Origin of the sequence: Buttiauxella sp. (assembly GCF_049686335.1) — a bacterium.
Taxonomy (GTDB): Bacteria; Pseudomonadota; Gammaproteobacteria; order Enterobacterales; family Enterobacteriaceae; genus Buttiauxella.
Map to the genome: position 1 here is coordinate 115,344 of NZ_JBAVHX010000004.1, position 57,671 is coordinate 173,014.

General features: G+C 51.9%; 54 protein-coding genes and 1 riboswitch (2 of these 55 cut by a window edge). Of the genes, 28 read left to right on the forward strand and 26 right to left on the reverse strand.

Features of this window, described 5'->3' with window-relative positions; translation table 11 throughout:
- On the forward strand, positions 1–489 hold the end of the coding sequence (ftrA, locus tag WBL83_RS00860; RefSeq protein WP_424587364.1) for a transcriptional regulator FtrA. 492 nt of this gene lie to the left of the window's left edge; only the last 489 of its 981 coding nucleotides appear in the window; its start codon lies off the left edge, out of view; its stop codon occupies positions 487–489.
- A 120-nt stretch (positions 490–609) separates the two neighbouring features.
- A complete protein-coding gene (locus tag WBL83_RS00865; protein WP_424588007.1) occupies positions 610–936 on the forward strand; it encodes an RcnB family protein in 327 nt (108 codons plus the stop codon).
- A 152-nt stretch (positions 937–1,088) separates the two neighbouring features.
- Here WBL83_RS00865 and WBL83_RS00870 read toward each other — a convergent pair whose 3' ends face one another.
- Positions 1,089–1,382 carry a hypothetical protein gene (locus WBL83_RS00870; RefSeq protein WP_424587365.1) on the reverse strand — a complete coding sequence of 98 codons (294 nt, stop codon included), beginning with the start codon at positions 1,380–1,382 and terminating at the stop codon, positions 1,089–1,091.
- 138 nt (positions 1,383–1,520) lie between these two features.
- Here WBL83_RS00870 and WBL83_RS00875 point away from each other — a divergent pair, with 138 nt between their 5' ends.
- Entirely contained in the window at positions 1,521–1,931 is a 411-nt protein-coding gene (locus WBL83_RS00875; protein WP_424587366.1) for a GFA family protein, read from the forward strand.
- A gap of 46 nt (positions 1,932–1,977) precedes the next feature.
- Here WBL83_RS00875 and WBL83_RS00880 read toward each other — a convergent pair whose 3' ends face one another.
- Entirely contained in the window at positions 1,978–3,000 is a 1,023-nt protein-coding gene (locus tag WBL83_RS00880) for a DUF2157 domain-containing protein (protein WP_424587367.1), read from the reverse strand.
- A 101-nt stretch (positions 3,001–3,101) separates the two neighbouring features.
- On the opposite strand from WBL83_RS00880, the gene tam reads away from it, so the two are divergent.
- Positions 3,102–3,863, forward strand: a complete 762-nt coding sequence (tam, locus tag WBL83_RS00885) for a trans-aconitate 2-methyltransferase (protein WP_424587368.1) — start codon at positions 3,102–3,104, stop codon at positions 3,861–3,863.
- Between the two features lie 55 nt (positions 3,864–3,918).
- On the opposite strand, the gene WBL83_RS00890 is transcribed toward tam, so the two are convergent.
- The 5 genes from WBL83_RS00890 to WBL83_RS00910 all read right to left on the reverse strand — a co-directional run bounded on the left by WBL83_RS00890 (position 3,919) and on the right by WBL83_RS00910 (position 8,446).
- Complete coding sequence (locus WBL83_RS00890) at positions 3,919–4,626, reverse strand: peptidase (protein ID WP_424587369.1); 708 nt, start codon at positions 4,624–4,626, stop codon at positions 3,919–3,921.
- A gap of 53 nt (positions 4,627–4,679) precedes the next feature.
- Positions 4,680–5,483, reverse strand: a complete 804-nt coding sequence (locus WBL83_RS00895; RefSeq protein WP_424587370.1) for a transglutaminase family protein — start codon at positions 5,481–5,483, stop codon at positions 4,680–4,682.
- Positions 5,480–6,409, reverse strand: coding sequence for an alpha-E domain-containing protein (locus tag WBL83_RS00900; RefSeq protein WP_424587371.1), 930 nt, complete (start codon positions 6,407–6,409; stop codon positions 5,480–5,482). The genes WBL83_RS00895 and WBL83_RS00900 overlap by 4 nt, the downstream gene beginning before the upstream one ends.
- Positions 6,403–7,842, reverse strand: coding sequence for a circularly permuted type 2 ATP-grasp protein (locus WBL83_RS00905; protein WP_424588008.1), 1,440 nt, complete (start codon positions 7,840–7,842; stop codon positions 6,403–6,405). Before WBL83_RS00905 ends, WBL83_RS00900 begins: the two co-directional genes overlap by 7 nt.
- A gap of 163 nt (positions 7,843–8,005) precedes the next feature.
- Positions 8,006–8,446 carry a multidrug/biocide efflux PACE transporter gene (locus WBL83_RS00910; RefSeq protein WP_424587372.1) on the reverse strand — a complete coding sequence of 147 codons (441 nt, stop codon included), beginning with the start codon at positions 8,444–8,446 and terminating at the stop codon, positions 8,006–8,008.
- A 302-nt stretch (positions 8,447–8,748) separates the two neighbouring features.
- Here WBL83_RS00910 and WBL83_RS00915 point away from each other — a divergent pair, with 302 nt between their 5' ends.
- The gene (locus tag WBL83_RS00915) at positions 8,749–9,615 is read left to right on the forward strand and encodes a LysR family transcriptional regulator (protein WP_424587373.1); all 867 of its coding nucleotides are present in this window, start codon (positions 8,749–8,751) and stop codon (positions 9,613–9,615) included.
- A 160-nt stretch (positions 9,616–9,775) separates the two neighbouring features.
- Here WBL83_RS00915 and WBL83_RS00920 read toward each other — a convergent pair whose 3' ends face one another.
- Positions 9,776–11,734, reverse strand: a complete 1,959-nt coding sequence (locus WBL83_RS00920; protein WP_424587374.1) for a peptidase U32 family protein — start codon at positions 11,732–11,734, stop codon at positions 9,776–9,778.
- Positions 11,735–12,017: 283 nt separating this feature from the next.
- On the opposite strand from WBL83_RS00920, the gene WBL83_RS00925 reads away from it, so the two are divergent.
- Positions 12,018–13,973 (forward strand): putative bifunctional diguanylate cyclase/phosphodiesterase, encoded by a 1,956-nt coding sequence (locus WBL83_RS00925; protein ID WP_424587375.1) that lies wholly within the window; start codon positions 12,018–12,020, stop codon positions 13,971–13,973.
- Between the two features lie 35 nt (positions 13,974–14,008).
- A complete protein-coding gene (locus WBL83_RS00930; RefSeq protein WP_424588009.1) occupies positions 14,009–15,175 on the forward strand; it encodes a benzoate/H(+) symporter BenE family transporter in 1,167 nt (388 codons plus the stop codon).
- Here the strand turns inward: WBL83_RS00930 and WBL83_RS00935 are convergent.
- Positions 15,155–16,027: an AraC family transcriptional regulator gene (locus WBL83_RS00935; RefSeq protein ID WP_424587376.1), complete on the reverse strand. Its 873-nt coding sequence runs from the start codon at positions 16,025–16,027 to the stop codon at positions 15,155–15,157. The two genes, WBL83_RS00930 and WBL83_RS00935, sit on opposite strands and share 21 nt — an antisense overlap.
- Before the next feature lie 178 nt (positions 16,028–16,205).
- Here WBL83_RS00935 and WBL83_RS00940 point away from each other — a divergent pair, with 178 nt between their 5' ends.
- Positions 16,206–17,132, forward strand: a complete 927-nt coding sequence (locus tag WBL83_RS00940) for a DMT family transporter (RefSeq protein ID WP_424587377.1) — start codon at positions 16,206–16,208, stop codon at positions 17,130–17,132.
- Between the two features lie 164 nt (positions 17,133–17,296).
- On the opposite strand, the gene WBL83_RS00945 is transcribed toward WBL83_RS00940, so the two are convergent.
- Both WBL83_RS00945 and tehB read right to left on the reverse strand, forming a co-directional pair.
- Positions 17,297–17,968, reverse strand: coding sequence for a DUF3313 domain-containing protein (locus WBL83_RS00945; RefSeq protein WP_424587378.1), 672 nt, complete (start codon positions 17,966–17,968; stop codon positions 17,297–17,299).
- A gap of 296 nt (positions 17,969–18,264) precedes the next feature.
- Positions 18,265–18,852 (reverse strand): tellurite resistance methyltransferase TehB, encoded by a 588-nt coding sequence (tehB, locus tag WBL83_RS00950; RefSeq protein ID WP_424587379.1) that lies wholly within the window; start codon positions 18,850–18,852, stop codon positions 18,265–18,267.
- Between the two features lie 123 nt (positions 18,853–18,975).
- On the opposite strand from tehB, the gene ydcK reads away from it, so the two are divergent.
- On the forward strand, positions 18,976–19,905 hold the full coding sequence (gene ydcK, locus WBL83_RS00955) for a YdcK family protein (protein ID WP_424587380.1): 930 nt from the start codon (positions 18,976–18,978) through the stop codon (positions 19,903–19,905).
- Here ydcK and rimL read toward each other — a convergent pair.
- Complete coding sequence (rimL, locus tag WBL83_RS00960; protein WP_424587381.1) at positions 19,902–20,492, reverse strand: 50S ribosomal protein L7/L12-serine acetyltransferase; 591 nt, start codon at positions 20,490–20,492, stop codon at positions 19,902–19,904. The genes ydcK and rimL overlap by 4 nt on opposite strands.
- Before the next feature lie 197 nt (positions 20,493–20,689).
- Here rimL and hpxO point away from each other — a divergent pair, with 197 nt between their 5' ends.
- Complete coding sequence (hpxO, locus tag WBL83_RS00965) at positions 20,690–21,847, forward strand: FAD-dependent urate hydroxylase HpxO (RefSeq protein ID WP_424587382.1); 1,158 nt, start codon at positions 20,690–20,692, stop codon at positions 21,845–21,847.
- Positions 21,848–21,942: 95 nt separating this feature from the next.
- Here hpxO and WBL83_RS00970 read toward each other — a convergent pair whose 3' ends face one another.
- The 3 genes from WBL83_RS00970 to WBL83_RS00980 all read right to left on the reverse strand — a co-directional run bounded on the left by WBL83_RS00970 (position 21,943) and on the right by WBL83_RS00980 (position 25,776).
- Positions 21,943–23,598: a glucan biosynthesis protein D gene (locus tag WBL83_RS00970; RefSeq protein WP_424587383.1), complete on the reverse strand. Its 1,656-nt coding sequence runs from the start codon at positions 23,596–23,598 to the stop codon at positions 21,943–21,945.
- Positions 23,599–23,817: 219 nt separating this feature from the next.
- Positions 23,818–24,594: an ABC transporter substrate-binding protein gene (locus WBL83_RS00975; RefSeq protein ID WP_424587384.1), complete on the reverse strand. Its 777-nt coding sequence runs from the start codon at positions 24,592–24,594 to the stop codon at positions 23,818–23,820.
- Between the two features lie 12 nt (positions 24,595–24,606).
- Positions 24,607–25,776 (reverse strand): pyridoxal phosphate-dependent aminotransferase, encoded by a 1,170-nt coding sequence (locus tag WBL83_RS00980; RefSeq protein ID WP_424587385.1) that lies wholly within the window; start codon positions 25,774–25,776, stop codon positions 24,607–24,609.
- A gap of 122 nt (positions 25,777–25,898) precedes the next feature.
- Here WBL83_RS00980 and WBL83_RS00985 point away from each other — a divergent pair, with 122 nt between their 5' ends.
- Positions 25,899–26,759 carry a LysR substrate-binding domain-containing protein gene (locus WBL83_RS00985; protein WP_424587386.1) on the forward strand — a complete coding sequence of 287 codons (861 nt, stop codon included), beginning with the start codon at positions 25,899–25,901 and terminating at the stop codon, positions 26,757–26,759.
- Between the two features lie 78 nt (positions 26,760–26,837).
- Here WBL83_RS00985 and hglS read toward each other — a convergent pair whose 3' ends face one another.
- Entirely contained in the window at positions 26,838–28,181 is a 1,344-nt protein-coding gene (hglS, locus tag WBL83_RS00990; protein ID WP_424587387.1) for a 2-oxoadipate dioxygenase/decarboxylase HglS, read from the reverse strand.
- Between the two features lie 242 nt (positions 28,182–28,423).
- On the opposite strand from hglS, the gene pcaH reads away from it, so the two are divergent.
- From pcaH to pcaQ, 3 genes are all read left to right on the forward strand, one after another.
- Positions 28,424–29,161 (forward strand): protocatechuate 3,4-dioxygenase subunit beta, encoded by a 738-nt coding sequence (gene pcaH, locus WBL83_RS00995; protein ID WP_424587388.1) that lies wholly within the window; start codon positions 28,424–28,426, stop codon positions 29,159–29,161.
- Complete coding sequence (gene pcaG / locus WBL83_RS01000) at positions 29,161–29,781, forward strand: protocatechuate 3,4-dioxygenase subunit alpha (RefSeq protein WP_424587389.1); 621 nt, start codon at positions 29,161–29,163, stop codon at positions 29,779–29,781. The genes pcaH and pcaG overlap by 1 nt, the downstream gene beginning before the upstream one ends.
- Before the next feature lie 169 nt (positions 29,782–29,950).
- Positions 29,951–30,874: a pca operon transcription factor PcaQ gene (pcaQ, locus tag WBL83_RS01005; RefSeq protein WP_424587390.1), complete on the forward strand. Its 924-nt coding sequence runs from the start codon at positions 29,951–29,953 to the stop codon at positions 30,872–30,874.
- A 303-nt stretch (positions 30,875–31,177) separates the two neighbouring features.
- Here pcaQ and pcaC read toward each other — a convergent pair whose 3' ends face one another.
- The 6 genes from pcaC to WBL83_RS01035 are packed head-to-tail and all read right to left on the reverse strand — an operon-like array spanning position 31,178 to position 36,248.
- Complete coding sequence (gene pcaC, locus WBL83_RS01010) at positions 31,178–31,564, reverse strand: 4-carboxymuconolactone decarboxylase (RefSeq protein ID WP_424587391.1); 387 nt, start codon at positions 31,562–31,564, stop codon at positions 31,178–31,180.
- Between the two features lies 1 nt (position 31,565).
- Complete coding sequence (pcaD, locus tag WBL83_RS01015) at positions 31,566–32,324, reverse strand: 3-oxoadipate enol-lactonase (protein ID WP_424587392.1); 759 nt, start codon at positions 32,322–32,324, stop codon at positions 31,566–31,568.
- Entirely contained in the window at positions 32,321–33,676 is a 1,356-nt protein-coding gene (locus tag WBL83_RS01020; RefSeq protein ID WP_424587393.1) for a 3-carboxy-cis,cis-muconate cycloisomerase, read from the reverse strand. The genes pcaD and WBL83_RS01020 overlap by 4 nt, the downstream gene beginning before the upstream one ends.
- A 9-nt stretch (positions 33,677–33,685) precedes the next feature.
- On the reverse strand, positions 33,686–34,888 hold the full coding sequence (gene pcaF, locus WBL83_RS01025) for a 3-oxoadipyl-CoA thiolase (protein WP_424588010.1): 1,203 nt from the start codon (positions 34,886–34,888) through the stop codon (positions 33,686–33,688).
- Positions 34,889–34,897: 9 nt separating this feature from the next.
- Entirely contained in the window at positions 34,898–35,554 is a 657-nt protein-coding gene (locus tag WBL83_RS01030) for a 3-oxoacid CoA-transferase subunit B (RefSeq protein WP_424587394.1), read from the reverse strand.
- Positions 35,555–35,564: 10 nt separating this feature from the next.
- Positions 35,565–36,248 (reverse strand): 3-oxoacid CoA-transferase subunit A, encoded by a 684-nt coding sequence (locus WBL83_RS01035; protein WP_424587395.1) that lies wholly within the window; start codon positions 36,246–36,248, stop codon positions 35,565–35,567.
- Positions 36,249–36,420: 172 nt separating this feature from the next.
- Between WBL83_RS01035 and WBL83_RS01040 the strand changes: the two genes are divergently transcribed.
- Positions 36,421–37,227, forward strand: a complete 807-nt coding sequence (locus WBL83_RS01040) for an IclR family transcriptional regulator domain-containing protein (RefSeq protein WP_424587396.1) — start codon at positions 36,421–36,423, stop codon at positions 37,225–37,227.
- 59 nt (positions 37,228–37,286) lie between these two features.
- Here the strand turns inward: WBL83_RS01040 and smrA are convergent, their stop codons facing one another.
- Together smrA and WBL83_RS01050 are read right to left on the reverse strand one after the other, a co-directional pair.
- Positions 37,287–37,850, reverse strand: a complete 564-nt coding sequence (gene smrA / locus WBL83_RS01045) for a DNA endonuclease SmrA (protein ID WP_424587397.1) — start codon at positions 37,848–37,850, stop codon at positions 37,287–37,289.
- A gap of 67 nt (positions 37,851–37,917) precedes the next feature.
- On the reverse strand, positions 37,918–38,814 hold the full coding sequence (locus tag WBL83_RS01050) for a LysR family transcriptional regulator (protein ID WP_424587398.1): 897 nt from the start codon (positions 38,812–38,814) through the stop codon (positions 37,918–37,920).
- Positions 38,815–39,008: 194 nt separating this feature from the next.
- On the opposite strand from WBL83_RS01050, the gene WBL83_RS01055 reads away from it, so the two are divergent.
- The 6 genes from WBL83_RS01055 (at position 39,009) to uspE (ending at position 46,032) form a co-directional block, all read left to right on the forward strand.
- On the forward strand, positions 39,009–40,319 hold the full coding sequence (locus WBL83_RS01055) for a M20 family metallo-hydrolase (RefSeq protein ID WP_424587399.1): 1,311 nt from the start codon (positions 39,009–39,011) through the stop codon (positions 40,317–40,319).
- The gene (locus WBL83_RS01060) at positions 40,319–41,764 is read left to right on the forward strand and encodes a M20 family metallopeptidase (protein WP_424587400.1); all 1,446 of its coding nucleotides are present in this window, start codon (positions 40,319–40,321) and stop codon (positions 41,762–41,764) included. Before WBL83_RS01055 ends, WBL83_RS01060 begins: the two co-directional genes overlap by 1 nt.
- Before the next feature lie 145 nt (positions 41,765–41,909).
- Entirely contained in the window at positions 41,910–43,436 is a 1,527-nt protein-coding gene (gene abgT / locus WBL83_RS01065; protein WP_424587401.1) for a p-aminobenzoyl-glutamate transporter, read from the forward strand.
- Between the two features lie 12 nt (positions 43,437–43,448).
- The gene (ogt, locus tag WBL83_RS01070; protein WP_424587402.1) at positions 43,449–43,964 is read left to right on the forward strand and encodes a methylated-DNA--[protein]-cysteine S-methyltransferase; all 516 of its coding nucleotides are present in this window, start codon (positions 43,449–43,451) and stop codon (positions 43,962–43,964) included.
- A gap of 228 nt (positions 43,965–44,192) precedes the next feature.
- The gene (fnr, locus tag WBL83_RS01075; RefSeq protein ID WP_183271596.1) at positions 44,193–44,945 is read left to right on the forward strand and encodes a fumarate/nitrate reduction transcriptional regulator Fnr; all 753 of its coding nucleotides are present in this window, start codon (positions 44,193–44,195) and stop codon (positions 44,943–44,945) included.
- A 136-nt stretch (positions 44,946–45,081) separates the two neighbouring features.
- The gene (gene uspE / locus WBL83_RS01080; RefSeq protein ID WP_424587403.1) at positions 45,082–46,032 is read left to right on the forward strand and encodes a universal stress protein UspE; all 951 of its coding nucleotides are present in this window, start codon (positions 45,082–45,084) and stop codon (positions 46,030–46,032) included.
- Between the two features lie 117 nt (positions 46,033–46,149).
- Here the strand turns inward: uspE and pntB are convergent, their stop codons facing one another.
- Positions 46,150–47,538 (reverse strand): Re/Si-specific NAD(P)(+) transhydrogenase subunit beta, encoded by a 1,389-nt coding sequence (pntB, locus tag WBL83_RS01085; protein ID WP_424587404.1) that lies wholly within the window; start codon positions 47,536–47,538, stop codon positions 46,150–46,152.
- A 10-nt stretch (positions 47,539–47,548) separates the two neighbouring features.
- Positions 47,549–49,078 (reverse strand): Re/Si-specific NAD(P)(+) transhydrogenase subunit alpha, encoded by a 1,530-nt coding sequence (gene pntA / locus WBL83_RS01090; protein ID WP_424587405.1) that lies wholly within the window; start codon positions 49,076–49,078, stop codon positions 47,549–47,551.
- 556 nt (positions 49,079–49,634) lie between these two features.
- Between pntA and ydgH the strand changes: the two genes are divergently transcribed.
- The 7 genes from ydgH to rstA form a co-directional block, all read left to right on the forward strand.
- On the forward strand, positions 49,635–50,579 hold the full coding sequence (gene ydgH / locus WBL83_RS01095) for a DUF1471 family protein YdgH (RefSeq protein WP_424587406.1): 945 nt from the start codon (positions 49,635–49,637) through the stop codon (positions 50,577–50,579).
- A 286-nt stretch (positions 50,580–50,865) separates the two neighbouring features.
- Positions 50,866–51,945 carry a YncE family protein gene (locus WBL83_RS01100; RefSeq protein ID WP_424587407.1) on the forward strand — a complete coding sequence of 360 codons (1,080 nt, stop codon included), beginning with the start codon at positions 50,866–50,868 and terminating at the stop codon, positions 51,943–51,945.
- Between the two features lie 201 nt (positions 51,946–52,146).
- Positions 52,147–53,652, forward strand: coding sequence for an MFS transporter (locus WBL83_RS01105; protein ID WP_424587408.1), 1,506 nt, complete (start codon positions 52,147–52,149; stop codon positions 53,650–53,652).
- A gap of 157 nt (positions 53,653–53,809) precedes the next feature.
- Positions 53,810–53,983: riboswitch (M-box (ykoK) riboswitch) on the forward strand.
- 72 nt (positions 53,984–54,055) lie between these two features.
- On the forward strand, positions 54,056–55,105 hold the full coding sequence (locus tag WBL83_RS01110; protein ID WP_424587409.1) for a magnesium transporter: 1,050 nt from the start codon (positions 54,056–54,058) through the stop codon (positions 55,103–55,105).
- Between the two features lie 246 nt (positions 55,106–55,351).
- Entirely contained in the window at positions 55,352–56,734 is a 1,383-nt protein-coding gene (locus tag WBL83_RS01115; protein ID WP_424587410.1) for an amino acid permease, read from the forward strand.
- A 43-nt stretch (positions 56,735–56,777) separates the two neighbouring features.
- Complete coding sequence (gene folM, locus WBL83_RS01120; RefSeq protein WP_424587411.1) at positions 56,778–57,503, forward strand: dihydromonapterin reductase; 726 nt, start codon at positions 56,778–56,780, stop codon at positions 57,501–57,503.
- 74 nt (positions 57,504–57,577) lie between these two features.
- On the forward strand, positions 57,578–57,671 hold the 5' portion of the coding sequence (rstA, locus tag WBL83_RS01125) for a two-component system response regulator RstA (RefSeq protein WP_424587412.1). It continues 635 nt past the right edge of the window; 94 of the gene's 729 nt are visible here — the first part of the coding sequence; it begins with the start codon at positions 57,578–57,580; the stop codon falls past the right edge of the window.

The window sequence follows — 57,671 nt, forward strand, 5'->3', positions numbered from 1 at the left end:
ATTGATTTAAGTCTGCATCTGGTGCGGCGTGATTACGGCCAGTTTGCCGCCAACAGCGTGGCGCGCAGGCTGGTGGTGCCGCCGCATCGCGTCGGTGGGCAGGCGCAGTTTATCGAGCAACCGATGCCCGTCGCCTATGAAAGCCAGCGTCTTAGCCCGCTGTTTGATTATCTGCAAAACCATCTTGCCGACGAGCACACCGTTGAGTCGCTGGCGACTTTTACCGGCATGAGCCCGAGAACCTTTTTACGCCGTTTTGCCGCCACAACCGGCACCACGCCCTCGCGCTGGTTGCTGAATATGCGCCTGACTCGCTGCCGTGATTTACTGGAAAGCAGCACGCTGTCTATCGACGAAATTGCCGAACGCGTCGGGTTTGGCAGCGCCGCCACTTTACGCCACCATTTCCGCGCTAAGCTTTCCACCACACCTGCGGCGTACCGGAAGACTTTTACTTCAGGTAACGAAAAAATGATTACTTCACGCTAAACAACGTGATAGAGATAACGGCATTATTTGAAAGTTGAGCATATGAATTTATCTGGAGTAGATATGCGTAAATTGAATGTCTTGTTTTTTTCCGCGGCCCTGATGGCCGGTTCTTTGCCAATGGCGTTTACCGCTCAGGCAGCTGAAGCTCCGGTCGCCGACCCTGCGCCAGCCGTTGCACCGGCAGCACCGGCAGCACCTGCTGCACAAAACTCTTATGAAATCACCGAGTTCCATGCTGATTACCAGCCATTCAAAATTGGCGACATCGTGCCGGACTTGTACCGTACCAAGCCCTATCAGATTGATGCCTGGAAAATCCGACACCTGCCAGCACCGGAAGCCGGTAGCCACTGGACGTACATGGGCGGGAACTACGTGTTGATTAGCGATGCGGAAGGGAAGATTTTACGTGCGATGAGAGGCGAGATTTTTTATCAGCACTAACAGAACAAACCCCGGTTAACCACAGATGGTTAGTTGTAGGTTGGATAAGCGCCATCCACCGGTTTTGTCGGATGACGCTTTCGCTTATCCGACCTGGGAAGAGGTTTTCCCCCGGTTAACGACCGGGGTTTTCATATCAAAAAACGGCTAATTTATGCGACACGCATCGCTTTAATTTTCGTGTAGCCGTACTCAAAAATCATATCCGTGGTGCACATAAACACAATCACATCACCCGAGCCGCACTCTTCCAGCGTTTCGTTTAATTCTGTATCAAACTCTTTTGACAACTGCGGCATCAACATCTGCATATCGCCTGGATAATCTTCGTCTTCGTCCGCTGGCATATCTTCAATTTTTGAACCGCGCACCACATAAACCAACACATTTTTGTCGTTGAATACGATGGGCGCACGCAGATGCTTGCCCGTAGGATGCTTAGCCATTTTGTTACCCTTTTGCTTTACGCTTGAAATTTGGCGCTATCCTCGCAAAAGATGAGACGAAAAGACAGTCTCAGTGTGATGACAAGCGGTCATAACCCACTAAGCTTGTCGGGTAGCAAAACTCAAACTGAGGTTAGTATGAACCAGAAAATGGCTGCTCAATGTCACTGTGGTGCTGTCGCATTTACCGTGGAACTCAGCGATGGATTTAATACTATTCGCCGCTGTAACTGCTCATTTTGCCGTATGCGCGGCGCGGTTGCGGTCTCGGCACCGCTATCGGGAATCGAGATTATCAGGGGCAAAGATAAACTGACTGAATACCGCTTTAATACCGGTGAAGCGGTGCATTTTTTCTGTTCGGTATGCGGGATTTACACCTTCCACCAGCGTCGCTCCAACCCGGAACAATACGGCGTTAACGTCGCCTGTATTGAAGGTGTTTCGCCTTTTGATTTCCCAAAAATTCCGGTATCGGAAGGAGCGCACCATCCAAATGACGGCGGTGGCGGCGTGGCGGGGTATTTGACGTATACGGCGATAAAATGAATTCATGCTCTGGCATTGAGGATACCGGTTGGTATCCTCAGAAAGATTAACGCCCTTCCCCCAGCCGCCAAATCTTCTCCGCATAGCGCCCGACCAGCGCCAGCGAGATGGCAAGCAACAGGAAGAAAATCACTTTGTTGGTGCTGTCCCAGAACAGTTCGAAATAACGCGTGTAGAGGTTGATACCGAGGAAGGTTAAACCGAAACCGCGCAGCATACCGTCGTCGGTTTTCAGGCTTATCCAGATGCACGCCAGCGCCGCCAGTGCAAACAACAGTGACCAGTGCAGCAGCTCAATCTGGCGCACTCCCTGCCAGATATCGATATCGTAATTGCCGAAGATCGACAAAATCCACAGCGCGATAAACAGATACAGCAGCCCCATCGCTTTGCTGACGTTGAATAAATTGCGCTGCTGTAAGCGCGTTTTCAGCAGATAACAGCCCGCAAGCAGCACCGCCCCGAATAACACAAAGCGAATCGGGTAACTCATCCCGAGCCAGTATGCTCCCCATCCGGAAGCATAACCCGTGGACGTACCGAAGAAGCTGCCCAGGGCCAGCAGGCAAAATAGCCAGATCAACCCGGAGCGCGCCAGATAGCCGATTGCGCCATAGGTCGCGCAGCCCAGTAAGAACAGCGGAGCGACATTTCCGCTGCCGTTATCCAGCGCCATGCCGACTTGCGATAAACACAGCGCGGTGAATAACACGCCGAGGAACACAATCGCTTCATTGCTGTAGCGTTTTTCCGGTGTGCGTTTTTGGCGACGGAAACCCCAGAAGTAACAAGCGGCGGCAATAATAGCCAGAATTATGGCGCGGGTGGCGTAGCCGAAATTAAACAGCAGCGACAACAGAACTTCATCGGCGACAAGACTGCCGATGGCGATAATCACGCAGGCCAGCGCAATCCAGAAGGCGTAGCGGCTCATCCGTTGCCAGTCAAAAAGTTGCACCGAAAGGTTTTGTTGTAGCCGCTGTTGTTCGTCGGCATCAATCACCCCTTCCTGACGCCAACCTTCCAGCGTGCGCTGGACGATCTTTTCCTGTTTGCGTGTGACTTTCATACGGTTTTCCTTACCTGAATCCAGGCTTCAGGTTACAACATCTTGTCGTAATCTAAGAGATGACACATTCTGATTAGTGAATTTTAGCCGAGGAAAAACCGATGCAAGACTGGAACCCTGCTCTCTATTTACAGTTTGAAGCCGAACGCACCCGCCCCGCCGCTGAATTAGCCGCACGCATCCAATATCCCGGCGCACAACAGGTCTCTGATTTAGGTTGCGGTCCGGGCAACAGCACGGCGCTGTTGCGTAAAGCCTTCCCCGAGGCGACGGTAACGGGCGTAGATAACTCCCCGGCAATGCTCGAAAAAGCACGCACGGCTTTGCCTGATTGCCAGTTTGAGAACGCGGATGTCGCCCACTGGCAACCTGCGGTGAAGCAAGATGTGATTTACGCTAATGCCTCATTGCAGTGGTCAGGCGACCATGCGCAACTGTTCCCGCATCTGGTGGCCCAACTCGCGGATAACGGGGTGTTAGCGGTACAAATGCCGGATAACTGGCAAGAGCCAACTCATGCTCTGATGCGCCAGGTGGCGGCGGAATTAGGCCATCCGGATTCAGGGCGTGAAGCCTTACTTAGCGCACACGAGTATTACGATTTGCTGGCGCAAGCGGGCTGCAGGGTGGATATCTGGCGCACCACCTATTTCCACGTGATGCCCTCTGCACGAGCGATTATCGACTGGCTCAGTTCTACTGGTTTGCGACCCTATCTGGCGGAGCTTGATAACATCCAGCAGCACGCGTTTCTCGCGCGGTATCACGCTCTGTTACAACAAGCCTACCCGCCGCAACACGATGGCAATGTGCTGATGTTGTTCCCACGCCTGTTTATGGTGGCGCGTAAAACGAAAGCGTAGCGACTTGCGTCAGAACTGGCGTCAGAACTGGCGTAAAGGGTGAATGGTGCTCGCGCTATTCAAGACGCAGCGGTGGAAGTTTGTCGAACACCGATCGCAGGCAACTGCCCCACAAGGTGCGGATCTCGCTGAAATAGTCGTGCTGCGCGGTGATGGCGTACTGGCGCGAGTCATCAAAACTGTCGCTATGGTAGATCATCACATCGAGCGGCAGGCCCACGGAGAGATTCGAGTTAAGCGTCGAGTCCATAGAAATCAAGGCGCACTGCACCGCTTGTTCAAGGCCGGTATCGTGACTGACGATGCGGTCGATTATCGGTTTGCCATATTTGCTTTCACCAATCTGGAAATAGGGCGTGTCGACGGTCGCTTCAATGAAATTGCCTTCGGCGTAAATATGGAACAGACGCATCCCTTCGCCGCGAATCTGCCCGCCGAGAATAAAGGTGGCAGTAAAATCCGCCCCATCCCGGGCAATCACCTCTTTTAGCGTTTGCCCTACCAGCACGGCGGCGTCATACAACGAGCAGACGGTGTAGAGATTTTGCGTCGTGGCATCCTGCGCGCGGTGCTGTAGCAAGTTGATGACGCTTTGGGTGGTCGCCAGATTTCCCGCACTTTGCATGATTAACGTGCGGTCATCTCCACGATGGAAAACGTGCAGTTTCTTGAATGTCGAAATGTGGTCAACGCCTGCGTTGGTTCGCGAATCACTGACAAAAATCATCCCGCAAGCCAGCCGCATGGCGACGCAATAAGTCATAAAAATCCCCTGTCTGGAAATGGACGGGGCTGCTCGCCCGTCAAATCGCTTCGTTATTGTTGCGCGCTTTGCATACGCTGAACGGCGGCCACGGTTTCCATCCCTTCATCGCCGCCGCCCATGCGCACACCCCGCACCGGGCAGGCGTCAAGATAGTCGAACCCCACCGCCAGTTTAAGATGGTGACAGGTGTTGCGTGTGTTGTTGGTGATGTCAAAACTGTGCCAGTGCCCTTCTACCAGCGCTTCCACCCAGGCGTGCATCGCCACGTGCGCACTGTCCGGGGTGTAGAGATAACCGCTGACATAACGTGCGGGGATGCCAAGGCTGCGGCAGCAGGCGACAAACACGTGGGCGTGATCCTGGCAAACGCCCACGCCTGCGGCGAACACTTGCGCGGCGCTGTCTTTCACATTGGTGCCGCCTGGCGTATAAGGCATGCGCTCCAGCACTTCGCCCATCATCACGGTCAGGCTCGCAAGCGGTGCCGTCTCCTGCCAGTAATTCCCGGCAAAGGCCAGAATCGCGCTATCCGGTTGGGTTAATGGCGTGTGGCGCAACCACACCAGCGGCGAAAGGGATTCGCAGGCACCGTCATCAATCACCTGGTCTTCGGCAATTTCCACCACGCCAGTGGCTTTAATACTGATTGACTGATGCGGGCGGTCAAGCGTCAGGACATGCAGGATATTGCCGAAGGCGTCGGTGGTCTGCACCGCTTCTACCGGCAAGGCAAGTTCCCAGGAAATAATGTGCTGATGTTGTGACTCCTGCGGCGTGAGGCGCAAATATTGGGTGCTGTGTTTGACCAGTTCGTCATAGCTGTAATGCGTGCTGTGCTCAATCGTCAGTCTCATTGTGCCTCCAGATAGGTGTATTGGATGCTTTCGGAAATCGCATTCACCTGACTTAAAAAGCGGGTCAGCCAGCTTTGCAGACCGGAATCGATGACGTCATCTAAGGTGCTAAAGCGTAGTTCAGCATGCAGCACATGCGCCAGGCGGCGTGGTGCATTGGCACTGTGCCCGCCAATCAACTCCAGTTGGTTGACCACTTCTTCGATGCACGAGCGCAGAGAACGCGGGCTTTCGCTACGCAAAATCAGCAGATCCGCGACCATTTCGCGTACCAGTTGTTGTTTGTAGATGCTGTGATAAGCCTCCCGGGCGCTGACGGCGCGTAACAGAGTGTCCATGCGATAGTGTTCGCGCACCGCATCAGGGTCGTTATCCAGCAGCTGGTTTTTCACACCGAGCAAACGCGCGGTACTGTCAGCACGCTCCAGTAACGTGCCAATCCGGATAAACGACATGGCGTCGTTACGTAGCATGGTGCCGAACATCGCACCGCGAAACAGATGCGAGCGCTCTTTGACCCAGTCGAAAAAGTCATCGGCATTACTGCTGTTGACGCCCTCTTTGCGCAGGCGCTTCATCTCAATCCACGCGGAGTTAAGACTCTCCCACACTTCCGATGACAAACTGCCGCGCACCGCGTGAGCATTTTCCCAGGCCGATTGTAAGCAGCTGTAGATACTGCTTGGGTTACGGTTATCGAGGGCAAAGTAGTCGAAAATCCCCGGCATCGTCAGCTGCTGGTAATGCTCCCAGTATGCCGTGCCGCTGCCGGTTAAATTCAGCGGTACCTGCAAATCCTGATGCCCGGTTTCGCGAAACGGCATCATGGATAAACGGTTGGTCACGTCCAGTACCCGGGCGATGTTTTCGGCGCGTTCCAGATAACGGGCCATCCAATAGAGTTCACTGGCGGTGCGGCTTAGCATGATGTGTCGTCCTCCAGAACCCAGGTATCTTTGGTGCCACCGCCCTGGGACGAGTTCACCACCAGCGAGCCTTTTTTCAGCGCCACACGCGTTAATCCTCCTGCAATCAAGCGTGTTTCTGCGCCATACAGCGCAAACGGACGTAAATCGATATGGCGCGGTGCCAGCCCTTCTTCGACAAAGGTCGGGCAGGTTGAGAGCGCGAGCGTGTCCTGGGCAATGTAGTTTTGCGGACGCGCTTTTAACACGGCGCGAAACGCTTCGAGCTCCGCTTTACTGGCCGCAGGGCCGATTAACATGCCGTAACCGCCTGCCCCGTGAACCTCTTTCACCACCATTTGATCGAGGCGCGAAAGCACAAAGTTCAACTGGTCGGCATGGCGGCATTGCCAGGTCGGCACGTTGTTGAGAATGGGTTCCTCAGAGAGATAAAAGCGGATCATCGCCGGAACATACGGGTAGATAGATTTGTCGTCGGCGACGCCTGTGCCGATAGCGTTCGCCAGCACGACGCCGCCTGCACGGTACACCGACAGCAGACCGGGTACGCCGAGCATCGAGTCAGGGCGGAATGCCAGGGGGTCGAGAAACGCGTCATCAACCCGGCGATAAATCACATCCACTTTGCACGGGCCAAGCGTGGTACGCATGAAGACCGCGCCCTCTTTGACAAACAAGTCGGCGCTTTCTACCAGTTCGACGCCCATCTGTTGTGCCAGGAAACTGTGTTCGAAATAGGCACTGTTAAAGCGCCCGGGGGTTAACACCACCACCGTCGGATCGTTAACGGGCGAGCTTTCACGCAGGGTTTGCAGCAAATGTGAGGGGTAGCGCTCGACGGGGCGAATGCGCTGCTGGGCAAATAACTCCGGATACAACCGCATCATCATTTTGCGGTTTTCCAGCATGTAGGAGACGCCGGAAGGAGTGCGGAGGTTATCTTCCAGCACGTAATATTGCCCGTCGCCCCCGCGCACCATATCCACGCCAATAATATGCGCGTAGATATCGCGATGAAGATTTATCCCCTGCATACACGGTTGGTATTGATCGTTTGCCAGCACCTGCTCGGCGGGAATGACCCCGGCTTTGAGAATATGTTGGTCGTGGTAGATGTCGTGCAAAAAGAGGTTCAGCGCCTGCACGCGCTGGCGGATCCCGGCATCGAGCATCGCCCATTCTGCGGAAGGAATAATGCGCGGCACGCTATCAAACGGAATTAACCGCTCGGCGCCATCCTCGTCACCATAGACATTAAAAGTGATCCCGACACGGTGAAACAGCAGTGCAGCTTCCTGTTTCTTGCGCATCACAGCACTGCTGTCGGCCCGTTGTAACCAGTTCCAGTAATTCCCGTAATGGCCACGATGGTGACCATCGACCGCAAACATTTCATCAAAAAAAGAGGCCGCACCAGGGTCCATATTGATCATAATTCCCTCGCTTAATGCCATGGAGTTAACAGGAATTAAGCAGGAAATATGCCAGGTGGTTTTTGGTGCAAAAAGCGCCATGAATTGCGCATCTGAAGGGCAAAGATCCAGACGACTGCACTGGTATAGAGCGGGCAACCGTGAGAGTCACCCGCCTTTTGCACTATTTTGAGGAAACTTCCGCACACTGGATCCAGCGAACACGCAAGGTGTCATACGCCCAGTTATAAATCACGCTATACGGCAGGAAGAACAGGAAGAAACCAATCTCGACCATAAACGCCTGCAGCAATGAAATGTTGAGCATCCAGGCCGCCAGCGGCAGGCCAATCAGGATAAAGCCCCCTTCAAAGCCCAGCGAGTGCGCGATGCGCAGCGGCAAACGGCGCTTTTGCCCGACCGGGAAAAACTTATCGAAACCGGCGTTATAAATCATGTTCCATACCATAGCGACGGTAGAAAGCATGATGGCCAGCGCCCCCATCTGGAATAACGGTTTGTTCAGGATCCACGCCGCCAGCGGCGCACAAATCGCAATAGCGATGACTTCGAAACCCACCGCATGAATCACGCGTTCGGTAAATGTTCTATTTTGAGACTGCATAACACACTCCAGACTTTCTCACAGCGATATGGCTATGCAGCGCATTATCATCGCAAATACTGGTAGACTAAAGCCAATAGCCATCGATAAAAGCGATACATCCGTCATACTTCGAGTTGCATGTGCGTTGGCTACGTTTACTCACCCGACAAATCTGCCGGGAGCAGATTTGAACGCTGTTTACAGCGCCCCGAAGGGGTGAGGCCCATGGATGGGCCGAATAATCACTTACCTGTGTAAGCTCATCGGGACTCGCTCACTTGCCGCCTTCGTGCATCTCAAATTATTTAGGATGATAGATAATGAATTACTCCCCTGAATCCCTGGAAGCCTTTTTGCAGGCGGTAGAAACCGGATCGTTTTCTGCGGCTGCGCGCAAACTTAAGAAAAGCCAGTCAACGATAAGCAGCGCGATTGCCAATCTGGAGGCCGATTTAGGCGTAACGCTGTTTGACCGCCAGAGCCGTCAACCGGTGTTAACCGCCCAGGGGCAGCATGTGTTGCCGTATGTCCAATCCATCATGGCGGCTGGCGAGCGGCTAAATGAAGTTTCGGTACGCCTGGCCGCAGACGTGGAGCCACGCCTGAGTTTTGTGCTGTCAGATGTCTGGCAAACCGCGCATCACGAAGCCATCCTGCAGCGTTTTTCTCAACGCTTCCCTGACATCGAGTTTGAATGTTTGATTGCAGAAGATGATGACGTTATCGACCTGATTCAGAATGGTCGTGCGCACGTTGGCGTGTTGCGGGTGCAGCCGCGCTACCCGGTAGATGTCACCGTGGCGCGATTACAGGTCGGTGCGGAAATGGGGATTTATATTCATCGGCAGCATGAGTTAGCGCAACGGGAAGTCGTCGAAATGGACCATTTACAGACGGTGCGCCAACTTTGCCTGAGTACTTTTACCGATCCATCACGTCATAAAAGCGGTGGCCCGATGTGGTCTTCACCGTCGTTGTTGATGCTGCTGGAGATGGCGGAACAAGGTTTTGGATGGGGGATTTTGCCGCGCTGGCTGGTGGAGCAATTTGGGCACGATATTTTGCGGGAGTTGCCGGTTGCAGGCTGGCCGCAACGCATTGATGTGGATGTTGTGTGGTCAAATAAAACGCCCCCGGGTCATGCAGGGCGATGGATGATTGATCAGTTGCGGGCGCAGATCCCTTAAGGGAATGTCGGATGACGCTTACGCTTATCCGACCTACAAAACCCTAGCCATATCAGTCACGTTGCCACGTAGGTCGGATAAGCACAGCGTCATCCGACAGAAAAAACCAAAGCCATATCAGTCACGTAGGTCGGATAAGCGCAGCGTCATCCGACAATGTTTATTTGCGCGGCAATGTCTTCAACAACTCATCCGGGCTGATTGACGCCACCACATCGCTGCCCGGTAACGGCATTTTGAGGATATGGTTCTTCATCTTCCCGATAACGTGCATTTCACACGGCTTGCAATCAAACTTCAGCGTCAGAACTTCGTCCTGATGAATCAATTGCATTGGCGTAGCACGCCAGCTTTTTACTGAGCCTTTCGCCTGTTTCGGGCACAAGTTAAAAGCAAAACGCAGACAATGCTTGGTGATCATCACCGGCACTTCGCCCTTCTCTTCGTGCGCTTCATACGCGGCATCAATCAATTTCACGCCGTAACGCTGATAAAACTCGCGTGCTTTGTGGTTGTAGACGTTCGCCAGGAACGTCAGGTGTTCGTCCGGATAGACTGGTGCCGGTACGCTCACCGCTTTGCGGCTACCGCGTTGGTATTGCTGCAAGCGCGCGTCGCTCAACTCATCAATCGCTTCACGACGTAACTGGTTCAGCTGGCTGTTAGGAATAAACAGCGCGGCCGGTAAATTCAGGTCAACTTTACGTGCCTGATACATCGTTTGCCCCAGTTTCCCGAGGCTGTCGCGCAGGTTGGAATAAGCTTTTTCAGGGTTATTCGCCACTTCAAACTGCCCTTCCAGGGTTTTGCTGACACTGACACCGTCTTCACTGGTAACAGTCAAAACCAGTTGTTCCTGCCAGCCGCTTAACTCCATATCCACCGCAATGCGACGTTCGCTGGAGGTTTTGGTCAGCGCCTGTTGCCAGTTATGGTCAAGGTTCCGGTTTAGCGGATGATTCGGACGCACGTTTTTCAGCGTTTCCGGCATCTCATTTGGCCAGACGCGGTACTGATTTTTACCGGTTTTCTCCACGGTATTCGCACGGAAACCGACGATTTCACGTTTAATCAGCACGTTCAGACCATCACCATTGGTCAGGGTATCGGTGACATTCACATCGAGGAAATCTTTGCCGACTTTCAGCACTTCGCCCACTGGCAGACCGATGTATTTAGGTGAGTCAAAGGCACCGATATCGATTTTGCGCTCGTTAACAAAGTAATCGGTGCTGCCGCGGTGGAAAGTTTTATCCGGCGAGGGGATAAAGAAATGCGAAGTCACACCCGCTGACGCGCGAACTAAATCGGTGCGCTGCTCCATTAATTCATCAAGCAACTGGCGGTAATACGAGGTGATGTTTTTCACATAGCTCATATCTTTGTAGCGCCCTTCAATCTTGAAGGAACGCACGCCCGCATCGACCAGTGCGGCCAGGTTGGCGCTCTGATCATTGTCTTTCATCGACAACAGGTGTTTTTCATAAGCCACAACGCGGCCCTGATCGTCTTTAAGGGTATAGGGCAAACGGCATGCCTGGGAACAATCACCCCGGTTCGCACTGCGCCCTGTCTGAGCGTGAGAGATATTACACTGCCCGGAATACGCCACGCACAACGCCCCGTGAATAAAGAATTCAATGGTGGCGTCGACGTTTTCGTGGATAGCGCGAATTTGGTTGAGGTTCAGTTCACGCGCCAGCACGATTTGCGAGAAACCGACATCCGACAAAAACTTCGCCTTTTCCACGCTACGAATGTCGCACTGAGTACTGGCGTGGATTTCAATAGGTGGGAGGTCCATTTCCATCACGCCCATGTCCTGCACAATCAGCGCATCGACACCGGCCTGATACAGGTCGTGGATCATGCGGCGCGCCGGTTCGAGTTCGTTGTCATGCAAAATGGTGTTGAGGGTGACGAAAATCTTCGCCCCATAACGATGAGCAAACGGCACCAGTTCTGCCAGGTCTTGCAGGCTGTTACCGGCATTATGGCGAGCGCCAAAGCCAGGCCCACCGATGTAGACCGCATCCGCACCATGCAAAATAGCTTCGCGGGCGATGGCGGTGTCACGGGCAGGACTGAGTAGTTCAAGATGATTGGCGTGCAGGCGCATAGTGAATGTGTTTTCTGTGTTATGGGCGAAAGGCGGCTATTGTAGTCAGATTAGGCACGTAAGCAAAGATCTGCGCGGCACACAGAAGCTGTGTCCAGGGTCTGGTCTCGATGGGGTATTTTCCCTGGCTCTGACACAAGGTTAAATAACACGGGGTTAGCTAAAGATGCTGTATTCCATATTGATATAACTTATACTAACCATGAGAATAATTACAAAGTGTTATCATATTAGACCTGTTTATGTGGGGGCTAATTGAATGACTCAGTTAAGATGATTGCAAATGACAAAAAACATAGAACACTCAAAGCTTTATCAATCGGAAGGTGTGAGGCTTTTATATAACAACTCATTACCAGGCATTCTGATTACCTTTATTGCTTCTACCACCCTCGCCTTCACTTTTATCAATCAAAACAATTTCAATGCAAAAACAGCCTGGTGGCTGGTGATGACGGTGGTTCTCGCCGTACGAGTGTTTGATACACGGATGTGGTTAAAATGTGATGCAGAATGCAAAAGCAAGAAAAGCTGGGTGATTCGCTTCTCTTGTGGATGTTTATTAACGGCGGTCTTGTGGAGCCTGTATGCGGTCTTGTTCTATCAACAATTTTCTATTGAAGAGCTGAGCACCACCAACGTGATACTCGCGGCAATGGCAGGAGGCGCAACCAGCATACTTTCTGCGAATCTTCTGCTTGCCTCGCTTTATAACATTATTATCCTGATGCCGATGTCAATCGTGCTGATGATGCAGCCTGAGCAATATAAATTTAATCTTGGCGGGCTGGGCGTTTGCTTCACGATAATAATGATTATCTCATCAGCGCGTTCCGCGAATTATATTAAAGAAGCCATTTTACTGCGTTACAGAAACAAAAAACTCGTCTCGCGCATGGAAGAAACCATCCGCATCAGGACGCAAGAAGTTTATGAAATCTCGGATAAAGATTCGCTGACCCGCTTATATAATCGAACGGCTTTTTTAGCTGCCGTCGACCGCGTAGAACAGGATTTTAAGCAACATCACCTCACCGGCTTTTCAATCTTTTTTATCGACCTGGACGGCTTTAAAAACATCAATGACACGCTCGGCCATAATATTGGCGACAGCGTATTAGTTAATATCAGCGACCGGTTGAAAAGCTGCAATGCAGAAGACACGCTGATGTGCCGCTGGGGTGGCGATGAATTTATCCTGCTGGTGAAAGAGAGCCAACATCTGGCCATTAGCACTCTCGCCCATCAAATCACCACCAGCCTTTCTGCGCCGATGAATTTAGGTGACCATACCGTTACCCTCAACGCTACCATTGGCATTGCGATATGCCCGGAGCACGAGACCTCAATTACCCGCCTGATTCAACTGGCGGACATCGCTATGTATTCGCAAAAAGGTAAATATCCGGAACGCGTGGCGTTTTATAATCTCTATCTGGAACGCAATCTACGCCGCAAAATCATGCTCAACGAGGCGCTAAAGTTCGCCCTCGAGCGCCAGGAGTTTCGTCTTGTCTACCAGCCGATTGTCGATGCCGCAGGCAAGATAGTCAGTTTTGAAGCGTTAATGCGCTGGCGTTATGAAGGGCAGGAAATCTCGCCGGTCGAATTTATCCCTTTAATGGAACAAAGCGGTCGCATCGTTGACGTCGGCAGCTGGGTGCTGGAAGAGGCCTGTAAAACATTATCCAGGATGCGCGAGGTTCATGCGGAAATCTGTATGTGCGTGAATATTTCGCTGATTCAGTTTTATGATAAAGGCTTTGTGAATAACGTTAACCGGGTTATTGACGAATATGCCATCCCGGGACATTTGCTACATCTTGAAGTCACGGAATCGATATTCCAGTCCGATCAAATGCAGATTAACCAAAAAGTCAGCCAGTTACAGCAATGCGGCGTGAAGTTCTCCGTCGATGATTTCGGCACCGGTTATTCCAGTCTGTCCATCATCCAGAACATGAATATCGATTATATTAAAATTGACCGTTCCTTTATTCAGCACATTGAACAAAAAGGCCTGTCTATTGTGCAGGCGGTGATGAATATGTCCCAAAGTCTCAATTTTATTGTGATTGCAGAAGGTGTCGAAACTGAGAAGCAACGCCAGATCCTGGAAAATTGCGGTATTCCCTATATGCAGGGCTACTATTTTTCACGCCCAATGGAGCACCAGGACGCGTTGGTTTATCTGAGGGATCATTTCAATATCATCCGGTCTGTTGTTAACGGTTTGTAATGCTATAGTTTGCCGTCAACAATAAGGAAGATATGATGCGCTCGATTTCAATTCCGTTACCCACGGTACTGACAGGGTTTGTCGCCGTTTTAGTCGGCTACGCCAGTTCAGCTGCCATTATCTGGCAGGCGGCAGAAGCCGCGGGTGCCAGTCCAATGCAAATTGCGGGCTGGCTGACGATGCTGGGTATTGGCATGGGTATCAGTACGCTGGTGCTGACGATTTGGTATCGCGCACCGATCCTTACCGCCTGGTCAACACCGGGTGCCGCATTACTCGCCACTAGCCTGCCGGGACAATCGCTGAACGAAGCCGTTGGCGTATTTATCTTCGCTTCGTTTTTGATTCTGCTGTGCGGTGCCACTGGGTTATTCGCCCGTTTAATGCGCCTGATCCCCGCCACATTGTCCGCCGCCATGCTCGCTGGGATCCTGTTGCGATTTGGCCTGGATGCCTTTACCTCGTTGCAGGGTAATTTTTTACTAACCGCGAGTATGCTACTTGGCTGGTTGTTGGCTAAAGTCTGGGCTCCGCGTTACGCGGTTGTGGTCGCCATGGTAGTTGGCCTGCTGGTCTGCGTGATGGGCGGCCAGTTGCAGCATGGAAACGTGCCGGTTGCGATGGTGATGCCCGAATTTACTGTTCCGCACTTTTCTACCGGCAGCTTGCTCGGTATCGGTATTCCGTTCTTTCTCGTCACGATGGCGTCACAAAATGCGCCAGGCGTTGCGACGCTCAAAGCCTCGGGTTATGACATCCCTGTCTCACCGCTGATTGTCGTCACCGCCGCCATTGCTCTGTTGCTGGCACCATTTGGGGTGTTTTCAGTGTGTATTGCGGCGATCACGGCCGCCATTTGCCAGGGAGCGCAAGCGCATCCTGATCCTGCAAAACGCTGGCTGGCTGCCGCGTCGGCGGGAGTATTCTATTTGCTGGCCGGCATTTTTGGCGGCTCAATTACCACGTTGCTCACCACGCTCCCGGTTGCTTACATCCATACCCTAGCGGGACTGGCATTACTGAGCACCATTGCCGGGAGTTTGTATCAGGCGTTAAACCATGAACGCGAGCGCGATGCCGCGATAGTGACCTTTTTAGTCACGGCATCCGGCGTTAATTTGTTGGGGATCGGTTCGGCTTTTTGGGGACTGGTTGCGGGCGGGGTTTGTTACGCGCTGTTCTCATTTTCCCGCCGCGCGTAGCTGCGAAGGCGTTATACCGAACGAGGCTTTAAAGCGATTGCTGAAATGGCTTGCTGAGCTAAATCCGCAAGCCATCGCAATATCGGTCAGGGTTAACGGGCTGTGTTTCACCAGGTTTTCGGCGCGCAACATTCGGCGTTGCATCACATATTGATGCGGGGCCAGCTGGGTTGATTGCTTAAACATTCTGGCAAAGTGAAACTCGCTTAAACCGGATTCCAGTGCCAGTTCGCTCAGCGTTAACGGTTCGCTGAGATGCTGTTCAATGTATGCCTGGATATTACGTAACACCGCCGGTGCCAGCCCTCCACGCACATTCGGCAATCGCCATTGCACGTTGCTATAGGTCTGAACCAGGTGGGTCAGTAATAAGGTTGATGCGGTGCTGAGCATTAAATGGTTCGCCCGTTGTTGCCAGTCGCTGCTGAGCAGAAAATGACGATACAACTGCGTAATACGCGGATCCTCACTGAAGATTTTCTCATCGAGCTGAATAGACGCCGGACTCCGGTCCCAGATTTGCTCCGCGATACTGCGTAAATGCGCATCGGTGCAATACAGATGCACAAACGAAAAATGGTTACGGATATCCCAGGTGGTTTCGCCATCTTGCGGCATCAGGCAGAATCTGTCAGGCCCGCCGCCATTTTTCCAGCCTGCCGACGTTTTCTGATACGTTTCATAGCCTTCATTCACGTACATGCTTAACGTGTGGTGGTTGCTGCATTGCGTCACGCGATCGAGGCTGTTTGACCACGCCGACAACTGGATACCCGATCCCAGCTGTACGTTATCTTCCAGCACGGCGTTGTGCTGGCGAAGATTTTCAAAAGCGTGATACGGCTGGGTCATGGCGAACTACCATCAAAGTTAAGAACTGACAGTTTATGTAGTGCGCCAGCCTGTTACCAGCCATTCACATTCCCCGGGTAAAAAAAAACCGCAAGAATATGCAAGTTCAGCAACGGCATGAAAGCATGCATGTACGTATGCGCCGATACTCCCGCTATCCGTTTGGGGAGATAACAAAATGAATGCATTACTTTATATTTCTGTGGTGGTGATTTGGGGAACGACCTGGCTTGCAATCTACATGCAGCAAGGTGTGGTCTCCGTGCCCGTTTCTATTTTCTGGCGTTTTGCTGTTGCCGCGGTGGTGATGCTTATCGTGCTGCGCGCGTTGGGGCGTTTACGTCGTATCAGTTTGCGCGACCACTTGTTCTGTATGCTGCAAGGCGGCTGTGTATTCGGCTTCAATTTCGTCTGTTTTTATCATGCGGCGGCGTATATCAGCTCCGGACTTGAGTCAGTAATATTTTCCATGGCGGTGCTGTTTAACGCGGTTAATAGCCTGATTTTCTTCCGCCAGCGCCCTTCTAAAAACTTACTGCCAGCAGCGGTGCTCGGTATTTCTGGTGTTGTCGCGCTGTTCTGGCACGATCTGGTTGCCACACAACTGGCACCCTCACTGCTGATGGGCATCGGATTAAGCGCGCTCGGCACGTTTGGTTTTTCCCTGGGGAATATGATCAGCACCCGCCATCAACGCCGTGGGCTGGAGACGCTGTCGACCAATACTTACGCGATGTTTTATGGCACCGTGATTATGGGTGTGCTGGCATTGCTGCGTGGGGATTCGTTTATGCCCGAGTTCACGTTGCGCTACCTCGGCTCACTATTCTATCTGGCGATTTTCGGCTCGGTGATTGCCTTTGGGGCTTATTTCACTCTGGTGGGTCGCATCGGTGCCAGCCAGGCCGCTTACAGTACGCTGCTGTTCCCGCTGGTTGCGCTGAGTCTTTCCACTATTTATGAAGGTTATGTCTGGCACAGCAACGCCATTATTGGGCTGGTGATGATCCTGTTTGGGAATCTGGTGATGTTCTCAAAACCGGGGATGTTCAACTTCCTGACGCTGCGCTTATCCGGCCTACGAAGAGAAAAAAAAGGGAGCTAAGCTCCCTCAGATTGCTGACAAAGGGTGATAAAGGTGTTTTGTAGGGTGGATAAGCGTTAGCGTCATCCACCTTTTGCGCCAGTGGTGTCGGATGACGCTGCGCTTATCCGACCTGCGAAGAGGTTTGTCATCCGCAAAAAAAGGGAGCTAAGCTCCCTTTAGTTTCACGATTTCTGCGAGGTATCAAACGTTGAAGCATCCGTTGCCAGGTCATCAACAACCTGTTTGAGAGTGTCCAGCGTCATCTCGGTATTTTCGTTGCTCAAATCCTCGCCTTCGCCTTTACGCACGACACGCATCACCGTTTTCTGCGTTGCCGCATCAATGAGCTCCGCCTCGAAATAGAGGTTGGTGTTCATGGTACGGTGGCCCGTCGCCGCTTGCGTGCCTGCGACTACCAGCGCGATAGGCACCACTTCGTAGAATTGCAGGCCTTGTTTGGAACTGTCTACCGCAGTGATTGCACCACGGAAAATCAGGCTGTGAGAGTCAGGTTTCGCCACCAGTGGAATGCGTTGTTGTGCAGCACCTTTAAGTTTGGTGTTGGTGTAGTTCAACAATCCATCCAACATTTTCTTACCAATCTGCGTGTTCGGCGTCGGTTCAGGATAATAGGTTATCGGGTTATAAACGAGGCTATCGTAATTGCTTCCTTTATAGTCAGGATCAACCCACCGCATTATGGTTCTGCCAGTGGACGTTTCCGTTTTTTGCAATCCTGAATAGTCTTTTAAAAATCCCGAATATTTTTCAGGTTCTGGTGTAGAAGAAGCACAACCTGCCAACGCTATTATTCCCGTAAGACATGCCGCTTTAAAATAAATTGAAATACTCATTAATCCTCCGTGTAGATTGCATGTAAGCGAGCGCGTTATAGCAATAAACAGGAGAATAATAAGCAGTGAAAAATGCTAATGAGTTTAAAAATGAACTTTTCAGAATAAATTATATAGCCACTCACAGATAAATAATAAGCTTTTAGTATGTATAAGCAAATTCATATAATTACGGTGAATATCAAGAAATAAACATGACACCTCACCCGGGTGTGGGCCGGCCAGTCGGCGGCTTTACTAAGAGGGCAAAAATCTGCCAGCAAATACTGATGGCAGGTTTTAAAAGCACCAGTAAATTAAATTTTTCGCGCCAGCATCGTCGCAAAACGCAATTTAATCCGGTTGCCTTGTTCGTCAGTTTTATGTAATTCGCCGGGATCTTCGTTGTATTTAATTAATTCCCAACCGGCGTAATAATTGCGCAACTCACCTTCTGCAAAAGCAAACGGGAAACCGACGGTACAGGGGAAATCGTCGGTATCCATGGCGGCGACAATCAGGTTGTAGCCCCCTGGTTTGGTACAGCGCTGCATGTTAGCAATCAGTCCCGGGATGGTGTTGCGTTCTAAAAACATCATCACCACGGTGGAAAGAATGAAATCGTATTCACCATCAAACTGTAATGCGTTCAAATCCACCACATCGGTGATGATGTTTTTCAGCCCTTCCGCCTCAATAATTTTATCCAGGTTACTGATGCTCATCTGGTTTTTGTCCCAGGCCGTCACATCAAACCCTTGTTGATTCAGATACAAGCTGTTGCGCCCACTGCCGCAGCCGAGATCTAAAGTTTTACCCGGCGGGATAAGGGTGACCGCATTCAACACTTCAGAATGGGTACGGGTTAAACCATATTTCTCGGTGTAATAATTTTCAGAAGCCATTTTGATTTGTCCTTTATAAAGTGCTTTTGAAATGCATTTTATGCAAATGCAAAGCAGAACTCCACATGAGGATTTACCTGCTACGGTTTAAGCAGCGACAGACAAAACACTGAGGCGAATCGGATGAATAAGTATCAGCTTACGGGTGATGCGAAGCTGCATGACTATCTGGTGGATGGCAAAAAGCAGCAGGTCAAACTCTGGCAGGTGGTCGCCCTTTACGACTTCAGCGATGTGAAAACCGGGCAGCTCGGCGGCTGGATTGAAACCGAAGACAATCTTAGCCAGCTGGGCCATTGCTGGATTTATGGCAACGAAAGCGTGGTGTATGGCGGGTCAACCGTCTCCGGTGATGCGCAAGTTCACGGCAGTTCCACCCTTTGCCACCAGGCACACATTAGCGATAAAAGTTTTGTCGAGCATTCCCTGATCAGCGGCGAGTGCCGTATTTTCGATGCCGCTCGCATTGTGAACGGCAGCCAGGTGATTGCCGTGCGTGGGCTGACTGCGGACAAAGACCAGTTACTGCAAATCTATGGCAATGCCACGGTTAACGCTTCCCGAGTTATTCATCAGGCGCAAATTTTTGGCAACGCCATCGTCAACAATGCCTTTATCGAGCACCGCGCTGAGGTCTTTGGTCAGGCCATTTTGCAAGGTAATGACGAGAACAATATCTGGGTGTGCGACTGCGCCCGCGTTTTTGACAATGCACGCATCATTGCCGGACGCGGCGACGACCAAATCCCGACCATTCGCTACTCCTCGCAAGTTTATGGCAACGCGCTAATTGAAGGCGATTGCGTCTTAAAGCACCAGGTGAATATCTTTGATGACGCCACGCTTATCGGCGGGCCAATTCAGCTTGATAATCAGGTACAAATCTTTGGACAGGCTCGCATCACCGGCAATGTACTTATCGAGGATAATGTGCAGATTTACGATAAAGCGGCGGTTGACGGTCTGGACGGCGAGTTGATTCATATTCGCGGGATTAAAGATATCAGCGGCGAACAACGTATCACGCGCTCGCCGTTTTATGGTTTGTTTTAAGAAAGGAGTCTGGGTGAATCGCCCTGCTTCACAAATTCCACAATCCGCCCATAAATATTCTGATCATGAAACTCGCCGTTGAGAAACTCGGCCTGTTTCAGGCGGCCTTCAAGGCTAAAACCATTGCGTAATGCGACCTGATTACTGGCCACATTGCTGACGATGCACTTAATCACAAAGCGACGCACCACGCCTTCGCGGGCATATTTCTCCACCACCGCCTCAACTGCGCGGGAAATAATCCCCTGCCCCAAAGCGTCTTTATCCAGCCAGTAGCCGATGTAAGCGGTTTTATTGGTCGGTTCAATCTGGTTAAACGAAACCACGCCAACCATTTTCTGCTGCTGGAAGATAAGGAACATTTTTGCGTAGCCGCGGTGATGCAACAGGTAATTGCCCTGCGCCATTTTGCGCGAGTCTTCAACCGATAAGACATATTGTGGCCAGTCCATCGCCGTCTGTAGCCAGGCTTTATTCTTCTGCACCAGGGCAAAAATCTCATCCACATAACGTTCGTGAATAGAATGCAGCGTGATGCTGTCATCAATGGTTATCAGGTCGTCTTGCCAGTTATCGGGGCTCCGCACTCCGCCTCTCCTCATTTGTTATGCGTGGGAAATTAAGTTCTGTGGCTAATAATGGTGCAGAAAAAACCATTGCACCACTGATGCTCCCCACCATTGCACAATGATTATGCACCGCGCCACGGACCGCCGCTTTTTGAACGGTTCGCCACGCTGGTATAGATATTGCTTAACATCTTTGTAACCCAAAGGAGACTCAGATGAAAGCGATCATAATCGGCGGCGGCATAGGTGGGCTTTCGGCGGCAATTGCCCTGAAAAGATGTGGCATAGCAACGGAAGTCTATGAAGCGGTAAAAGAGATCAAACCTGTCGGTGCGGCGATTTCTATTTGGCCAAATGGCGTGAAATGCCTGAACTGGCTCGGGATGAAAGAGCAGCTCCAGCAACTCGGCGGGCCGATGGAATTTATGGCCTACAAAGAGTTTGTCCACGGCCAGACCCTGACCCGTTTTAGTCTCGATCCTTTAATCCAAAGCGTGGGCGAACGCCCCTATCCTGTGGCACGCGCCGAACTGCAGGACATGCTGATCGATACCTGGGGCCGTGGGGATATTCAGTTTGGCAAGCGAGTGGCGAGGGTTGAAGAGTTTGATGGCGGTGTTCGCGCCATTTTTGAAGACGGGCATGTGGCGGTTGGCGATGTCTTAATTGCCGCTGATGGCACCCATTCAGTGATTCGCCCGTATGTACTTGGCCATCAGACTGAGCGCCGTTATGCCGGTTATGTAAACTGGAACGGTCTGGTGGACATTGACCAATCTATTGCTCCCGCCAATCAGTGGACGACGTTTGTTGGCGAAGGCAAACGTGTTTCTTTAATGCCGGTTGCTGGCAATCGTTTCTATTTCTTCTTTGATGTGCCGTTAGAACAAGGGCTGCCGGAAGATCGCAGTACAGTGAAAGCGGATTTAACGCGCTATTTTGCCGGTTGGGCGCCTGCGGTTCAGAAACTGATTTCTGCTATTAACCCTGCCACCACCAACCGCATAGAAATTCATGATATCGAGCCATTTATGCAACTGGTGCGTGGGCGTGTTGCACTACTTGGCGACTCAGGTCACAGTACGACGCCGGATATTGGCCAGGGGGGTTGTGCGGCAATGGAAGACGCCGTGGTACTGGCGGTCGCGTTGCAAACCAACTCTTTAGGCATTGAAGATGCGCTTCTGCGTTATCAGGAAAAACGTGCTTATCGTGTGAAAGATTTGGTGCTGAAAGCGCGTAAACGCTGCGATGTGACGCATGGCAAAGATATGGATGTGACACATAGTTGGTATGAAGAATTGAAGAGCGAAACCGGCGAGCGTGTGCTTTCGGGGATGCGAGAAACCATTCTCGGTGGGCCGCTGGAGTAGATTTTGGGTTTGGTGATGTTTGGTGATGTTTGGTGTCGGATGACGCTTGCGCTTATCCACCACGTAACAAGCCCCGCGAATGCGGGGCTTGATGCTTATTTCATGATGCGGTCATCAACGTATTTTCGTTTATCGGGCGCTGGCGGGAAGTAGTGATACAACCAGGTTTCACTGATGGCATCGCCCTGGCAGCGCAGGAACATACGCATATCGACCGGGTCGGTCGAATCGTCAGTGGGGTACCAGTCAAACAGAATACGGTAGCCGTTAAATGGCTCGACATAGAGAATTTCAATCTGCCTTGCTTCACCGTTCGACAGCGTGATAACCGGCTCAATGCCTTTCGGTGCCGCGGCCTTCAAATCTCCGCCGATGAAATCAATCGCGAAACGACGTGACCACTTATCCGGGAAGTGTTCGCCTGGCGCCCAACCTTCCGGGAAGCTGCCCATACCGGTGCGGGTCGCGTAAACGCGGGCCAGCGGTGACTGGATCGGCGGCAAACCACTCCAGTAGAGACGGTATTTAAACTCCAGTTCATCACCCGCTTTCACGGATTTATCCGGCTGCCAGAAGCAGACGATGTTATCCAGCGTTTCACCGGTAGTTGGGATTTCCATCAGGCCGATGGTGCCCTTGCCCCACTTGTTCAGCGGCTCAACCCACAGGCTTGGACGTTTGTTGTACCAGCCCATGATGTCCTGGTAGTTGGCGAACTCATGGTCTAATTGCAGCAAACCAAAGCCTTTCGGGTTGTTGTCGGAATAGGCGTTGTACTGCAATTTCTGCGGGTTATTCAGTGGGCGCGTCACCCACTCACCGTTGCCACGCCACATCGCCAGGCGATCGGAGTCGTGGATTTGCGGGTGAATGGTGTCGCACATACGCCGTTCGTTGGTGCCACAGGCAAACATACTGGTCATCGGCGCGATGCCCAGTTGTTTAATATCTTCACGCGCATAAAGGTGATTATCGACATCCATCACCACACGTTCGGCTTCACAACTGATAGTAAATTTGTATGCCCCGGTGACGCTGGCGCTATCCAGCAAGGCGTAGACCACAAATTTGGTGTCACCTGCTTTCGCCGTTTCAAACCAGAACGACGTAAAGTCCGGGAACTCTTCCAGTTGATCGGTATAGGTATTGACCGCCAGACCACGCGCCGACAAGCCGTACTGATAGGTGCTATCTACGGCGCGGAAATAGCTCGCGCCGAGGAACGAAACCACATCGCGGCGTGCCAGTTCAGGCGCTTTAAAGGCTTTAAAACCGGCAAAGCCAAGGTCAATCTGGCCTTCGAGTTGTTTGGTATCAACACCCGCATCGTTGTAATTAAACAACTCCGGGCGGAAGTGAATTTCACGCGCCTGATGGGACGTGGCATCAACAGAGAACATGCGCACACGGCGACGGAACCCCATCCCCACGTGGAAAAATTGCACATCCAGCTGGCGGTTTTCAATGTTGTTCCACAGCGAGTGGTCAGCATCATATTGAATGGCGTTGTAAGCCTGAGGCGTTAAATTTGCCAGAGTGTCAGGCAACGGACGCGGTTTTCCAACCCAGGGTTTCTTCGACAGGTCGTGGGCCATTGACTGGAGCACAGAGAAATCGAACGAGGTGGTGCGACCATCGGCAATTTCGGACTCTGAGGCGTAAGCTGCGCGTGAGAAAAGCGTCGCAAGTGAAGTTGTGCCGCTGACTGCGGCGAGAGCCATGGAGGCTTTAATAAAACGTCTGCGGTTCATGCCTGAAAAATAGTCCTTCTTTGTCGATGTCGATGTGTTTCGTCCCACCGGGATCAGACCGCACACTCTAGACAAAAACCACTGAAAAACCAATCAGAGACACAGACCTTTACGCAATATTTGTAGGGGGAGTTTGAAGGGTGGATAAGCGTATGCGCCATCCACCGAATTGTCGGGTGGCGTTGCGCTCACCCGATTTACGAACGGCCTTGTCACTATCTATTTGACGGCTACATCAATACCGGGGAAATATTTCTTCGCAAGCGTAGTAATCGTGCCGTCGGCACGCACTTTATCGATTGCTGCATCAAGTTGTTTTTTGGTGGCTTCGTCGCCCTTACGCAGACCGTAGCCGATACCGCTACCCAGAATCGTATCGTCGCTCACCGGTTTTCCAATAAAGCCAAAACCTTTGCCCTGCGGCTTGCTGAGGAAGCCCGCCTGGCCCGCGGCTGACATCACCAGTGACGCATCGATTCGGCCATTGAGCAGATCGCCCCACGCCATATTCTGGTCTTTATAAGAAACCACGGTGACGCCATGTTTTTCCCAGTGTTCTTTCGCATAAGTTTCCTGAATGGAGCCTTGCAGAACACCGATGGTTTTACCCTTCAGCCCTTCTGGGGTCGCTTCCATGCCACTGCCAAGCTTACCCACCAACTGCGAAGGAATACGGTAGATTGGCTGCGTAAAATCAATACTTTTACGACGCTGTTCGGTGATGTTCATCGCCGAGTTAATCGCATCGAATTTCTTCGCCACCAGCCCCGGGATTAACGCATCAAATGAGGTTTCCACCCACGTGCATTTCAGGCTCGCCGCTTGACAAATCGCGTTGCCCAAATCGATATCAAACCCTTCCAGTTCGCCCGACGAGTTACGGCTTTCAAACGGCGGGTATTCGGCTTCTACGCCATAACGCATTTCGCTTGCCGCAAAGACAGAGAACGAAGCGCACATCCCAACCAACAAACTTAACGCATAAACTTTTTTCATTATGACCTCGTATCAGCGTGGCTTAACCTGGCAAAGTGCCTGCGCACCCGCACGTAACGTAGCTTCATCTTTAGCAAATGACAAACGAATCAACTTGTTGTCTGTCCCATCGGTATAAAACGCGGAGAGCGGGATCGTCGCCACGCCGTATTGAGTAATTAATCGCTTCATCATTTCACTGTCGGATTCATCGCTGAAATGATCGAACTTCGCTAGCAGGAAGAACGACCCCGCGCTTGGTAGCAGCTTGAATGGCGAGTCCGCCAATAGTGACTGCATCAAATCGCGTTTACGCTGATAAAACGCCGCCAGCGACAAATAGGTATCCGGGTTCGTCATATATTCAGCAAACGCATACTGCATGGGCGTATCGGCGGAGAACATCAGGAACTGATGCACTTTGCAGATTTCCGACATCAGCTCAGCGGGTGCCAGACAATAGCCCACGCGCCAGCCGGTCACATGGAAGGTTTTGCCAAATGAGGAGACGATAACGCTGCGCTCGGCCAGTGCCGGATGCGTTGCCATGCCGTGATGGCGTTCACCATCAAACACGATATGTTCGTAGACTTCATCGGAGAGAATAATGATGTCGGTGTTGCGCGTCAGTTCAGCCAGCATCTCGAGATCGTGGGCGCGAAACACCTGGCCGCTGGGGTTGTGCGGGGTGTTAACGATGATCATGCGCGTACGCGGGGTAATCGCAGCACGCACTTCGTCCCAGTTAACGGTGAAATCTGGCAGCGCCAGTTTCAGCGCCACCGGAGTTGCACCCTGCAGGCGCACAATCGGGGCGTAGCTATCAAAAGAGGGTTCGAAGTAAATCACTTCATCGCCCGGATGCACTAACCCGCTGATGGCGGAATAAAGCCCTTCACTGGCGCTGGCGGTGACTAAAATCTCATCGTCAACGTCATAATGTGAACCGTAAAGCGTGGCCACTTTTTCCGCGATCAAGGTTTTTAACGGCATGTAACCGGTCATCGGTGCGTATTGGTTATGATTTTCCTGCATCGCTTTGGTGACGCCAGCAATCAGTTGTGGGTCAGGCGAAAAATTAGGTGCACCCTGTGAAAGGTTGATGGCGTTATGTTGCGCCGACAGCTGGCCGATAACGGTAAAAATGGTGGTTCCAACATCCGGTAATTTTGAACGAAGTTGCACCGGGGTTTGCATAGTCATGGCCACTCCTCTTAAGGCAATATTTGCATAACTATTCAAACTGTAACGGGTTGCTACCACAACCGAATTGTTGTCATAATAGCCATGCAAAAAATTCATAGCTCAATGGAGATCAATCACCTATGCGGCGCAATTTCCCCCTGAACACAGTTGATGCTTTCCTTGTCACAGCAAAACATTTGAATCTGACGCGTGCCGCAAAAGAGCTTTGTCTGACCCAGGGAGCGGTGAGCCGCAAAATCTCCACTCTTGAGCAGTGGCTCGGCTATTCGCTGTTTGACCGTCATGCCCGTGGATTACATTTAACTCCCCAGGGAAACGCCCTGCTGCCGGAGATGCAGCATGCTTTTGAGCATCTTCTGAGTGTGGCAAACAATGCCTGCCATAAATCCACGGTTATTCGCCTCAAAGCCCCGACCTGTGCGATGCGCTGGCTGGTGCCTAAGCTTGTGCAACTCGAGAGCGCCGCCCCTGACATTCAGGTGGCGTTAACCACCACCGTTGAACATGGCGTCAATTTCAAAAACGAGTCATACGATGCGGCGATCGTTTTCGGCCAGCCAGACAATAGCGGCACGTTGCTGTTTGAAGAGCAACTCACGCCGGTGATAAGCCAGCATTTGCTGCCCGATGAACCGCTCACCGCCGATGTTTTAAGCCGCTACACCTTCCTGCATCCGACACGCGATCGTACCGACTGGTCACTGTGGCTGGCGAAAAACACCGACCTCGCCCCTGTTATGCATAAAAATCAACACTTCGACACGATGGACTTAGCCATCAGCGCGGCGATTCAGGGATTTGGGATGGCGATTGCCGATGCCACGCTTGTAGCTGAAGATTTGCGGCGCGGCAGACTGGTGCAGCCGTTCGCAAGCCAGGTGAAAACCGGTGCGTGTTACCGTTTGTCCCTGCGCCCGGGCAGTGAAAACAGCAGTGAACTGGAAGCATTTAAAAAGAGTTTGCTGACGTTAAGTGACTAGTTGATGGTCGCTGAAAGCGGATGTCGGATGAGCGTACGCGACATCCGACATTTCTCTCAGCCAGGGTTAAGCTGCGATTTACAACAATCCGCAACGTTTTTTACTGCGATCGGACGCCTGCTGATACAACTCAAATTCATCGGCAACCGGTGCACCGAGCGCCTGTTCAAACGCCGCACGGCTGGAGTGGCCGTGACTGCGTTGCCCGCCTTCCCCCCCCAGATTCGACTGGAAAATCCCCGCCGCACTGACCGGCAGAAAATCTTCGTAAATAATCGGCTGCGCCACCAGCCAGCCACGTTCAATTAATGGCTGAGGATCATCGCCTGGTTTAATCGAATGGCGGTGCGTTTCACCCACCGGTGTTAAACGATAGCGGAAATAGGCTAAATCCTGGCAGCGCATCAGCGTGTCGCTGTCTGGCAGACGGGAGAAGACCTCCTGCAAATGCTGCTGATGGCTAAAGTTATCCTGCCCGTTACCTGCTTCATTTAGCAATTCGTCATATAACGCACGCCCTTTCGGGGTCAGCGCCACGCCGCGCTGTTCGATTTCCCCAAAGCGCGCGGTATGAGTGCCATGATGCACACCGGCAAAAATAATCGGCTCTTCCAGAGCTTTAAAGCTGGTCTGGCGCAGCAATATGGGGAACATGCGGCGCGGTGGGCCTTCGATAATCGCTTTCGGCGCAATGCCGTATTCCGGCATCAAAGCTTGAACACGGTCGATATCCAGCGTGCGCGGTGTCAGGTGATTAATGTGACAACCGCGGAAGCAGACCACATCGGCAATCAGGCGATGTTGCTGATGAAACGCCTGGTAGGTCTGGGCGTCTACCGTGGCGTGGCTGTGCCAGCGGAAAGTTTCCAGCGCCTGCCCGACAAACTCATCGGCCTGAGCTTCGCTAAACGCCCCCTGCTGGTCGTAAATATCGAGTAATGCCAGGCAACGCGGGGTGAAAATGTTGCGTTCTGCGAGGATGGCCGCCGCTGTATTTCGCAACGCCAGGTCGTCAATCAATTCCAGCCGTAATAAAGAGGTGAAAATGCGAAACGGGTTACGTGCCAGCGCGGCATCGTCAATCGGACGAAACGCCGTGGAATGCACCGGAACGCCTGCCTGGGAAAGATCGTAATAGCCGACAGGATACATCCCCATCACGGCAAAAACGCGGCGTAAAGTCGCCAGTTCTTCTGCCTTACCCACGCGGATCGCGCCATGACGCTCCACATTCAGACGTGCCAGTTCATCTGCATTTTCTAGTTGCTGTTGCAGATCGGGGCAGTTTTCCAGCACCGCCAGATTCACGTCTGCGACTAACTCTAACAAGGTTCCGTACTGAGGCACCTCTTGCTGGTACATCGCCGACATAGCGTGCGAAAATTTTTCCCGAATATCATCAGCCGTGATGTTGTTCGCCATGATGTCGTATCTCCAGTGAATATTGCTGAAAGCGTAGAATGTTGTGCAGAGGTTTAGGGCGAAGAATTTTCGTTTTGTGATCGACTATACAGCCCTGCATTAGAAGTAATGCTAACCGCTTATTGCATAACCAATGGCTATGAAACACCACGCTTAAATTCACTTTAATTTAACAAGTTATTAACTGAGACTGTGTGCGGATATTCAAATAATAAAACATCACCCCGTACCTGGAGCATCTTATGTCCGAAATCTGGAAACCCTGTGAGCTGGTTCATCGTGACTATGACTCTCACCCACCGGCTTTCGCGCCGGGGTATAAAACGAGTGTGCTGCGCTCACCGCGAAATGCGCTTATTTCGCTGCAAAACTCGCTGTCTGAAATTACCGGCCCGATATTTGGCGCAAAAGATCTCGACCCGCTTGATAACGATTTGATCATGAATTACGCCAAAGACGGTTTGCCGATTGGCGAGCGTATTATTGTGCACGGTTATGTGCGCGACGGTTTTGGTCGGCCGATGAAAAACACGCTGGTGGAAGTGTGGCAGGCCAATGCTGGCGGGCGTTACCGCCATAAAAAAGACAAATATCTTGCGCCAATTGACCCGAACTTTGGCGGCTGCGGACGTGTGCTGACGGACGAAAATGGCTATTACTTTTTCCGCACCATCAAGCCAGGCCCGTATCCATGGCGCAACCAGGCCAGCGACTGGCGCCCTTCCCATATTCACTTTTCACTTTCCGGTGAATCCTTTGCCCAGCGCCTGATCACGCAGATGTATTTTGAAGGCGATCCGCTGATCAAGCAGTGCCCGATTGTGAAGACCATTAATAACGATGACGCCATCCGCACGCTGATTGCCGAACTGGATACCCATGCGGCCGTCCCGCTCGACTGTCTGGCTTACCGGTTTGATTTGGTGTTACGCGGCCAGCGCGCCACGTTGTTTGAAAACCGCACTCAAGGAGCCGTTTGATGAAAGATTATTTAGCGGAAACCGCCTCGCAAACAGCGGGCCCTTACGTCCATATTGGCCTGGCTCCGCAGGCCGCGGGATTTAACATTTTTGAGAAGAATTTTAGCCATGTGCTGACGAACTCTCATACCCAGGGCGAGCGGATTATCGTCGAAGGCCGGGTGTTCGACGGCTCCGGTACGCCAGTGCGTGATGTTCTGCTGGAAGTGTGGCAAGCCAATGCCGCCGGGCGTTACAACCATCCGGCAGACAATCAAACCGATAAATCCTTAGATGAAGATTTTCGTGGCTGGGGTCGCACCTGTTCGGATTTCGACAGCGGCGTCTGGCGTTTTGACACCATCAAGCCAGGTGCAGTTATTGGCCGTGATGGACGCATGATGGCACCGCACCTGAATCTGTGGATTGTGGCACGCGGAATTAATATCGGCCTGAATACGCGGATGTATTTTTCAGACGAACAGACCGCGAATGAAACTGATCCGGTGCTGAATTTAATTGAATGGGAAGTGCGACGTAACACCTTGATTGGCAAGCGTGAAAAGCGTGGCGATGAGGTAGTGTATACGTTTGATGTGTATCTACAGGGGGAGAAGGAGACGGTGTTTTTTGACGTATAGATTCAGATGAAAAATGGTGGATGACGCTTGCGCTTATCCACCCTACGCTTCATTACCCTCACCCTTTGTTATAAAAACAAATCAATTGTTAATGAAATTTTGCTAGCAAGTTATCAAAATTAAACAACTTATCTTGTCAGCGCTACGGGTCTGTTTTTAACATCAGGTTATGGAAAAAAACGGTTTGTTCAGTCAGCGCATTCGGTTGCGCCATCTTCATACTTTCGTGGCTGTCGCTCAACAGGGAACGCTGGGGCGCGCGGCTGAAACACTTAATCTTAGCCAACCGGCATTATCGAAGACGCTTAATGAACTTGAGCAGTTAACCGGCACGCGTTTGTTTGAGCGCGGGCGTCTGGGTGCGCAGATGACGCTAATGGGCGAGCAGTTCCTCACCCACGCCGTTAAGGTGCTGGATGCGTTGAATCACGCCGGGCAATCGCTCAATCAGAAAGAGGGTCAAAGCACTGCGGTGATCCGCGTCGGTGCGCTGCCCACTGCCGCGCTGGGTATTTTGCCAAAAGTTATCGGCCAGTTTCACAAACAACAAAGCGATGTGACGCTGCAAGTTGCCACCATGAATAACACCATGTTGCTGTCGGGATTAAAATCTGGCGAGCTGGATTTAGGCATTGGCAGAATGTCCGACCCGGAATTGATGACCGGGCTGAATTACGAGCTGTTATTCCTCGAATCGTTAAAACTGGTGGTGCGTCCAGGCCACCCGCTGCTGCACGAAAACATTACGCTGAGTAAAGTGATGGAATGGCCGGTGGTGGTTTCGCCGAAAGGCACGATCCCGCGTCAAAATGCCGAATCCCTGCTTTCCAGCCAGGGCTGTAAAATGTCAGCCACCTGCGTCGAAACGCTTTCCGCTTCGCTTTCCCGCCAGCTGACCGTGGATTTTAACTACGTGTGGTTTGTGCCATCGGGGGCGGTGAAAGAGGATTTACGTCAGGGAACGTTGACCTCGTTGCCGGTCGCCACTCAGGGTGCCGGCGAGCCAATCGGCGTTTTAACCCGGGTGGATACCCCGCTATCGCCTGCCGCGCAAATCTTGTTGGCCTCGATTCGTAAGTCGATTCCCGGTTAAGTGTCGGATGAGGCAATTTTATGTCGGGGGCGGCGTTGCCTTGCCCGACCTGCAACGGCTTTCGTTGCGTTGCCCAACCTGCAACGGCTTTCGTTGCCTTGCCCGACCTACAGCGGCTCTCGTTGCCTTGCCCGACCTGCATCGGCTCTCGTTGCCTTGTCCGGCCTGCAACGGCTCTCGTTGCCTTGCCCGACCTACAAACGGCTTTCTTTGCCTTGCCCGACTTACAACGGCTTTCGTTGCCTTGCCCGACCTGCAACGGCTCTCGTAGGTCGGATAAGCGTTAGCGTCATCCGACATTCATTAACCGGCAGCATCAATCTCATCAAACACCTGTTGTGCCAGGTGCATGGTGGCGTTGGCTGCAGGCAATCCGCAATACAGCGCCGAATGCATAATCAACTCTTTTAACTCATCGCGCGTCACGCCGTTATTAAACGCCGCACGCAGGTGCATTTTCAGCTCCGCTTCACGGTTTAGCGCAATCAACATCGCAATGGTTATCATGCTGCGGGTATGGCGCTCAAGGCCCGGGCGCGTCCAGATATCACCCCAGGCATATCGCGTGATGAAGTTCTGAAACTCTTCGTTCAGCGGCGTGAGCTGCGACAAAGTGCGGTCGACGTGCTTATCACCCAGCACCGCGCGGCGCACCTCCATCCCTTGTTGGTAGTGTTCTTCATCCTGCATATCAGTCATCCTGTTGAATAAAGTTGAGCAATGCGGTGTTAAACGCGTCGGCGTCTTCAATGCTTGAGAGGTGCGAAGCTTGCAACGTCACCAGATGCGAACCCTTCACCTGCTGCTGCATAAATTCGCTGTCTGCCACGGTGCAAACCGGGTCGTCGACGCCTGCAATAAACAGCATCGGCACAGCAATAGCGTCAATTTCGCCACGCAGATCCGCGGCGGCTAAGGCTTCGCAACAGGAGGCATAACCCTCAGGATTAATTTGCGCCAGGGTGTTGCACAACGACTCGACTTTCGCAGAATGGTGTTTCACAAAACTGTCAGTAAACCAACGTGATGGCGCACTTTTAGCAATCGCCGACATCCCTTCATGGCGCACAGTACGCGCGCGTTCCAGCCAGCCGCTCTGCTCGCCGATTTTTGCCGCGCTATTGGCAACCGTTACGGAAAGAAAACGCTCCGGTGCAAAACGTGCCAGCCATAATCCGGTAAGACCACCCATCGAAATTCCGCAGAAGTGCGCCTGCTGCACGCCTGCGTCGTCCATCACGCTAAGAACATCTTCCGCCAGTTGCGGCAGCGTAGTTTTCTCATTTTTGTGCGTTCGCCCGTGCCCGTGGGTGTCATAACGCAGCACGCGAAAGTTCTGCAGAAGTGCCGCCATTTGTGGCTGCCACATCTCAAAGGTGGTGCCCAGTGAATTTGATAACACCACGACCGGCGCGCCGCCCGGCCCTTCCAGCTGATAATAATGGCTCATGTAGATTCCCTGTTTTGTTGTGCCGCCCGCGTCAACACCTGGTTGATAAAGGTGTCGTTGCTGCCAAGCGCCTGTTGCGGGTCGAGCAGATGTGCAATTTGTGTCGCAGAAAGATGCGGCGTGACTTGCGGATGTTGTGCGAGCAGTGCCGCAAGCGGCTGGTTTTCATCCAGCGCACGGTGGCAAAGCTGTTCGACAAGATGATGCGCCGCCTGTTTACCAAGTGATTTCGCAAGCGCAAGTGTGACGGATTCCGCCATAATCAGGCCGTGGGTGATATCCAGATTTCCACGCATTTTATCGGTGTGAACCTGCATCCCGCAGAGTAATTCCAGCGTCGTTTGCATCACGCCACCAGCCAGCAAAATTAACTGAGGAAGGGTTTCCCATTCCGCTTGCCAGCCCCCGAGTGCTCTTTCGTGTTGCTGATTCTGACTGGCATACATCGTCGCCATTAGACCCGGGATCCGGGTGGTGGCAGTCAGGATTGCCGCACAACTCACCGGATTACGTTTATGCGGCATGGTCGATGAACCGCCGCGCCCTTCGGCTATCGGCTCACCCACTTCCGCCACTTCGGTCTGCATTAATAATGAAAAATCATTTGCGAATTTGCCCAGCGTTGCGCTCACGCCCGCAAACCAGCTGGCAACTTCCAGCAACCTGTCGCGCTGGCTGTGCCATGGGGTATCGGCCTGACTCAGCCCCAGCTCGTTTGCCAGCGCCTGGGCAACCTCTGAGCCTGTGTCATTTAGCGAGGCCAGCGTGCCCGCGGCACCGCCAAATTGCAGCACTAACACGCGCGGTTTCATCTCTTGCAGGCGTTGTTGCCAGCGCAAAAGTGCATCGAGAGTGCCGGCTAGTTTCAGGCCAAAGGTAATCGGCAGCGCGTGCTGCATCCAGGTACGGCCTGGCATCACGCTGTGTTGATGACGTTGGATTTGTTCGATTAACGCAGAAATTAACTGCTTAAGCAGCGTGTCACTGGCTGTGAGCGCCTGGCGCAATTGTAAAACCAGGCCGGTATCAATCACGTCCTGGCTGGTTGCGCCCCAGTGAACATAGCGCGCGGCCTGTTCGTCCTGTTGTTTGACATTGGCCGTCAGCTGTTTGACCAGAGGAATGGCCAGATTCCCCGCGCCCGCTGCCGCCTGTGCTAACGCCGGGATATCAAGTTTATCGGCCTGACACTGCGTGGAGATAATCTTAATCGCCGAGCCGGGAGTCACGCCACAAAGTGCTGTCGCCCGCGCCAGCGCCGCTTCAAAATCCAGCATCCCTTGTAACGTGCGTTCATCGCTGAAGATTTCGGTCAACGGTGATGTCCGTAACATTGGGGTAAACAGTGTCATGCCTGCTCCTTAAACGCGTTCAATAATCAGTGCAATCCCCTGACCCACACCGATACACATCGTACAAAGCGCGTAGCGTCCGCCGCTACGCTTAAGTTGATACGCGGCGGTCATCGCCAGACGTCCGCCTGAAGCGCCCAACGGATGCCCCAACGCAATAGCCCCACCGTTCGGATTCACATGTTCTGCATCGTCCGGCAGACCCAGGTCGCGCATCACCGCCAGTGCTTGTGCAGCAAAAGCTTCATTTAATTCGATAACATCCATCTGCGCGAGAGTTAATCCGGTTTGTGCCAGCACTTTGCGCACCGCAGGCGCCGGGCCAAAGCCCATAATACGCGGCGCGACACCCGCCGTTGCCACCCCGACCACCCGCGCCAACGGCTGCAAGCCATGGGTATTGAGTGCCAGTTCGCTCGCAAGCAGCAACGCACAAGCGCCATCGTTGACGCCCGAGGCGTTACCGGCGGTGACCGTGCCGTCAGCACGAACCACCCCTTTTAGTTTTGCCAGCGACTCAAGCGAGGTGGAACGCGGATGTTCGTCGCGGTGAAATAGCAGCGCTTCGCCTTTGCGTTGGGCGATGGAAACCGGGATCAGCTCATCGTCAAAAATACCCATTTCCTGAGCACGCGCGGTACGAAGCTGGCTACGTAATGCGAAAGCATCCTGATCTTCACGGTTGATATTGAAGTCAGTGGCGACGTTTTCTGCCGTTTCAGGCATCGCATCCACACCGTATTGCGCTTTCATTAGCGGGTTAATAAAACGCCATCCGATGGTGGTGTCTTCCATTTTCATACCGCGGCTAAAGGCGCTTTCCGCTTTACCCATGACAAACGGTGCACGTGACATACTTTCCACGCCGCCGGCGATCATCAACTGGGTTTCACCGCTTTTAATGGCTCTTGCCGCCACACCTAATGCATCCAGGCTTGAACCACATAAACGGTTGATAGTGGTGCCGGGGACGGTTTCAGGCATTCCCGCCAGTAACAGCGCCATACGCGCCACGTTGCGGTTATCTTCACCGGCCTGGTTTGCACAGCCGTAAATCACATCATCGACGGCCGACCAGTCCACATTCGGGTGGCGTTCCATTAATGCTTTCAACGGCAGCGCGGCTAAATCATCGCTACGAACCGACGACAGAGTGCCCGCAAAACGGCCAAAAGGAGTACGCACTCCATCACAGATAAATGCTTGATTCATCATAGTTCCTTACGCGCTTTCTGCCAGTTGTTCGAAGCCAAGTTTGACCGGTGTGATGCGTTGTAATTCTTCAAAAGACAGGCCGTTAAAGATTTCGCGCACCACCGGTCCTTTGTCGGTGATATCAATCACCGCGAGGTCGGTATAAATGCGACTCACACAGCCAATTCCGGTAAGCGGATACGAGCAGCTTTCCACCAGTTTGCATTCGCCGTCACGGGTGAGGTGATCCATCATGACAAACACCTGACGGGCGCCGATGGCTAAGTCCATCGCCCCGCCAACGGCGGGAATGGAATCCGGCGCACCGGTGCTCCAGTTTGCTAAATCACCGCTCGCCGAGACCTGATAAGCCCCCAGCACGCAGATATCGAGATGGCCGCCGCGCATCATGGCAAAGGAGTCGCCATGGTGGAAAAAGCAGCCGCCGGTCAGCAATGTGACATGCTCTTTACCGGCGTTGATTAATTCGGGATCTTCTTCCCCTTCAGCCGGTTTTGGCCCCATGCCGAGCAAACCGTTTTCGCTGTGTAAGAAGATCTCTTTATCGGCGGGAAGATAGTTAGCAATGCGCGTTGGCAAGCCAATGCCGAGGTTAACGTAAGCGCCTTCGGGGATATCACGCGCAACACGTTTTGCCATTTCATCACGGGTTAATTTTTTCATCTGTGGCTCCTTATGCGCTTTGCGCCAGTGAGTTTTCGACGGCAACCAGGCGCTGGACAAAAATCCCTGGGGTGATGATATTTTCCGGATCAAGCTCGCCCAGTTGCACCACACGGCTAACTTCGGCAATGGTGACGGTCGCGGCGGTAGCCATAATCGGGCCAAAATTACGAGCCGCTTTGCGATAAACCAGATTGCCCCAACGGTCGCCCTCATAGGCTTTGATCAGCGCAAAATCGGCTTTCAATGGATATTCCAGCACGTAGTGGCGGCCATCAATTTCACGCGTTTCTTTGCCTTCTGCGAGCGGCGTTCCATAACCGGTTGGCGTGAATACGGCACCCAAACCAGACCCCGCGGCCTGAATACGCGCAGCGAGGTTGCCCTGGGGCACCAGTTCCAGCTCCACTTCGCCACGGCGATACAGGTCATCAAAAATCTGTGAATCCACCTGACGCGGGAATGAACAGACCATTTTGCGCACCCGCCCGGCCTTCAACAGTGCCGCCAGCCCGACTTCGCCGTTACCCGCGTTGTTATTGATAATGGTCAGCTCTTTCGCGCCCTGCGCGATCAGCGCATCGATAAGATAAGTTGGCTGGCCAGCGGTGCCGAAGCCACCAATCATGATGGTTGCCCCGTCGAATATTCCGGCGACTGCCTGTTCTGGCGAAGCCACGCTTTTGTTGATCATCACGGTTCTCCTTGGTGTGCGCATTTCGCACAAGATTGCGTTGTTCGAACAAAATGTGACCCCGTTAACGAAGCTGGTCAAGGGCGATAATCGAAATATGGTGCGATTATCGAACATCATGTATGTTTGTATTCACAAGTGTGATCAACGGCGAACATTTCAGGAGAAGTGAATGGAAATTCAACGTGATGAGCTGGCGGCAGGTGACGGCGATCCGTTTAAAGGCGATCCCAATTTTATGGCGTCTCTGGCTCGCGGGCTGGAGGTGATTCAGGCGTTCACACCGCAGCGTCGGCAATTGTCCATCTCTCAAATCAGCCAAAAAACGGGGATACCTCGTGCGGCAGTGCGCCGTTGTTTGTACACCCTGGGGAAGCTGGGTTTTGTCTATGCGGAAGATGGCAAATACTACCAGTTGCGACCTCGAATTTTGTCTCTCGGCCATGCGTACCTGGCCTCCACGCCGCTGGCGAAATCCACCCAGCCGGTGCTGAAACATTTAAGCGAATTGCTCAATGAGTCCTGCTCGATAGCCACCCTGGATGGCGACGATATTCTGTATATCGCCCGTGCTTCCAGCTCGCGCATCATGACCATCGATTTAGATATTGGCAGCCGCCTTCCCGCCTGGTCGACGTCAATGGGGCGGGTGCTGTTGAGTTATTTACCGGAAGAACAGCTCAATGATTTCCTGGCTCGCATTACCATGATTCGCTACACGCCGCAGACGGTGGATTCGGTGAGTAAATTGCGTGAGGAGTTAAAACGCGTGCGCCAGCAGGGATATGCGCTTAACGATCAGGAACTTGAGATGGGGTTGCGTTCAATTGCCGTGCCGCTCACTAATCCAGACGGGGTGGTGGTTGCCGCATTGAACGTCGGCGTTCACGCCGGGCAGGTGTCAGCGCAAGAGTTGCGCAGCCGCGTGTTGCCAAAGTTGCAGGAGGCGGCTGAAGAGTTATCGTTGTTGTTGAAATAGGATGAGGGGAATGTCGGATGGCGCCTGGGCTTATCCGACCTGTGCGTTTTGCGGGTGGTTTAACGGCTGCGTTTGGCGTGGCGTTCCCAGTTTTCGGCTTTCGCCTGGTCGGATTTTTTGAGCGCCACATAGCACGCCCCGCTCCCGCCGTGATGCGGCATGGCGCTGCAAAAAGCCTGTACTTCATCAAACTCTGCCAGCCACCGGGCAACATAGCTACGCACGATATTGGCGTGGGATTTATCTTCGCGACCTTTGCCATGAACGATCAGCACATTACGCAGCCCCTCTTTTTTCGCTTGCTGAAGGTATGCAAAAAGCAGCTGGCGGCACTGTTCTACCGGCTGACGAATCAGGTTAAGACTGGCTTCCTGTTTGTATTTTCCGTGGCGCAGTTTATCCAGCACACCGGTTTGTAGCCCTTCGCGCTTAAACTCAAGCAACGTGCTGAGCGGAATAATTTCCAGAAAATCGGTGGTCAGGAAGTTATCAAGCTGAACGGCATCGAGTTTCTGCACCACCTTCTCTTTCACCGGTTTCAACCACTGACTGCTGTGACAGTCTTTCAGCGGTTTGACATCCTCCATGGCGTCAAGAAACAGCGATTTTTCATCAAGGGTCATGTGCATATCCTCCAGGCTTAATTCTGAAGTCACTATAGCCGCCGATGTGCCGTGGCTCAATGGCCGATTAACGGCACTGGCGACGAAATTGATTGATTAGCGCAACCGTGAGCGGTGCAGGTGATGCATCACGCCGCTGAATCAAATAATAGGTTGCCTGCGGCAGTTTTTCGACCACATGGATCTGCTTTAAGCTGTGGGCTAGTAGCGGATCATGACCCAGTTCCGCGGGTAAAATACTCAGGAAATCACTTTGTGCCACCAGGCTAATACAGGCTGAAAAAGTTTCACACACCACGCTGATGGTAGGGATTTCTGACCGCTTCTGGAACATCTCTTCCAGTTGTTTGTAATAACTTCCGCGTGGCGTCGGCATCGTCCAGTTGTATTGCAGCAACTCTTTTAAGGACGTGGCATTGATCCCCGGATGACCTTCACGGGCAAAAACCGCAAATGGTTTTTCGAGTAATCGCTCAAAAGTAAATTCGTTGTCGTACGGCCCCTGATAATAGCTGTTAATGGTGAAATCCAGCTCGCCCTGGCGCAACGCATTGATCATCGAAACCAGTTGCCCTTCCATGATGCGCACTTTGACCTGCGGATGTTTCTGGTGAAACGAGGTAATCACTGGCGGCATCAGGGTGCGGGAAATACTGGCGCCTAAACCAATGTTGATTTGCCCGGCCAGTTGGCCCTGCCTTTGTAAAATATCCTCTTGTGCGGCGCGTAACTCTTCGAGAATAAGCTGCGCATGCTGATAGAAACTCTCTCCGCATTCGGTCAAGGCCACGCCCTGACTCCGCCGGATAAACAGACGCGCCGTTAACCCTTCTTCTAATTCTTTTATCGATTTGGTCAGTGCGGGCTGCGACATATTTAACGCCCGACTGGCAGCGCGAATGCTGCCATTTTGTGTCACCGCCACGAAGGCACGAATCTGATGGAGCTTAACCTGGAAGGTCACAACGCCTCCTGATAACCATTAGCTATCATCCGAAAGAATTTGGCATCTACTGTAATTCAAACTCTTGTGCCAGGGTAACCCCACGACGGCGAAATCTTACAAAACTCGCTGAGTGATAAGTAAAAACTATCACCACGTGAAGTTGATCACATAAAAGACGCATACATCCGTGTGCCGGAATGACAGGAAGGTTTATGTCCCAATTAGAACTGGCAGTACATGAATTAGCACCGCGCATGCAGCACTGGCGGCGGGATTTCCACCATTTTGCAGAGTCCGGCTGGCTGGAGTTTCGCACCGCCACTCACGTCGCAGAAACGTTACATCAATTAGGTTATCAGTTGGCGCTGGGCCGTGAAGTGGTAGATGACGCGGCACGGATGGGTCTGCCGTCAGCCGAAGTGCTGGCCAGAGAAGAACAACGAGCCCTGGAACAAGGTGCGCTGAAACAATGGCTACCGTATTTTTCGGGCGGATTCACCGGCATTGTTGCCACTCTCGATACTGGCCGCCCGGGCCCGGTATTGGCTTTCCGCGTGGATATGGATGCGCTGGATTTAGGTGAAATGCTGCAACCAGCCCATCGCCCCTTTGCTGAAGGTTTTGCCTCGTGTAATGCCGGGATGATGCATGCTTGCGGGCATGACGGACACACCGCGATTGGTCTCGGGCTCGCCACCGTTTTGCAACAGTTTGCCGACCAGCTTAACGGCACCATCAAACTTATTTTCCAGCCTGCTGAAGAAGGCACACGCGGGGCGCGAGCCATGGTTGCCGCGGGTGCGCTCGATAATATCGACTATTTTACCGCCATTCACATTGGCACGGGCGTCCCGAACGGCACGGTGGTGTGTGGCAGCGATAACTTTATGGCGACCACTAAATTTGATGTGCAGTTTACCGGCGTCGCGGCACATGCGGGCGGTAAACCGGAAGAAGGCCGCAACGCCCTGCTCGCCGCGGCACAAACCGCGCTGGCATTGCACGGTATTGCTCCGCACAGCGCGGGGGCATCACGAGTTAACGTCGGCGTGTTGCAAGCTGGCAGTGGGCGCAATGTGGTTCCTGCGAACGCGTTGTTAAAAGTAGAAACCCGGGGGGAAACCAATGTCATTAACGACTACGTGTTTGAACGCGCTCAGGAAATCATTCGCGGCACCGCGCTGATGTACGGCATCGAAGCAGATATTCGTCTGATGGGCGCGGCTACCAATAGCGTGCCCTCACCTGAATGGGTGGCATTTATCCACCAGCAGGCCGTTGACGTGAATGGCGTCACAAACGTTGTCGATACCGTGAAAGGTGCTGCCGGTTCTGAAGATGCGACATTAATGATGGCGCGTGTGCAGGAGCAAGGTGGGAAAGCATCGTATATGGTTTTCGGCACACCATTGAGCGCCGGGCATCATAACGAAAAGTTTGATTTTGATGAGAATGTGATGGAAGTTGCCGTCTGTACCCTGGCACGCCTCGCACTTAATTTCCCGTGGCAGCGAGGTGTGTAATGAACTCCATTTATCAATTTGTCGATGATGTTATCGAAGCCAAACGTGGCGGGTTTATCGCGATTGCCGATGATATCTGGGATCACCCGGAAACCCGTTTTGAAGAGCACTGGTCGGCTGAACGTCTGGCGAGCGCACTTGAAGCAGAAGGTTTTCGCGTTGAACGCAACGCCGGGAATATCGAAACCGCATTCGTGGCCAGTTTCGGTTCCGGTAAACCGGTTATCGCACTGCTTGGGGAATATGACGCCCTCGCCGGATTAAGTCAGTGTGCAGGTGAAGCCGCACCCAATCCACTTAATGAAGGGGCAAACGGCCATGGCTGCGGCCACAACTTACTGGGAACCGCCGCATTTGCCGCAGCGGTAGCTGTGAAACAGTGGCTTGAGCAATATGGTGGCAACGGAACGGTGCGTTTTTATGGCTGCCCGGGTGAAGAAGGCGGTTCAGGCAAGACCTTTATGGTGCGCGAGGGGCTGTTTGATGATGTCGACGCCGCCGTCACCTGGCATCCGGAAGCTTATGCGGGCATGTTCAGCACCAGTTCACTGGCGAATATTCAGGTAGCGTATCGCTTCCAGGGAATTGCCGCACACGCGGCCAACTCGCCACACCTGGGACGCAGTGCACTGGATGCCGTCACCCTGATGACCACTGGCAGCAACTTCCTCAATGAGCACATTATTGAAAAAGCGCGCGTGCATTACGCCATTACCAACACCGGCGGGATTTCGCCAAACGTGGTGCAGGCGCAGGCCGAAGTGCTGTATTTGATTCGCGCCCCGGAAATGGCTCAGGCGCAGCATATTTACGAGCGCATCAACAAAATCGCTGAAGGTGCGGCAATGATGACCGAAACTTCGGTGCAGGTACGTTTTGATAAAGCCTGCTCGAATTACCTGCCCAATCGCCAGTTAGAGAGCGTGATGTATCAGGCTTTACGGGCGCTTGGCGTGCCTGAGTGGAACGAAGAAGAAGTCGCATTTGCCAAAAAGATCCGCGCCACCTTGACCGAAAACGACCTGCAAAACAGCTTAAATAATATTGCTAACACCTCAAATGAAGAGGGAAAAGCCTTTGCGCGTCGCCATCGTGAAACATTACTGATCAACGAAATTGCGCCGTATGCCGCAAATGACAAAATCCTCCCGGGTTCTACCGATGTGGGGGATGTCAGTTGGAAAGTGCCGGTTGCACAATGTTTTAGCCCTTGTTTCGCGGTGGGAACGCCGTTGCATACCTGGCAATTAGTGAGCCAGGGGCGCACCTCTATCGCGCACAAAGGGATGTTACATGCGGGGAAAGTGATGGCGGCCACTGCGCTGCAACTGTTCACTCAACCACAGACACTGGAAGCCTGCCAAAGTGAGTTGCACGCACAACTTGCTGAACGCCCTTATCAGTGTCCGATTCCAGCAGGCGTGACACCGTCACCTTTAAAATAATAATTAATTACAGATTAATGGTTTTTGTAGGGCGGATAAGCGCAGCGTCATCCGCCAGAACTGGCAGAACTGGCGGATGACGCTTTGCTTATCCACCCTACGAAATTCATAAGAACACAACATCGCAACCGATAGAGGCCCGCATATGAGTCTTTCGTCCCTTCCGACCCCTACCGGCTCCGGCAAGCTGTACGGCCTGGTCGAAAAAATTGGCAATAAAGTGCCCCATCCTTTTTTACTATTCGTCTATTTGATTGTCATATTATCGGTCAGTACCGCCGTACTTTCAGCATTCAATGTAGCGGTTCGTAATCCTGCGGACGGCAGTCTGGTAGAGGTCAAAAACCTGCTGAGTGCCGAGGGCGTTCACTGGTTTTTGCCCAATGTCATCAAAAACTTCAGCGGTTTTGCGCCGTTAGGCGCCATTCTGGCGTTGGTATTGGGTGCAGGTCTGGCAGAACGCGTTGGCCTGTTACCCGCCCTGATGGTGAAAATGGCATCGCATGTCAGTGCGCGTTATGCCAGTTACATGGTGCTGTTTATCGCCTTCTTCAGCCATATTTCGTCCGATGCGGCTTTAGTCATTATGCCGCCGATGGGTGCACTGATTTTTCTTGCGGTTGGACGCCACCCGATAGCCGGATTGCTGGCGGCAATTGCGGGTGTGGGATGTGGCTTTACTGCGAACTTATTGATTGTCACGACAGATGTGCTTCTGTCGGGGATCAGTACGGAAGCGGCGCACACCATCGACCCATTGATGCACGTTAGCGTGATTGATAACTGGTATTTTATGGCGACGTCGGTGATTGTGTTGTCGATTGTCGGCGGGCTGATAACTGACAAAATCGTCGAACCGCGTCTGGGTGTGTGGCAAGGCGAGAACAAAGAAAAACTTCAGCAATTAGATGATGTTCAACGCTTCGGTTTGCGCGTCACAGGGTTTGTGGCACTGCTGTTTGTTGCCGTGATCGCCCTGCTGCTGGTCCCGGAAAACGGTTTGCTGCGTGACCCGGTGAAAGGCACCATTATCCCTTCTCCATTTATTAGCGGAATTGTGCCGCTGATTATCCTGTTCTTCTTTATCGTTTCGCTGGCGTACGGCATCGCCACAAAAAAAATCCGCAAGCAGGCAGATTTGCCGCAGTTAATGATTGAGCCAATGAAAGAGATGGCGGGTTTTATCGTGATGGTGTTCCCGCTGGCGCAATTTGTTGCGATGTTCAACTGGAGCAACATGGGCAAGTTTATGGCGGTCGGCCTGACTGATGTGCTGGAAGGCTCAGGGCTGAACGGTATTCCGGCGTTTCTGGGCCTTGCGCTGCTCTCTTCGTTTTTGTGCATGTTTATCGCCAGCGGCTCGGCAATCTGGTCGATTCTGGCGCCCATTTTTGTGCCAATGTTTATGATGCTCGGTTTTCATCCGGCGTTCGCCCAGATCCTGTTCCGGGTGGCAGATTCTTCTGTTATCCCACTGGCTCCAGTTTCGCCGTTTATTCCCCTATTCCTGGGCTTTCTCCAACGCTATAAACCTGATGCCAAATTAGGGACTTATTACTCTTTAGTATTACCTTACCCCCTCATCTTTTTGGGTGTCTGGTTGCTGCTTCTGGTGGCGTGGTATCTTGTGGGCTTACCTATTGGGCCGGGGGTTTACCCGCACCTCAGTTAACCGGAGCACAGAATGCTGACACTGTTAGAAGACAAAATCGTTACCCCATTAGGGCCTCTTTGGGTCATTTGTGACGAGCTTTACCATTTGCGAGCGGTGGAATGGGAAGAACATAGCGAAAGAATGGTTCAGTTACTCGGTCTTCATTATGGTGTCAGCGGCTATCAGCGCGTGGCGTGTCCTAATCCTGATGGTCTGAGCGACAAGTTGCGCGACTATTTTGACGGGGATTTGGCGGTAATTGAAACGCTGCCAACCGCTACGGCTGGTACGGCGTTCCAACGGGAAGTGTGGCAAACGCTTCGCACCATCCCATGCGGCCAGGTGATGCATTACGGGCAGTTAGCCGAGCAACTTGGCAGGCCAGGCGCTGCCCGGGCTGTCGGTGCGGCCAATGGCTCTAACCCTGTCAGTGTGGTGGTGCCCTGCCATCGTGTTATTGGGCGTAATGGCACCATGACAGGTTATGCCGGTGGAGTGAGCCGCAAAGAGTGGTTATTGCGTCACGAAGGGTATTTGCTTCTTTAGGAGACGATTCTTTAGGAAATGCTGCTTAAGGGAATCATGCGCAGGACATTGTTCTTTATTCGAACATGAATAATGCGCACTTATAGATTGTTGCATTATTTTCAATAGGATATGTCTATATCCCTGGTCTTTATAGCCATAATATTCTGATTGCGCTTTCATCATACTTACGTGCCCAACAAAAAGATGTTAAAATTGACCAATATCAATAACGGCCCGAGCATATCTATGATCCCTGAAAAGCGAATTATTCGACGCATTCAGTCTGGCGGTTGTGCTATCCATTGCCAGGATTGCAGCATCAGCCAATTATGCATCCCCTTCACACTGAATGAACATGAGCTTGATCAGCTTGATAATATTATCGAGCGTAAGAAGCCTATTCAGAAGGGACAAACCCTGTTTAAGGCAGGTGATGAGCTGAAGTCGCTGTACGCGATTCGTTCAGGGACCATTAAAAGCTACACCATCACTGAACAAGGTGACGAGCAGATTACAGGCTTCCATTTGGCCGGTGATTTGGTGGGCTTTGACGCAATCGGGACCGCAACACATCCAAGTTTCGCGCAAGCGCTCGAAACCGCCATGGTCTGCGAAATCCCATTCGAAACCCTTGATGATCTGTCCGGTAAAATGCCAAACCTGCGCCAGCAGATGATGCGTTTGATGAGCGGCGAGATTAAGGGCGACCAGGATATGATCCTGCTGCTTTCCAAAAAGAATGCGGAAGAGCGTCTGGCGGCATTCATCTATAACCTGTCACGTCGCTTCGCTCAGCGCGGTTTCTCACCTCGTGAATTCCGTTTGACCATGACGCGCGGTGACATCGGTAACTACCTGGGCCTGACCGTTGAAACCATCAGTCGTCTGCTGGGTCGCTTCCAGAAAAGTGGCATGCTGGCGGTGAAAGGTAAGTACATTACTATCGAAAATAGCGAAATTCTTGCACAACTCGCTGGTCAATCGCGCAACGTAGCCTGATTTCTGCTTCCCTGAGTCGGATCTCTAAATTTTCCTGATTTATTGATCCGGCAATGGGTTATCACCTGTTTCATTCTACACATATAGGTTAATCTTACTTAACAGACTGTGGTTAAGCAGTTGTAAGGAGACCTGTATGGCAAAGTATCAAAACATGCTAGTCGCTATAGATCCCAATCAGGACGATCAACCCGCCCTGCGGCGTGCTGTTTACTTGCATCAACGGATTGGTGGCAGGATCAAAGCATTTCTGCCTATCTATGATTTTTCCTACGAGATGACCACCCTTCTGTCGCCAGATGAGCGCACTGCTATGCGCAAAGGCGTAATTAGCCAGCGTGCAGCCTGGATTAAAGAACAAGCCCAGTATTACATCGATTCGGGCGTCCCCATTGAGATCAAAGTGGTATGGCATAATCGACCGTTCGAGGCGATTATCCAGGAAGTGATCAGCGGCGGACATGACCTGGTGCTCAAAATGACGCATCAGCACGACAAACTGGAAGCGGTGATTTTCACTCCAACTGACTGGCATTTGCTGCGTAAGTGCCCAAGCCCGGTGTGGATGGTTAACGAAAAACCATGGCCTGAAGGTGGCCGGGCAGTGGTCGCGGTGAATCTGGCGAGTGAGGAGCAATATCACAACGCCCTTAATGAGAAGCTGGTGAAAGAGACGATTCGTCTTGCCGACGATGTTAACCACACCGAAGTCCACCTCGTAGGCGCCTACCCGATTACCCCGATTAATATCGCTATCGAACTTCCTGATTTTGACCCGAGTGTTTATAACGATGCCATTCGCGGTCAGCATCTGGTGGCAATGAAAGCGTTGCGCCAGAAATTTGGTATTGATGAGAAAATGACTCACGTCGAGAAAGGGTTGCCCGAAGAGGTGATTCCTGACCTCGCTGAGCATCTGCAAGCCGGTATCGTGGTGCTGGGTACGGTAGGACGCACAGGTCTATCGGCGGCTTTCCTCGGTAATACGGCTGAACAAGTTATTGACCATTTACGCTGTGATTTGCTGGTCATCAAACCTGATGATTACCAGACTCCGGTAGAAATGGATGACGACGAAGACGATTAGCATTTCGGATAAATAATAAAAGCCCGTTCACTTCAGTGCGACGGGCTTTTTTTTACCCACCATTCAGCAAAGAAAAACCGCCCCGAAAGGCGGTTTTAGCAAACGGCTCGTTAAAAATCAGAGCGCTTTAAGGATAGCTTCAACGGTCGCTTTCGCATCGCCAAACAGCATGTGCGTGTTCTCTTTAAAGAACAGCGGGTTTTGCACCCCAGCGTAACCGGTATTCATTGAGCGCTTGAACACGATAACGTTCTGCGCCTTCCACACTTCCAGTACAGGCATGCCGGCGATTGGACTGCGTGGATCTTCAAGTGCTGCCGGGTTAACGGTGTCATTGGCACCGATAACCAGAACGGTGTCGGTATCTGCGAAGTCATCGTTAATTTCGTCCATCTCAAGCACCACGTCGTACGGAACACGGGCTTCAGCCAACAGAACGTTCATGTGGCCTGGCAAACGTCCGGCAACCGGGTGGATACCAAAGCGAACTTTGATGCCACGAGCGCGCAATTTCTCAGTGATTTCAGCCACTGGATATTGTGCCTGAGCCACCGCCATGCCGTATCCTGGAGTGATGATCACAGACGTCGAGTTTTTCAGCATGTCAGCGGTATCTTCCGCCGTGATTTCACGGTGCTCGCCCACTTCTTCGCCTTCACCGGTAGAAGAACCGTCGGTGCCGAAGCCACCAGCAATAACGCTGATAAAGGAGCGGTTCATCGCCTTACACATGATGTAAGACAGGATCGCACCTGAAGAACCCACCAGCGCACCAGTGACAATCAGCAGGTCGTTGCTGAGCATAAAGCCCGCTGCCGCTGCCGCCCAACCGGAGTAGGAGTTCAGCATGGAAACCACAACCGGCATGTCTGCGCCACCAATCGACGCTACCAGATGCCAGCCAACAACCAATGCAATGATGGTCATCACCAGCAACGCCAGAACCTGCAGGCCAACACTTTCGGTACGCACGAAGATAATCAGCATGGCGAAGGAAATCACCAGCGCGGCCAGATTCAATTTATGACGATTTGGCAGCATCAACGGCTTGGAGGAAATTTTGCCGCGCAGTTTACCAAACGCCACGATAGAACCTGTGAAGGTCACAGCACCGATGAAGATGCCGAGAAACACTTCCGTTAAATGGATGTTTTCCATCACCGGCTCAAGACCTGGCGCGTGATCAAGGTAGCTGTTGAAGCCCACCAGAACCGCCGCCAGACCCACGAAGCTGTGCAGGATTGCCACCAGCTCCGGCATTTCAGTCATTTCAACTTTTTTGGCAAGGTGAATACCGATGGCACCACCAATCACCATGGCGACGATAATCCATACCACGTTGCCGGTTTCAGGCCCGAAGATGGTCGCGACCAGCGCAATGGCCATACCGGCCATACCGAACAAGTTGCCTTGTTTAGATGTTTCGTGTTTTGACAGCCCCGCCAGGCTGAAAATAAACAGAATTGCGGCAACAATGTATGCTGCTGTAACTAATCCACCAGACATGTGTTACCCCTTAGTTCTTCCGGAACATTTTCAGCATGCGCTGAGTGACGGTGAAACCACCAAAAATGTTGATACTGGCAATCAGCACCGCAATAAAGCTCAGGAAGCTAACCCAGCCACCATGACCAATTTGCAGTAATGCGCCGACCACGATAATGCCTGAGATGGCGTTGGTTACCGACATCAGTGGTGTATGCAGTGCATGAGAAACGTTCCACACTACGTAGTAACCGACCACGCACGCTAGTGCGAACACGGTGAAGTGGCTGAGGAACTCTTTCGGTGCAACATCTGCAAGCCAGCCGAACAGAATAATCGCCAGTGCCATAAACGCATATTTGCGCCATGGGGATGCAGGTTTCTTCTCTTCAACCGGTGCAGCAGCAGGTTTGGCAGCAGCCTGAGGCTGTGCTGAAACCTGAATCGGAGGTGCCGGCCAGGTCACTTCGCCATCGCGAATAACCGTGACGCCACGAATCACGACGTCTTCGAAATCCACCACGGTATTGCCATCTTTCTCTTTGCAGAGCAGTTTAAGCAAGTTAACCAGGTTGGTGCCGTAAAGCTGGGATGACTGGGTTGGCAGACGGCCCGGTAAATCGGTGTAACCGATAACTTTTACCCCGTTTGGCGTGACAGTCACTTTGTCCGCGACCGTGTATTCGCAGTTACCGCCATTTTGCGCCGCCAAATCGACAATCACGCTACCCGGTTGCATGGAATCAACCATTTCACGGGTGATGAGTTTGGGTGCCGGTTTGCCAGGGATAAGAGCAGTAGTGACGATAATGTCGACTTCTTTGGCTTGCGCCGCGAAGAGCTCCATTTCGGCTTTGATGAATGCTTCAGACATGACTTTCGCATAGCCATCGCCGCTGCCCGCTTCTTCTTTGAAGTCCAGTTCCAGGAACTCAGCGCCCATACTTTGCACTTGTTCTTTAACTTCCGGACGGGTGTCGAATGCACGGACGATAGCGCCCAGGCTGTTCGCCGCACCAATCGCGGCAAGACCCGCAACACCCGCACCGATAACCATCACTTTAGCCGGCGGCACTTTACCGGCAGCAGTAATTTGCCCGGTAAAGAAACGCCCAAATTCATGTGCGGCTTCGACAATTGCACGATAACCTGCAATGTTTGCCATGGAGCTCAGGGCATCGAGCGATTGCGCACGAGAAATACGCGGCACGGAATCCATCGCCATAACGGTGACGTTTTTGGCAGCCAGTTTTTCGAGCAGTTCAGGATTTTGCGCCGGCCAGATAAAACTCACCAGCGTAGAACCTGCACGCAGCAGTTCGATTTCGCTGTCCTGCGGTGCATTCACTTTCAGAACCACGTCAGACTGCCAAACGTCAGCGGTGTCTGAAATGGTTGCGCCAGCCTTTACGAACGCTTCGTCATCAAAGCTTGCGAGGCTGCCCGCGCCACTCTCGACTGCAACGGTGAAGCCAAGCTTCAGCAATTGCTCCACAGTTTTTGGCGTGGCTGCTACGCGGGATTCTCCCGCCCACCGCTCTTTTGGTACCCCAATACGCATAGTATTCCCTTCCATCTGATATTTTTTGTTGATGGTTTGTCAGACATTGCCATGGCAATTCAGACACGTTGCCCGTTGAGTACACAAGGCAATCGTCATTTCCGTTACCCGTTCAATGAAAATACATCTGTAACAAACTTTTTATAACCTACTGAAAATAACGCCTGTGATCTAGATCAGGATCTCAGTATTTGTATCATTATCGTAAAAGATTAGCGTTCAGCTCCTCAGACAGCTCTTTTTGACTGACTTTCATCTGTGAGACCTGATAATCCGCTTAAACAGCACTGCAATTCACGATTCTGAACCATCGCAAATTGCACATTTAACATTGTATTAACTAATTAAGTTGTAAGCTTTACCGCTTTTAGTGGTCAAAGCACGCTTTTATTAACATATAAATTTTCGTTATGGAAAATATCTGTTATCAACGTTTGTAGAGTGAAAAATGCCGCAGACAGTTGCGGTGTTTCAATGCCATAATCGGCGACTAACAGGTAACCCTCAGAGAATGCGGTATTTGTATTCATTTTGCGCAAGGCGAAGGACTATTTTTATGAAGCTCAAGACCACCCTTCTGGCGTCAGCACTCATTTCCCTTACTACGCTGTCCGCTCAGGCAGCAACGGAACTGACTCCAGATCAAGCTGCTGCTCTTAAACCTTTTGATCGCATTACCATCACTGGCCGTTTTAACTCGATTGGTGAAGCGGTGAATTCCGTTTCTAAACGTGCGGATAAAATGGGTGCGGCATCTTTCTACGTATTGGACACAAACGATACTGGCAGCAGCGGTAACTGGCGTGTGGTTGCAGATGTTTATCATTCTGACGCCCCTAAAGCTGAGGAAAAGAATTACCGCGTAATTAATGGCGTGACCGAGTTACCGAAAGATACAGCATATGCTCTGGAGCCTTTCGATACCGTGACCATTCAGGGTTTTTATCGTAGTCAGCCTGAAGTTAACGATGCCATTACGCGTGTGGCGAAAGAAAAAGGTGCAGATTCGTTCTTCATCGTGCGTCAAATCGATACCAACTCCGGTGGCAACCAGCGCATTACCGCGTTCATCTATAAAAAAGATGCTAAGAAGCGTGTACTGCAAAGCGCTGATGCGATTCCTGCTAACTCCGAAGCCGGTAAAGCAGCTCTGGCTGCAGGCGGCGCGGCAGCAGCCAAAGTTGAGATCCCAGGTGTTGCAACAACCAGCTCCCCAACTTCTGATGTTGGCCGTTTCTTCGAAACACAAACAACAAAAGGTGGTCGTTACACTGTAACGCTGCCAGACGGTACAAAAATCGAAGAAGTGAATAAAGTGACTGCAGCGCAGATGGTTCCGTTTGATAGCGTGAAATTCACCGGCCACTTCTCCAGCAGCACTGAGGTTTCTTACCAGGTTGCGAAGCGTGCCGCGAAGAAAGGCGCGAAGTACTATCACATCACCCGTCAATGGGATGAACGTGGTGGTAACCTGACAGTTAGTGCGGACCTGTATAAGTAATCTGTCACCCCGCGATAATTTCTGGAAAGGGCACCTGGTGCCCTTTTTTTTATCGCTAAATCCCCGATAATTTTCATCCATTCAGTCATTTACGCTTGATTACGAAATGTTAATGAGTATAGTTCTCATTCTCTTTGTTATTGGCGGGTCTGACAGGGACTATCCTGCATGATGTGAAATTCGCTCACAGGGAAACACTGAGATATTCCGTGGCGTCGTCAATCTTATCGGGCCTGTAAACCGAAAGAGCCACCCTGAATGATTTGAATGGTAAAGGATTTTCCTGATGAAAATGAAATTCTCAGCAGTTGCGCTGTTTCTGACTGTCGCATTGAGCGGCTGCGCAACTCAACAAACCTCGCAAACTTCCGTTACTCCCCCTGTTACGCAAAAAACCGCCGCCACCGACATCACACAGCGTGATTTAGCTGCCGGACTTTACGAAATGGCGCTCGGTCCGAAGGGTGACGTGCTGTATGTCGCCAGTGCGGAAGGCTTTAAAGATGTGCAAGGCGGAGTTATCTACAAGCTGGATCCCACCACACTGAAAACCGTGGGCGCAAGCCACACTGACCTGAAAAACTTCGGTATGGCGATTGCGCCAGATGGCCAGATTGTTTATGTGACCAACTCGCTGGATGGCGGTGTGAGTGCGGTAAATACTGCTGATGGCAAGGTGAAATCACGTATTTTATTTAACGAGCGCAACAAAGAAGGCTTCCCTTACGGTGCACGTGAAGTACTGCTGCATAACGGTCTGCTCTACATCGGTGCGGTGGCTGACCCCGCGCAAATTTGGGTCGTTGATGCTGAAAGTATGAAGCTCAAAACCCGTATCAAAAATACCGGTAAATGGATGACCGGTCTGCATTATTCTCAGACCACCGATCGTATTTACGCAGCAAATGGTGGCGGTGAGATTCTGGTGATTAACCCGAAAACAAATAAAATCGAAAAGCGCTGGAAACCGCTGGGTGAAAAACCGGCATTGCTGCTCAATATTGCAGAAGACAGCGCGACGGGCCGTTTGTTTGTCACAGATAATTCAAAAGCGAAAACCACTCTGGTACTGAACATCCGTAGCGGAGAAGTGATTAAGCAACTGCCAGTAGGCGACTCTCTGTCAGTGAAATTCAACGCAAAACGCAATGAGATTTATATCACTCAGCGCGAGTCCGGTAAGTTATTGAGCCTGGATGGCACCACTTATGCGGTGAAGAAATCCTGGGATTTAAAACCGAATCCTAACAGCCTGCTGCTTTCTGAAGATGGGCAAGTTCTCTACGTCACCGTCAAGCAACCCTTCAACAAAGATCATTCGACGAATGGTCCGGACAGCATCGTACGAATCGACCTCAAAAAATAACCTTTTGGCCCACTTGTGGGCCATTTTTTCAACGCTCTCACGCCGCCTGTAACCCCCCCGCACAAGAGAAATACCGGGCTAACAAAACTCAACGCTCCCTAAACCACTCCTCCTCAGCCCTTGATTTTGAGCGGCTGCTCAAGTATTTTGCACGCTTGAGCGGTTGCTCAAAATCATTTTCCGTTTGTAGAGGCATTTCTCATGTACGTCCAAAATCGCTGGCTGATACTGGCGATCCTCACCAGTACGCTGTTCCTGATAATTATTGATATGACCGTTTTATACACGGCGCTCCCACGGCTCACCCAGGCGCTCGATGCCACAGCATCTCAGAAGCTGTGGATCGTGAATGCCTATCCACTAGTGGTAGCCGGTTTGCTGCCGGGTGCCGGTATGCTAAGTGACCGCTTTGGTCATAAGTCGATGTTTATGGCTGGATTGCCGGTCTTTGGAGCGGCTTCATTATGTGCCGCTTATTCACCAACGGCTGAATTTCTGATTGCTTCACGCGTATTCCTGGCACTCGGAGCCACGATGATGATGCCCGCAACACTTGCCATCGTGCGGCATGTTTTTATTGATGAGCGCGAACGTGCGCTGGCCATTGGTATCTGGTCGGCGGTAGCTTCCGGTGCCGCAGCACTTGGACCGGTTGTCGGCGGCGTGTTGCTGGAGTATTTCTGGTGGGGCTCCGTTTTCCTGATCAACGTCCCCGTAGTTGTGGCGGTGATGCTATTTGCCTGGACGCTGATCCCCCGCGATCACGGGAATCCTGACAGACCGTTTGACGTTATCGGCTCGGTGCAGATTATGATGGGTCTGGTCGGCGTGATTTATGCGCTCAAAGAGCTAAGCAAAATGGATGCCTCGTGGCTGATTGTCGCGGGTTCAGCGTTTATCGGCGCGGTGTTCCTTGGCTTATTTGTCAGACGGCAGCAGCGTTCAAAGCACCCTATGCTGGATTTTTCTCTGTTCCGTAATCGCCAGTTTGCCAGCGGAATCTGTGTGGCGATCGTTTCTATGATCGCTCTCACCGGTATTGAGCTGGTGCTGACTCAACGCCTGCAACTGGTCCTTGGTCTGACGCCACTATTAGCCGGGCTGACTATTTTACCGATCCCAGTCGCTTCTGCCCTTGCCTCTCCGGTAGCAGGAATGATGTTGCCGCGCCTGGGCGGTGCACGGTTAATGTTGGGTGGATTATTCTTTATGGTTCTGGGCATGGCCGGGCTGGCAATGATGTGGGGCAGCACTCTTTCCGCACAACTCGCCGCCCTGTTTATTATTGGCTTTGGCCTCGGCACCACAGTAACCGCAGCATCAACGTCGATTATGCTCAACGCACCTGAAGAGAAAGCGGGTATGGTCGCTGCCATTGAAGATGTTTCATGGGAGATGGGCGGCGTGCTCGGCGTCACTTTATTAGGAGGTCTGATGACCGCCGTTTACAGCATGAATCTGGTGCTGCCGCCAGGTCTGGTTAGCGGAAATGGCGCTTACGATAGCCTTGATGAAGCACTCCGAATTGCCGGCACACTGGCAGATGGCAAAGAGGTGTTGCTGACTGAGCTGGCGAAAAACGCCTTCGACCAGGCTTATCTCATCGTAATGATTAGCGCGACGGTACTGGTTGCGGTGACTTTGCTGGTGCTGAAATATGCATTACGACCATTGACAAAAAAGGTAAGCAATAGGGTAAATAACTAAACGACACAATAACCACTCTGGGGGAGTGGCTTTATTTAAGTTATTTCCCTCAAACTTTCCTGGTGTGGAAATTCATTTACTAAATAAATCATCAACAGCTTGTTTTATTTTATATTCAGCACACAACAATCGTATTATTCTATTTCACGGAAGACTTGCAGTATCTCGTTAGGCGAGGCTCCTGTACAAACATAGGTTGCTGATCTGACGACGTCGAGAGACGCCCAAGATTAGGACAGGTTACATCGAGTCAAGGTGTAACCCAAAGTAACTTCCTCATTTCTATGGGGATACGTTGTACAGTGCTAAAACCGAGACATGGAGATAGCGTCAGCACTCTCATATCTTGCTTCGCCCCATATGAGGACTGTTTATATTTTAAAACAGTAATCGGGGACTATTTATGACCTTTTCAAATAACATCACCGCGCAATCTGGCGCACACGATCTGACGCTCTCTAAAGGAAACAATCCGTCAGAACAAAATAACGGCATCCTTTCTTATATGAGTCAGGATTATATTTCTATCGCGCCAGGCATTACGATAGAGAAAGCCCGTGAACTCTTTTTTGCCGGGATCAAAAATGACCAGATCCCGCCGCAAATATTCGTTGTGGATGGCGAAGGTTATCTGCTCGGACTGGTATCCGCGAAGAAGCTTCTCCAGGCCGATAACAATACGTTTGTTAGCGACCTGCTCCGGAGAGTTTATTTTTCTATTAAACCTGACCATTCCAAACACGAGACCGTCATCCGTATCAAAAAATCGGGCTCAAACTACGTCCCTGTCTTAAACGACGGTAAAGTCATTGGCGTGCTGGGACCTGAGGAAATTGCCCGTCTGATGGAAGATGAAAATACGCTGGATGTGCAGCTCCAGAGCGCTTCATCTCCACTTGAAATACCTTACATGCAAAACAGCGTGTTTATGTTGTGGCGTAAAAGATCGGTCTGGCTACTGTTACTCTTTGTGGCGGAGGCTTATACCAGCACGGTATTAAAGTCATTTGAAGCGCAACTGGAAGCGGCTATTTCACTGGCGTTCTTTATTCCGCTATTAATCGGTACCGGCGGAAATACCGGCACGCAAATTACTTCGACCATCGTGCGTGCCATGGCATTAGGCGAAGTGGGATTAAAAGATATCGGCGCTATTTTGCGCAAAGAAATATCCGCATCGGTGCTGATTGCTATCACCATCGGTACCGCAGGATTCTTCCGCGCGTGGATGTTGGGCGTGGGTATGGAAGTCATGATGGTGGTCAGTCTTAGCCTGATTGCGATTACCGTCTGGAGCGCTATCGTTTCGTCGATTATTCCCATGCTGTTGCGCAGAGTGAATGTTGATCCGGCGGTTGTTTCAGCGCCGTTTATTGCCACACTTATCGACGGCACCGGACTGGTGATTTATTTCGAAATTGCCAAAGTCATGATGACCGAACTCGCCTTCTAATTCTGACTTTTGATTCCAGGCCCATCAAAAACCGATGGGTCTGGTAAGACCCGCAGTCAGTCACCTCACCTGGCTGTGAACATTTTTTTACCTCACAGAATTTAATTCCCCGCGCATTTTGTGGTTCATGCCATTGCAAGCAGCGCTTACTCTCCGTAAAATCCCGCGCCTTAGTGTTACTCACCATTTTTATGCAGAAAAGCATAATAATTATTCTGTCTCTATTGTGAATTTTACAGGACTGTAATGGAAAAGAAGCTTGGCCTCGCAGCGTTAACTGCCTTGGTTTTGAGTTCAATGCTCGGTGCTGGTGTATTTAGCCTGCCGCAAAACATGGCGAGCGTGGCAAGTCCGGCAGCATTGCTGATCGGCTGGGCCATTACGGGTGCAGGCATTTTACTGCTGGCACTGGCCATGTTGGTGTTGACCCGTTTGCGTCCCGACCTTGATGGCGGGATTTTCACTTATGCACGCGAAGGTTTCGGTGAGCTGATCGGTTTCTTTTCAGCATGGGGCTACTGGCTTTGTGCCGTTATCGCCAACGTTTCATATTTAGTTATCGTCTTCTCGGCGCTGAGTTTCTTCACCGATACGCCAGAATTACGCCTGTTTGGTGATGGCAATACCTGGCAGTCGATTGTGGGTGCTTCAGTATTGCTGTGGATGGTGCACTTCCTTGTACTGCGTGGTGTACAAACGGCTGCCAGCATTAACCTTGTCGCCACCCTGGCGAAGCTTCTGCCATTAGGTCTGTTTGTGGTACTGGCGGCGATGGCCTTCAAACTCTCAACCTTTAGCCTCGATTTCAGTGGGATTGCACTGGGCGTTCCGGTATGGGAACAGGTCAAAAACACCATGCTGATTACACTGTGGGTATTTATCGGTGTTGAAGGTGCCGTGGTGGTTTCTGCTCGTGCGCGCAATAAAAATGATGTCGGTCGCGCCACGTTGCTGGCAGTGATTGCCGCGTTAGGCGTTTATCTGCTGGTGACGTTGCTTTCTCTGGGTGTCATTGCACGTCCAGAACTTGCCGGGATGCGTAACCCGTCGATGGCCGGTTTGATGGTTGAAATGATGGGCCCATGGGGTGAAGTCATTATCGCCGCCGGGCTGATTGTTTCGGTGTGCGGTGCATACTTAAGCTGGACGATTATGGCCGCCGAAGTGCCTTTCCTCGCCGCCACTCACAAAGCCTTCCCGAAAATTTTCGCTCGTCAGAACAAAAACAATGCGCCCTCTGCGTCACTGTGGCTCACCAATATCAGCGTACAAATTTGCCTGGTGTTGATTTGGTTGACCGGGTCGGATTACAACACTCTGTTGACCATCGCTTCAGAAATGATTCTGGTGCCCTATTTCCTGGTCGGTGCCTATTTACTGAAAATCTCCACCCGTCCGCTGCATAAGGCGATTGGCCTGGGTGCCTGCATTTATGGCTTGTGGTTACTTTATGCGTCGGGTCCGATGCATTTACTGCTTTCAGTGGTACTGTATGCGCCTGGTTTATTAGTCTTTATGTACACGCGCAGCACTCATACGCATGAGATTGGGCTGAATCTGAGAGAAAAATCAGTGATTGCCCTGATGCTGGTGGCTGCGTTTCCGGCTACGTGGATGCTGGTGAAGTAACGCATTTCATCGTCGCAAAACAGGTCAGAAAAAGGAGCCACAAATGGAAATAGCAACATCCGCACGTCCAGTTCTGATTACCGGAGCGGGTAAACGAATTGGTCTGGCTTTGGCTCAACATTTTCTGGATAGACAGCAACCGGTGATCATCAGCTACCGTACGCGTTATGCGGCGGTAGATGCGCTTGAGCAAGCGGGTGCGATTTGTTTGTTCGGGGACTTCTCGACCAATGACGGTATTGAGCAGTTTGCGAATGCCGTGAAACAACAGTGCAGCGGTCTGCGGGCAGTTTTGCATAATGCCAGCGCCTGGCTTCCCGAGTCACCGGCACTCTCACCTGCTGACACTCTGACGGCGATGCTGCAGATTCACGTTAATGCGCCCTATCTGCTCAATCATTACCTAGAGCCTTTGTTGCGCGGGCACGGCCATGCCAGTGCCGATATCATTCACTTCACCGATTATGTGGTCGAACGCGGCAGCGATAAACATATTGCCTATGCTGCCAGTAAGGCCGCGCTGGATAATATGACACGCTCATTTGCCCGAAAGCTGGCTCCTGAAGTTAAAGTCAATGCTATTGCCCCCGCGATGATTATGTTCAACGAGCATGACGATGTTCAGTATCGGAAAGATGCGCTCAACAAATCACTGATGAAAATCGCGCCTGGCGAGCAAGAGATTATTGCACTGGTCGATTATCTGTTCAGTAGCCAATACGTCACCGGCCGAACCCATGCCGTTGATGGCGGCCGCCCGCTTCGGTGAATCTGTTTATCCCTCATATATGGTGTTAGCGCTGCAACCAGGGTATGTTTTTCTTTTTATTTGATGTGCTGGCCATGAACAAAATCGTATACGTAGAAGACGATCCGGAAGTAGGAGCGTTGATTGCCGCTTACCTCGGCAAACATGACATTGACGTTATCGTCGAAA

Coding starts and splice junctions, on each gene's coding strand:
- WBL83_RS00865 (WP_424588007.1), top strand. CDS start 610: ATGGCGTTTACCGCTCAGGCAGCTGAAGCTCCGGTCGCCGACCCTGCG.
- WBL83_RS00870 (WP_424587365.1), bottom strand. CDS start 1,382: ATGGCTAAGCATCCTACGGGCAAGCATCTGCGTGCGCCCATCGTATTC.
- WBL83_RS00875 (WP_424587366.1), top strand. CDS start 1,521: ATGAACCAGAAAATGGCTGCTCAATGTCACTGTGGTGCTGTCGCATTT.
- WBL83_RS00880 (WP_424587367.1), bottom strand. CDS start 3,000: ATGAAAGTCACACGCAAACAGGAAAAGATCGTCCAGCGCACGCTGGAA.
- tam (WP_424587368.1), top strand. CDS start 3,102: ATGCAAGACTGGAACCCTGCTCTCTATTTACAGTTTGAAGCCGAACGC.
- WBL83_RS00890 (WP_424587369.1), bottom strand. CDS start 4,626: ATGACTTATTGCGTCGCCATGCGGCTGGCTTGCGGGATGATTTTTGTC.
- WBL83_RS00895 (WP_424587370.1), bottom strand. CDS start 5,483: ATGAGACTGACGATTGAGCACAGCACGCATTACAGCTATGACGAACTG.
- WBL83_RS00900 (WP_424587371.1), bottom strand. CDS start 6,409: ATGCTAAGCCGCACCGCCAGTGAACTCTATTGGATGGCCCGTTATCTG.
- WBL83_RS00905 (WP_424588008.1), bottom strand. CDS start 7,842: ATGATCAATATGGACCCTGGTGCGGCCTCTTTTTTTGATGAAATGTTT.
- WBL83_RS00910 (WP_424587372.1), bottom strand. CDS start 8,446: ATGCAGTCTCAAAATAGAACATTTACCGAACGCGTGATTCATGCGGTG.
- WBL83_RS00915 (WP_424587373.1), top strand. CDS start 8,749: ATGAATTACTCCCCTGAATCCCTGGAAGCCTTTTTGCAGGCGGTAGAA.
- WBL83_RS00920 (WP_424587374.1), bottom strand. CDS start 11,734: ATGCGCCTGCACGCCAATCATCTTGAACTACTCAGTCCTGCCCGTGAC.
- WBL83_RS00925 (WP_424587375.1), top strand. CDS start 12,018: ATGACAAAAAACATAGAACACTCAAAGCTTTATCAATCGGAAGGTGTG.
- WBL83_RS00930 (WP_424588009.1), top strand. CDS start 14,009: ATGCGCTCGATTTCAATTCCGTTACCCACGGTACTGACAGGGTTTGTC.
- WBL83_RS00935 (WP_424587376.1), bottom strand. CDS start 16,027: ATGACCCAGCCGTATCACGCTTTTGAAAATCTTCGCCAGCACAACGCC.
- WBL83_RS00940 (WP_424587377.1), top strand. CDS start 16,206: ATGAATGCATTACTTTATATTTCTGTGGTGGTGATTTGGGGAACGACC.
- WBL83_RS00945 (WP_424587378.1), bottom strand. CDS start 17,968: ATGAGTATTTCAATTTATTTTAAAGCGGCATGTCTTACGGGAATAATA.
- tehB (WP_424587379.1), bottom strand. CDS start 18,852: ATGGCTTCTGAAAATTATTACACCGAGAAATATGGTTTAACCCGTACC.
- ydcK (WP_424587380.1), top strand. CDS start 18,976: ATGAATAAGTATCAGCTTACGGGTGATGCGAAGCTGCATGACTATCTG.
- hpxO (WP_424587382.1), top strand. CDS start 20,690: ATGAAAGCGATCATAATCGGCGGCGGCATAGGTGGGCTTTCGGCGGCA.
- WBL83_RS00970 (WP_424587383.1), bottom strand. CDS start 23,598: ATGAACCGCAGACGTTTTATTAAAGCCTCCATGGCTCTCGCCGCAGTC.
- WBL83_RS00975 (WP_424587384.1), bottom strand. CDS start 24,594: ATGAAAAAAGTTTATGCGTTAAGTTTGTTGGTTGGGATGTGCGCTTCG.
- WBL83_RS00980 (WP_424587385.1), bottom strand. CDS start 25,776: ATGACTATGCAAACCCCGGTGCAACTTCGTTCAAAATTACCGGATGTT.
- WBL83_RS00985 (WP_424587386.1), top strand. CDS start 25,899: ATGCGGCGCAATTTCCCCCTGAACACAGTTGATGCTTTCCTTGTCACA.
- hglS (WP_424587387.1), bottom strand. CDS start 28,181: ATGGCGAACAACATCACGGCTGATGATATTCGGGAAAAATTTTCGCAC.
- pcaH (WP_424587388.1), top strand. CDS start 28,424: ATGTCCGAAATCTGGAAACCCTGTGAGCTGGTTCATCGTGACTATGAC.
- pcaG (WP_424587389.1), top strand. CDS start 29,161: ATGAAAGATTATTTAGCGGAAACCGCCTCGCAAACAGCGGGCCCTTAC.
- pcaQ (WP_424587390.1), top strand. CDS start 29,951: ATGGAAAAAAACGGTTTGTTCAGTCAGCGCATTCGGTTGCGCCATCTT.
- pcaC (WP_424587391.1), bottom strand. CDS start 31,564: ATGCAGGATGAAGAACACTACCAACAAGGGATGGAGGTGCGCCGCGCG.
- pcaD (WP_424587392.1), bottom strand. CDS start 32,324: ATGAGCCATTATTATCAGCTGGAAGGGCCGGGCGGCGCGCCGGTCGTG.
- WBL83_RS01020 (WP_424587393.1), bottom strand. CDS start 33,676: ATGACACTGTTTACCCCAATGTTACGGACATCACCGTTGACCGAAATC.
- pcaF (WP_424588010.1), bottom strand. CDS start 34,888: ATGAATCAAGCATTTATCTGTGATGGAGTGCGTACTCCTTTTGGCCGT.
- WBL83_RS01030 (WP_424587394.1), bottom strand. CDS start 35,554: ATGAAAAAATTAACCCGTGATGAAATGGCAAAACGTGTTGCGCGTGAT.
- WBL83_RS01035 (WP_424587395.1), bottom strand. CDS start 36,248: ATGATCAACAAAAGCGTGGCTTCGCCAGAACAGGCAGTCGCCGGAATA.
- WBL83_RS01040 (WP_424587396.1), top strand. CDS start 36,421: ATGGAAATTCAACGTGATGAGCTGGCGGCAGGTGACGGCGATCCGTTT.
- smrA (WP_424587397.1), bottom strand. CDS start 37,850: ATGACCCTTGATGAAAAATCGCTGTTTCTTGACGCCATGGAGGATGTC.
- WBL83_RS01055 (WP_424587399.1), top strand. CDS start 39,009: ATGTCCCAATTAGAACTGGCAGTACATGAATTAGCACCGCGCATGCAG.
- WBL83_RS01060 (WP_424587400.1), top strand. CDS start 40,319: ATGAACTCCATTTATCAATTTGTCGATGATGTTATCGAAGCCAAACGT.
- abgT (WP_424587401.1), top strand. CDS start 41,910: ATGAGTCTTTCGTCCCTTCCGACCCCTACCGGCTCCGGCAAGCTGTAC.
- ogt (WP_424587402.1), top strand. CDS start 43,449: ATGCTGACACTGTTAGAAGACAAAATCGTTACCCCATTAGGGCCTCTT.
- fnr (WP_183271596.1), top strand. CDS start 44,193: ATGATCCCTGAAAAGCGAATTATTCGACGCATTCAGTCTGGCGGTTGT.
- uspE (WP_424587403.1), top strand. CDS start 45,082: ATGGCAAAGTATCAAAACATGCTAGTCGCTATAGATCCCAATCAGGAC.
- pntB (WP_424587404.1), bottom strand. CDS start 47,538: ATGTCTGGTGGATTAGTTACAGCAGCATACATTGTTGCCGCAATTCTG.
- pntA (WP_424587405.1), bottom strand. CDS start 49,078: ATGCGTATTGGGGTACCAAAAGAGCGGTGGGCGGGAGAATCCCGCGTA.
- ydgH (WP_424587406.1), top strand. CDS start 49,635: ATGAAGCTCAAGACCACCCTTCTGGCGTCAGCACTCATTTCCCTTACT.
- WBL83_RS01100 (WP_424587407.1), top strand. CDS start 50,866: ATGAAAATGAAATTCTCAGCAGTTGCGCTGTTTCTGACTGTCGCATTG.
- WBL83_RS01105 (WP_424587408.1), top strand. CDS start 52,147: ATGTACGTCCAAAATCGCTGGCTGATACTGGCGATCCTCACCAGTACG.
- WBL83_RS01110 (WP_424587409.1), top strand. CDS start 54,056: ATGACCTTTTCAAATAACATCACCGCGCAATCTGGCGCACACGATCTG.
- WBL83_RS01115 (WP_424587410.1), top strand. CDS start 55,352: ATGGAAAAGAAGCTTGGCCTCGCAGCGTTAACTGCCTTGGTTTTGAGT.
- folM (WP_424587411.1), top strand. CDS start 56,778: ATGGAAATAGCAACATCCGCACGTCCAGTTCTGATTACCGGAGCGGGT.